General features: G+C 72.5%; 49 protein-coding genes and 4 pseudogenes (1 of these 53 only partly in view). 26 read left to right on the forward strand and 27 right to left on the reverse strand.

The window, feature by feature from the left end; all coding sequences use genetic code 11:
• The coding region (locus ACFYPJ_RS36125; protein ID WP_389025955.1) for a glycoside hydrolase family 19 protein at positions 1–150 on the forward strand (150 nt) is incomplete at its 5' end.
• Between the two features lie 100 nt (positions 151–250).
• On the forward strand, positions 251–1000 hold the full coding sequence (locus ACFYPJ_RS36130; RefSeq protein WP_389025957.1) for an NPP1 family protein: 750 nt from the start codon (positions 251–253) through the stop codon (positions 998–1000).
• 91 nt (positions 1001–1091) lie between these two features.
• Here ACFYPJ_RS36130 and ACFYPJ_RS36135 read toward each other — a convergent pair whose 3' ends face one another.
• From ACFYPJ_RS36135 to ACFYPJ_RS36150, 4 genes are all read right to left on the reverse strand, one after another.
• A complete protein-coding gene (locus ACFYPJ_RS36135; RefSeq protein WP_389025857.1) occupies positions 1092–1595 on the reverse strand; it encodes a hypothetical protein in 504 nt (167 codons plus the stop codon).
• 175 nt (positions 1596–1770) lie between these two features.
• The gene (locus tag ACFYPJ_RS36140) at positions 1771–2238 is read right to left on the reverse strand and encodes an SRPBCC family protein (protein WP_389025859.1); all 468 of its coding nucleotides are present in this window, start codon (positions 2236–2238) and stop codon (positions 1771–1773) included.
• 62 nt (positions 2239–2300) lie between these two features.
• Positions 2301–2942: a class F sortase gene (locus ACFYPJ_RS36145; RefSeq protein ID WP_389025861.1), complete on the reverse strand. Its 642-nt coding sequence runs from the start codon at positions 2940–2942 to the stop codon at positions 2301–2303.
• A gap of 108 nt (positions 2943–3050) precedes the next feature.
• On the reverse strand, positions 3051–3770 hold the full coding sequence (locus ACFYPJ_RS36150; protein ID WP_389025863.1) for a hypothetical protein: 720 nt from the start codon (positions 3768–3770) through the stop codon (positions 3051–3053).
• Between the two features lie 175 nt (positions 3771–3945).
• Here ACFYPJ_RS36150 and ACFYPJ_RS36155 point away from each other — a divergent pair, with 175 nt between their 5' ends.
• The gene (locus tag ACFYPJ_RS36155; protein WP_389025865.1) at positions 3946–4383 is read left to right on the forward strand and encodes a VOC family protein; all 438 of its coding nucleotides are present in this window, start codon (positions 3946–3948) and stop codon (positions 4381–4383) included.
• A gap of 126 nt (positions 4384–4509) precedes the next feature.
• Here the strand turns inward: ACFYPJ_RS36155 and ACFYPJ_RS36160 are convergent, their stop codons facing one another.
• Positions 4510–4962 carry a flavodoxin family protein gene (locus tag ACFYPJ_RS36160; protein ID WP_389025867.1) on the reverse strand — a complete coding sequence of 151 codons (453 nt, stop codon included), beginning with the start codon at positions 4960–4962 and terminating at the stop codon, positions 4510–4512.
• A gap of 256 nt (positions 4963–5218) precedes the next feature.
• Here ACFYPJ_RS36160 and ACFYPJ_RS36165 point away from each other — a divergent pair, with 256 nt between their 5' ends.
• Positions 5219–6583 (forward strand): FAD-dependent oxidoreductase, encoded by a 1365-nt coding sequence (locus ACFYPJ_RS36165; RefSeq protein ID WP_389025869.1) that lies wholly within the window; start codon positions 5219–5221, stop codon positions 6581–6583.
• 56 nt (positions 6584–6639) lie between these two features.
• Here the strand turns inward: ACFYPJ_RS36165 and ACFYPJ_RS36170 are convergent.
• Positions 6640–7835 (reverse strand): annotated as a pseudogene (locus tag ACFYPJ_RS36170) (GDSL-type esterase/lipase family protein).
• Positions 7836–7925: 90 nt separating this feature from the next.
• On the reverse strand, positions 7926–8495 hold the full coding sequence (locus ACFYPJ_RS36175; RefSeq protein ID WP_389025959.1) for a TetR/AcrR family transcriptional regulator: 570 nt from the start codon (positions 8493–8495) through the stop codon (positions 7926–7928).
• A gap of 71 nt (positions 8496–8566) precedes the next feature.
• Between ACFYPJ_RS36175 and ACFYPJ_RS36180 the strand changes: the two genes are divergently transcribed.
• The 3 genes from ACFYPJ_RS36180 (at position 8567) to ACFYPJ_RS36190 (ending at position 11042) form a co-directional block, all read left to right on the forward strand.
• Complete coding sequence (locus ACFYPJ_RS36180; protein WP_389025871.1) at positions 8567–9058, forward strand: FBP domain-containing protein; 492 nt, start codon at positions 8567–8569, stop codon at positions 9056–9058.
• 385 nt (positions 9059–9443) lie between these two features.
• Complete coding sequence (locus ACFYPJ_RS36185; protein ID WP_389025873.1) at positions 9444–10631, forward strand: hypothetical protein; 1188 nt, start codon at positions 9444–9446, stop codon at positions 10629–10631.
• Positions 10632–10754: 123 nt separating this feature from the next.
• Positions 10755–11042 carry a DUF1232 domain-containing protein gene (locus tag ACFYPJ_RS36190; RefSeq protein WP_389025875.1) on the forward strand — a complete coding sequence of 96 codons (288 nt, stop codon included), beginning with the start codon at positions 10755–10757 and terminating at the stop codon, positions 11040–11042.
• A 34-nt stretch (positions 11043–11076) separates the two neighbouring features.
• Here ACFYPJ_RS36190 and ACFYPJ_RS36195 read toward each other — a convergent pair whose 3' ends face one another.
• Positions 11077–12081: an AraC family transcriptional regulator gene (locus ACFYPJ_RS36195; RefSeq protein WP_389025877.1), complete on the reverse strand. Its 1005-nt coding sequence runs from the start codon at positions 12079–12081 to the stop codon at positions 11077–11079.
• A gap of 424 nt (positions 12082–12505) precedes the next feature.
• Here ACFYPJ_RS36195 and ACFYPJ_RS36200 point away from each other — a divergent pair, with 424 nt between their 5' ends.
• On the forward strand, positions 12506–15250 hold the full coding sequence (locus ACFYPJ_RS36200; RefSeq protein WP_389025879.1) for a SpoIIE family protein phosphatase: 2745 nt from the start codon (positions 12506–12508) through the stop codon (positions 15248–15250).
• Positions 15251–15280: 30 nt separating this feature from the next.
• On the opposite strand, the gene ACFYPJ_RS36205 is transcribed toward ACFYPJ_RS36200, so the two are convergent.
• Complete coding sequence (locus tag ACFYPJ_RS36205) at positions 15281–17125, reverse strand: glycoside hydrolase family 15 protein (RefSeq protein WP_389025881.1); 1845 nt, start codon at positions 17123–17125, stop codon at positions 15281–15283.
• A 197-nt stretch (positions 17126–17322) separates the two neighbouring features.
• Between ACFYPJ_RS36205 and ACFYPJ_RS36210 the strand changes: the two genes are divergently transcribed.
• The 4 genes from ACFYPJ_RS36210 (at position 17323) to ACFYPJ_RS36225 (ending at position 21830) form a co-directional block, all read left to right on the forward strand.
• Complete coding sequence (locus ACFYPJ_RS36210) at positions 17323–17529, forward strand: hypothetical protein (RefSeq protein ID WP_389025883.1); 207 nt, start codon at positions 17323–17325, stop codon at positions 17527–17529.
• Between the two features lie 159 nt (positions 17530–17688).
• Entirely contained in the window at positions 17689–19092 is a 1404-nt protein-coding gene (gene sthA, locus ACFYPJ_RS36215; RefSeq protein ID WP_389025885.1) for a Si-specific NAD(P)(+) transhydrogenase, read from the forward strand.
• Positions 19093–19388: 296 nt separating this feature from the next.
• On the forward strand, positions 19389–20861 hold the full coding sequence (locus ACFYPJ_RS36220) for an APC family permease (protein WP_389025887.1): 1473 nt from the start codon (positions 19389–19391) through the stop codon (positions 20859–20861).
• A gap of 12 nt (positions 20862–20873) precedes the next feature.
• Positions 20874–21830, forward strand: coding sequence for a hypothetical protein (locus tag ACFYPJ_RS36225; RefSeq protein WP_389025889.1), 957 nt, complete (start codon positions 20874–20876; stop codon positions 21828–21830).
• 93 nt (positions 21831–21923) lie between these two features.
• Here the strand turns inward: ACFYPJ_RS36225 and ACFYPJ_RS36230 are convergent, their stop codons facing one another.
• The 3 genes from ACFYPJ_RS36230 to efeU all read right to left on the reverse strand — a co-directional run bounded on the left by ACFYPJ_RS36230 (position 21924) and on the right by efeU (position 26810).
• On the reverse strand, positions 21924–23084 hold the full coding sequence (locus ACFYPJ_RS36230) for a HoxN/HupN/NixA family nickel/cobalt transporter (RefSeq protein WP_389025891.1): 1161 nt from the start codon (positions 23082–23084) through the stop codon (positions 21924–21926).
• 127 nt (positions 23085–23211) lie between these two features.
• The gene (gene efeB / locus ACFYPJ_RS36235) at positions 23212–24495 is read right to left on the reverse strand and encodes an iron uptake transporter deferrochelatase/peroxidase subunit (protein ID WP_389025893.1); all 1284 of its coding nucleotides are present in this window, start codon (positions 24493–24495) and stop codon (positions 23212–23214) included.
• 224 nt (positions 24496–24719) lie between these two features.
• Positions 24720–26810: an iron uptake transporter permease EfeU gene (gene efeU, locus ACFYPJ_RS36240; RefSeq protein WP_389025895.1), complete on the reverse strand. Its 2091-nt coding sequence runs from the start codon at positions 26808–26810 to the stop codon at positions 24720–24722.
• 189 nt (positions 26811–26999) lie between these two features.
• Between efeU and ACFYPJ_RS36245 the strand changes: the two genes are divergently transcribed.
• The gene (locus tag ACFYPJ_RS36245; protein ID WP_389025897.1) at positions 27000–27659 is read left to right on the forward strand and encodes a DedA family protein; all 660 of its coding nucleotides are present in this window, start codon (positions 27000–27002) and stop codon (positions 27657–27659) included.
• Positions 27660–27664: 5 nt separating this feature from the next.
• On the opposite strand, the gene ACFYPJ_RS36250 is transcribed toward ACFYPJ_RS36245, so the two are convergent.
• Entirely contained in the window at positions 27665–28864 is a 1200-nt protein-coding gene (locus ACFYPJ_RS36250) for an IS110 family transposase (protein ID WP_389025899.1), read from the reverse strand.
• 211 nt (positions 28865–29075) lie between these two features.
• On the opposite strand from ACFYPJ_RS36250, the gene ACFYPJ_RS36255 reads away from it, so the two are divergent.
• The 4 genes and pseudogenes from ACFYPJ_RS36255 to ACFYPJ_RS36270 all read left to right on the forward strand — a co-directional run bounded on the left by ACFYPJ_RS36255 (position 29076) and on the right by ACFYPJ_RS36270 (position 32530).
• Positions 29076–29678: a phosphatase PAP2 family protein gene (locus tag ACFYPJ_RS36255; protein WP_389025900.1), complete on the forward strand. Its 603-nt coding sequence runs from the start codon at positions 29076–29078 to the stop codon at positions 29676–29678.
• Positions 29675–30322, forward strand: a pseudogene (locus ACFYPJ_RS36260) (phosphatase PAP2 family protein); the annotation flags it as partial. The gene ACFYPJ_RS36255 and the pseudogene ACFYPJ_RS36260, both read left to right, overlap by 4 nt.
• Positions 30323–30497: 175 nt before the next feature.
• On the forward strand, positions 30498–31175 hold the full coding sequence (locus ACFYPJ_RS36265) for a response regulator transcription factor (RefSeq protein WP_389025902.1): 678 nt from the start codon (positions 30498–30500) through the stop codon (positions 31173–31175).
• On the forward strand, positions 31172–32530 hold the full coding sequence (locus ACFYPJ_RS36270) for a sensor histidine kinase (RefSeq protein WP_389025904.1): 1359 nt from the start codon (positions 31172–31174) through the stop codon (positions 32528–32530). The genes ACFYPJ_RS36265 and ACFYPJ_RS36270 overlap by 4 nt, the downstream gene beginning before the upstream one ends.
• Before the next feature lie 6 nt (positions 32531–32536).
• On the opposite strand, the gene ACFYPJ_RS36275 is transcribed toward ACFYPJ_RS36270, so the two are convergent.
• Entirely contained in the window at positions 32537–33361 is an 825-nt protein-coding gene (locus tag ACFYPJ_RS36275) for a hypothetical protein (protein WP_389025906.1), read from the reverse strand.
• A 124-nt stretch (positions 33362–33485) separates the two neighbouring features.
• On the opposite strand from ACFYPJ_RS36275, the gene ACFYPJ_RS36280 reads away from it, so the two are divergent.
• Positions 33486–34262 (forward strand): response regulator transcription factor, encoded by a 777-nt coding sequence (locus tag ACFYPJ_RS36280; RefSeq protein WP_389025908.1) that lies wholly within the window; start codon positions 33486–33488, stop codon positions 34260–34262.
• Between the two features lie 174 nt (positions 34263–34436).
• On the opposite strand, the gene prcB is transcribed toward ACFYPJ_RS36280, so the two are convergent.
• The 3 genes from prcB to ACFYPJ_RS36295 all read right to left on the reverse strand — a co-directional run bounded on the left by prcB (position 34437) and on the right by ACFYPJ_RS36295 (position 37789).
• A complete protein-coding gene (gene prcB, locus ACFYPJ_RS36285; protein WP_389025910.1) occupies positions 34437–35291 on the reverse strand; it encodes a proteasome subunit beta in 855 nt (284 codons plus the stop codon).
• 69 nt (positions 35292–35360) lie between these two features.
• Positions 35361–36308, reverse strand: coding sequence for a YbhN family protein (locus tag ACFYPJ_RS36290; protein ID WP_389025912.1), 948 nt, complete (start codon positions 36306–36308; stop codon positions 35361–35363).
• Positions 36305–37789, reverse strand: coding sequence for a hypothetical protein (locus tag ACFYPJ_RS36295; RefSeq protein ID WP_389025960.1), 1485 nt, complete (start codon positions 37787–37789; stop codon positions 36305–36307). Before ACFYPJ_RS36295 ends, ACFYPJ_RS36290 begins: the two co-directional genes overlap by 4 nt.
• Positions 37790–37958: 169 nt before the next feature.
• Here ACFYPJ_RS36295 and ACFYPJ_RS36300 point away from each other — a divergent pair, with 169 nt between their 5' ends.
• Together ACFYPJ_RS36300 and ACFYPJ_RS36305 are read left to right on the forward strand one after the other, a co-directional pair.
• Positions 37959–38342 carry a BlaI/MecI/CopY family transcriptional regulator gene (locus ACFYPJ_RS36300; RefSeq protein ID WP_389025914.1) on the forward strand — a complete coding sequence of 128 codons (384 nt, stop codon included), beginning with the start codon at positions 37959–37961 and terminating at the stop codon, positions 38340–38342.
• On the forward strand, positions 38339–39232 hold the full coding sequence (locus ACFYPJ_RS36305) for a M48 family metalloprotease (RefSeq protein WP_389025916.1): 894 nt from the start codon (positions 38339–38341) through the stop codon (positions 39230–39232). Before ACFYPJ_RS36300 ends, ACFYPJ_RS36305 begins: the two co-directional genes overlap by 4 nt.
• A gap of 81 nt (positions 39233–39313) precedes the next feature.
• Here ACFYPJ_RS36305 and ACFYPJ_RS36310 read toward each other — a convergent pair.
• The 3 genes and pseudogenes from ACFYPJ_RS36310 to ACFYPJ_RS36320 form a co-directional block, all read right to left on the reverse strand.
• Positions 39314–41136 (reverse strand): annotated as a pseudogene (locus tag ACFYPJ_RS36310) (glycoside hydrolase family 65 protein).
• A complete protein-coding gene (locus ACFYPJ_RS36315) occupies positions 41133–41873 on the reverse strand; it encodes a beta-phosphoglucomutase family hydrolase (RefSeq protein ID WP_389025917.1) in 741 nt (246 codons plus the stop codon). The pseudogene ACFYPJ_RS36310 and the gene ACFYPJ_RS36315 overlap by 4 nt, the downstream one beginning before the upstream one ends.
• A 50-nt stretch (positions 41874–41923) precedes the next feature.
• Positions 41924–43553: pseudogene (locus ACFYPJ_RS36320) on the reverse strand (hypothetical protein); the annotation flags it as partial.
• 522 nt (positions 43554–44075) lie between these two features.
• On the opposite strand from ACFYPJ_RS36320, the gene ACFYPJ_RS36325 reads away from it, so the two are divergent.
• The 5 genes from ACFYPJ_RS36325 to ACFYPJ_RS36345 all read left to right on the forward strand — a co-directional run bounded on the left by ACFYPJ_RS36325 (position 44076) and on the right by ACFYPJ_RS36345 (position 48126).
• Complete coding sequence (locus tag ACFYPJ_RS36325; protein ID WP_389025962.1) at positions 44076–44999, forward strand: MurR/RpiR family transcriptional regulator; 924 nt, start codon at positions 44076–44078, stop codon at positions 44997–44999.
• Positions 45000–45426: 427 nt separating this feature from the next.
• On the forward strand, positions 45427–45801 hold the full coding sequence (locus tag ACFYPJ_RS36330) for a hypothetical protein (protein ID WP_389025919.1): 375 nt from the start codon (positions 45427–45429) through the stop codon (positions 45799–45801).
• Positions 45802–45900: 99 nt separating this feature from the next.
• Positions 45901–46647 (forward strand): TetR family transcriptional regulator, encoded by a 747-nt coding sequence (locus ACFYPJ_RS36335; RefSeq protein ID WP_389025921.1) that lies wholly within the window; start codon positions 45901–45903, stop codon positions 46645–46647.
• A 163-nt stretch (positions 46648–46810) separates the two neighbouring features.
• Positions 46811–47230 carry a Zn-ribbon domain-containing OB-fold protein gene (locus tag ACFYPJ_RS36340; protein ID WP_389025923.1) on the forward strand — a complete coding sequence of 140 codons (420 nt, stop codon included), beginning with the start codon at positions 46811–46813 and terminating at the stop codon, positions 47228–47230.
• 209 nt (positions 47231–47439) lie between these two features.
• Positions 47440–48126 (forward strand): class I SAM-dependent DNA methyltransferase, encoded by a 687-nt coding sequence (locus ACFYPJ_RS36345; RefSeq protein ID WP_389025925.1) that lies wholly within the window; start codon positions 47440–47442, stop codon positions 48124–48126.
• Between the two features lie 76 nt (positions 48127–48202).
• Here the strand turns inward: ACFYPJ_RS36345 and ACFYPJ_RS36350 are convergent, their stop codons facing one another.
• Positions 48203–48388: a hypothetical protein gene (locus ACFYPJ_RS36350; protein WP_389025927.1), complete on the reverse strand. Its 186-nt coding sequence runs from the start codon at positions 48386–48388 to the stop codon at positions 48203–48205.
• A gap of 168 nt (positions 48389–48556) precedes the next feature.
• Positions 48557–49723, reverse strand: a complete 1167-nt coding sequence (locus tag ACFYPJ_RS36355) for an ROK family protein (RefSeq protein ID WP_389025929.1) — start codon at positions 49721–49723, stop codon at positions 48557–48559.
• Positions 49724–49912: 189 nt separating this feature from the next.
• Between ACFYPJ_RS36355 and ACFYPJ_RS36360 the strand changes: the two genes are divergently transcribed.
• Positions 49913–51115: a Gfo/Idh/MocA family protein gene (locus ACFYPJ_RS36360; protein WP_389025931.1), complete on the forward strand. Its 1203-nt coding sequence runs from the start codon at positions 49913–49915 to the stop codon at positions 51113–51115.
• A 29-nt stretch (positions 51116–51144) separates the two neighbouring features.
• Here the strand turns inward: ACFYPJ_RS36360 and ACFYPJ_RS36365 are convergent, their stop codons facing one another.
• The 5 genes from ACFYPJ_RS36365 to ACFYPJ_RS36385 form a co-directional block, all read right to left on the reverse strand.
• Positions 51145–51840: a L,D-transpeptidase family protein gene (locus tag ACFYPJ_RS36365; RefSeq protein WP_389025933.1), complete on the reverse strand. Its 696-nt coding sequence runs from the start codon at positions 51838–51840 to the stop codon at positions 51145–51147.
• A 137-nt stretch (positions 51841–51977) separates the two neighbouring features.
• Positions 51978–52772, reverse strand: a complete 795-nt coding sequence (locus ACFYPJ_RS36370) for an SDR family NAD(P)-dependent oxidoreductase (RefSeq protein ID WP_389025935.1) — start codon at positions 52770–52772, stop codon at positions 51978–51980.
• A gap of 396 nt (positions 52773–53168) precedes the next feature.
• The gene (locus ACFYPJ_RS36375; RefSeq protein ID WP_389025937.1) at positions 53169–54083 is read right to left on the reverse strand and encodes an SDR family oxidoreductase; all 915 of its coding nucleotides are present in this window, start codon (positions 54081–54083) and stop codon (positions 53169–53171) included.
• Between the two features lie 117 nt (positions 54084–54200).
• Entirely contained in the window at positions 54201–54569 is a 369-nt protein-coding gene (locus ACFYPJ_RS36380) for a DUF4180 domain-containing protein (RefSeq protein WP_389025939.1), read from the reverse strand.
• Positions 54570–54620: 51 nt separating this feature from the next.
• Positions 54621–55140, reverse strand: the 3' portion of a protein-coding gene (locus ACFYPJ_RS36385) for an MBL fold metallo-hydrolase (RefSeq protein WP_389025941.1). Its footprint extends 110 nt past the window's final position; the window shows 520 of its 630 coding nt (coding positions 111–630); its start codon lies off the right edge, out of view; it ends in the stop codon at positions 54621–54623.

The following is a 55140-nucleotide window of genomic DNA, read 5'->3' on the forward strand; positions in this document are numbered from 1 at the left end:
AGCGCCGGCTTCGGCCAGACCATCCGCTCCATCAACGGCTCCCTCGAATGCGACGGCAAGAACCCGGCCCAGGTCCAAAGCCGCATCGACGCCTATCAGCGCTTCGCCCAGATCCTCGGCGTCAGCCCCGGCGGCAACCTCTCCTGCTGACCGGCGCCGCGCCCCACGAGTGAGGAATCCCGTGCGCAATCTTTCGTCCCCCACCAGGAAGGGACCGCAGTCGCCACCCCGCCCCGGGCGGGTCCGGCGGCTGTGGTCCGCACTCGCGGCCACGACCGGCGCGCTCGCGCTGGTCGTGGCGCTCCCGGGCAACGCCGGCGCGGACGTGCTGCAACTGCTCCCGCAGAACGCCGACGGTCTGGAGCAGACCTTCTCCCCGGCCTACGACTACGACGGTGACGGCTGCTACGCCACCGCGGCCATCGGCGCCGACGGCACCATCAACCCCGGTCTGAAGCTGGGCGGCGACGTCAACGGGCACTGCCACGACTACGCGCAACTGGCCAACGCCAACACCTACTCACGCGAGAAGTGCAACAACGGCTGGTGCGCCGTCATGTACGCCAGCTACTTCGAGAAGGACCAGGCGACGCTGGGCCCCGCGGCCATCGGGCACACCCACGACTGGGAGCACGTCGTGGTGTGGATCAGCGACAACGAGATCCAGTACGTGTCGGTGTCGCAGCACAGCGGCTACCAGGTGGCGGACCGCTCGGCGGTGCGTTTCGACGGCACCCATCCGAAGATCGTGTACCACAAGGACGGCGCGTCGACCCACTGCTTCCGGTTCGCGGGCGCCAATGACGATCCGCCGGAGAACGCGACCGGTGGCTGGTTCTTCCCGCGCCTCGTCGGCTGGAACGGTTATCCGGCCGGCTTCCGCGACAAGCTCATGAGCGCGGACTTCGGCGACGCGACGATCAAGATCAAGGACGGTGACTTCGCCTACGCCCTGGCGCACTCGATGCCCGCCGGCCTCCCCTTCGATCCCAACGCCTGACGGGCGAGGCCGAAGGCCCGCTGCGCCCGGCGAGTCACGCCTTGGCGGCCCGCCGCACCGCGCGGCGGGCCTTCGGCGCTCACGGACAGGATCAGCCGGCCGGCCGCAGATCGGTGATCTTGAGGGTCCTGAGGTCGGACCGTACGTCGATCTTCGTGACCTGGGCGCCGGGGCCGTCGCTCCAGGTCAGGGTCACCCGGTTCGTCGCATGACCGGCGCCCGAGCCGGTGTACGCGACCTTCCACTTCACCGGCACGTTCTGGGCGAACAGGATGCCGTCCGCGTGCTCCTTCGCCTCGTACGCCTCGACCTTCCTGCGGGCGTCCGCGCTCAGATAGAAGGCGCGCAGCGCCTTGGCGTCGGCGCCCGCCGCGGAGTCCTCGCCGTCCCAGACGGAGTCGATGTACGCACCGTAGAAATCGGCCACCCGCTGGGTGGCGCTGCGCGGGTCGCCCTGGGCGGCCGGCACGGACGCGGCCCGGCTGCCGGAGTGGGCGGTGCCGGCGCCGGCCAGGGCCGGAGCGACGGCGGTGAGGGTGAGCGCCGCGGTGACCGTGGCGGCGGTGAGCAGGGCCCTGCGGATTCGGACGGACATGTCGTCGTTCCCCCGATTCGGTTGCGGCCGGTGCGGTCCCGGCCGTCGACGGATCGTAAGACCCCGTTCCACCCATGAAGGTTCCGATACGTCACGGAAAACTCCATGTGATCCGAAATGGGTAAAGAGTTGCGCCGAACTCCGGTCTCCAGTTGTCCGTTCCGATCGGATCAGGTCACTGGTGGGCTCCGCCCTCGACCAGCCGGGTGAGGTTCGCCAGCGACATCCGGGTGCCCAGCTCGTTGTCCTCGCGGGGAATGACGTCGGGCAGGCCCTCGTGCGCCATCACCACGTCCGTGGCGCCGTCCGCCTCGGTGAGCACGGTCGTCATCGTCATCGTGCCGCACATGGCTTCGTCGTCCGTCTCGAACTCGATCTCTTCGACGACCAGTTCGTCCGGCACGAGACGGAGGAAACGGCCGTGATAGGTGTCCGTGTGCTCGCCGGACTTCCCCGGCCTGCGCGGATCGGCGTAGGTGAGCGACACCCGAAACTGGCCGCCCTCCCGGGCGTCGAACGTGTGCACGACGGCGGTCATGCCGTCCGGCGCGCGCCAGACGGCGACCGCGGCCGGGTCGAGAAGCGCGCGGTAGACGGCGGCACGGGGCGCCCGGACGCGGCCGGAGACTCGGGTGGCATACATGCCGTCAAGCTACCGCTCCGCACTGACAGCCCGGGCCGGACCGCGGTGCCGGGGCCCGGTTGTCAGACGAGGTGGGCGAAGACCACCAGGTTCTCCGTGTAGTCCGCGGCCCCGCGGTCGTAGTCCCCGGCGCAGGTGATCAGGCGTGCCTCCGCACGGGGTACGTCCGCGTACACGCGGCGGTCGGGGAAGTCGTTCTTCTCGAACGTCTCGGAGCTGTCGACCACGAAGTCGGCATCCTTCCCGTCCGCCCGCCGCACGGTGAACCGGTCCCCCTGGCTCAGCTCGTCCAGGCCGGCGAAGACGGCGGCGGAGGTCTTGGTGTCCACGTGCCCGGCGATGATCGCGGTACCGGTCTCGCCGGGGGTGACGCCCTTGCCGTACCAGCCGACGAGGTTCACGTCGTCGGCGGGCGGCGGCTGCAGTTGCCCCGCTGCGCTCAGCGACAGTTCGGTGAACGGGGCGTCGACGCCGATCTTCGGGATGAGCAGTCGCGTCGGCCGGGACCGGGGAAGCTGCTTTCCGGCCGGACGGGTGAGGGACGCGGCGCCTCCGGCCTGTGCCGGGCCGGCGGCGGTGTCGTGGGTCTTCCCGCCGATCAGGCCGACGACGACGAGGACGACCGCGACACCCCACATCATCATGCGTTCGCCGGAGGGCGGTCCCTGCTGGGCGGGGGTCGGGGACGACTCAGGAGCTGCCATCGGACACCACCTCACTCGGGCACGGCAGCGCAGTGGTCACGGCGCGCGGGCGGCCGGCCGCCCGCGCGGAGCGCCCGGCGGCCGCGGCCCGTGGATCGCCGTCGCGGGTCAGGACGCCGACCCGCCAGCGTGCTTGCGGCGCAGCGCGTAGACACCGGTGCCGAGAAAAGCCACCACGGCCAGACCGCCGGCGGTCACGCCCGGGTCGGCGAGCCCGCCGCCACCGGTGTGCATGCCGCCGCTGGGCCGGCCCTCCTCGTTGTTCCAGGAGTCCTTGTTGCGTTCGGTGTCGGAGCCCTTCTCCTTGTTCGAGCTCTTGTCGGAGTTGTTGTTCCGGTAGGTCTCGGGGTCGAACCTGCTGGTGTCGCTGCTGTCCGAGGTCCAGTCGCTGCTCGTGATCGCTGTCAGCGCACCGCCACCGGTGTGCACCCCACCGTGGGGCCGTTCCCTCCCGCCTTCGTCACCGTGCCCCTTCGCCTGCGCGAGCGCACCACCACCGGTGTGCATCCCGCCCCGCGGCCGGTCGCTCCCGCTGTCGTCACCGTGGCCCTTCGCCAGCGCGAGCGCACCACCACCCGTGTGCATCCCGCCCCGCGGCCGGTCGCTCCCGCTGTCGTCACCACGCCCGTTCAGCCCGGTGAGCGCACCGCCACCCGTGTGCACTCCGCCCCGCGGCTCGTTGTGCCTGCTGTCGTCACCTTGTCCCTTGTTGTACGAAGAATCGTCACGGTTTCCTTGGTCGCTTCCCGAGGCATGGGCGCCAGGGGCGGCGAACGCGAGGGCGGCCGAGGCGGCCGCCGTGGCCAGGATCATGCGGGCAGAACGCATCTGGGAGTCCTTCCGCCGTGGCGCGGGCAGCCGACACGCATCAGCTGAGATCACCCGGCTCCGACATGAACCACCGTCAGCCACACCCTCTGCCCGCACCATCCGGGCCGCCCAGCCGGGTTACCATCGCACCCCACCCGGACCACTGTGTCCCGTTCCGGGGCACAGTGCGGATATGACCTCACACGGCAGCGACACGCTGGCCCACGGCCGCGTGGCGACCAGACTCCCCGCGCAGGATCTGGAGCGCGCACGGCGCTTCTACTCCGAGAAGCTCGGTCTGGAGCCCGTCGACGAACGGCCCGGCGGGCTGCTGTACCGGTGCGCGTCCGGGGAATTCCAGCTGTTCCGGTCCGCCGGGGCCGCGCCGGGAACGTTCACCCAGATGTCGTGGCAGGTCGACGACATCGAGACGGTCGTATCGGAACTGCGGCGGCGCGGTGTGGTGTTCGAGGAGTTCGAGCTGGCCGCGGTGTACGGAGGCGGCCGGACCGAGGACGGGATCGCCGAGGTCGAGGGGCACTTCCGGAGCACCGGCGCCCGCGGCGACCGCGGCGCCTGGTTCCGCGACAGCGAGGGGAACATGCTGGGCATCGGCCAACCGGCCTACTGACCCCGGCCCGGATCCCTGCCGCCGCCCGGATCGGTGTCGTCGGCTCACCCGACCGGGTTCCGTATCGGCTCACCCGGCCGAGTCCCGTCCGCTTGCCCTGGCTCCCGCGCCGGCGGCCGGTTCCGCTCAGTCCGCCAGGCCTGCCGCGACGGTCGCGCCCAGTTCCCAGCACGCCTCGATGTCGGCCTTGGCCGGCTCACCCGTCACGGTCACGGCCTCGGCCGCACGGCGCCAGCCGAGACCGGTGGTGATCGACTCCATCCCGCGCACCGCACCGGTGACGTCGTTCCCGCCGTGCACGTAGTAGCCGAAGGGCCGGCCGCGGGTCTCGTCCAGGCAGGGGTAGTAGATCTGGTCGAAGAAGTGCTTGAGGGCGCCGGACAGGTAACCGAGGTTCGCCGGGGTGCCGAGCAGATAGCCGTCCGCGGCCAGCACATCGCTGACGGTCGCCGACAGCGCGGCCCGCCGTACCACCGCCACCCCCTCGATCTCCGGTGTCGTGGCACCTGCCACGACGGCCTCGAACATCGCCTGGCAGTTGGGTGACGGGGTGTGATGCACGATCAGCAAGGTAGCCACACCCCGCACCCTGCCGTGGCGGGACTCTCCCGCGCAAACGGCGCCGCACCGGCCCTCGGCACGACGGCCTCGTCGCCCGGCCCGCGCCGAGGACGGCCGCCGTCCGCGCCGGTCGGACCGCGGTCGGCAGGCCCATCGGCAAGACATAAGATCAGGTTATGGCGTCATAGATCGGACCCGCGTACTAACTTAGGTCTGCCTTAGCTTAGGCTTCCCGTTCGAGTCGCCTGTCATCACTCGAAGGGAATACCTGATCATGCCGCGCCCCCTGCGGGTAGCCATAGTCGGAGCCGGCCCGGCCGGGATCTACGCCGCCGACGCCCTGCTCAAATCCGAGGCGGCGGCCGAACCCGGCGTCTCCGTCGACCTCTACGAGCGGATGCCCGCCCCCTTCGGTCTGATCCGCTACGGCGTCGCCCCCGACCACCCGCGCATCAAAGGCATCGTCACGGCACTGCACCAGGTGCTCGACAAGCCGCAGGTCCGGCTGTTCGGCAACGTCGACTACCCGAGGGACATCGGCCTCGACGACCTGCGCGCCTTCTACGACGCCGTGATCTTCTCCACCGGCGCGATGGCCGACCGCGACCTGCGGATCCCGGGCATCGACCTGGACGGCTCGTACGGTGCCGCCGACTTCGTCTCCTGGTACGACGGCCACCCGGACGTCCCGCGCACCTGGCCGCTGGAGGCCGAGAAGGTGGCCGTGCTCGGTGTCGGCAACGTCGCACTCGACGTGGCCCGCATCCTGGCGAAGACGGCGGACGAGCTGCTGCCGACCGAGATCCCGCCGAACGTGTACGCCGGCCTGAAGGCCAACAAGGCCCTGGAGATCCACGTCTTCGGCCGGCGCGGACCGGCCCAGGCCAAGTTCAGCCCGATGGAGCTGCGCGAGCTGGACCACTCCCCCAACGTCGAGGTCGTCGTCGATCCCGAGGACATCGACTACGACGCGGGGTCGATCGAGACCCGGCGCGGCAACAAGCAGGCGGACATGGTCGCCAAGACGCTGGAGAACTGGGCCATCCGCGATGCCGGCGACCGGCCGCACAAGCTGTTCCTGCACCTCTTCGAGGCACCGGTCGAGATCCTCGGCGCGGACGGCAAGGTCACCGGCCTGCGCACCGAGCGCACCGCCCTGGACGGCACCGGCAACGTCAAGGGCACCGGGACCTTCAAGGACTGGGACGTCACCGCGGTCTACCGGGCCGTCGGCTACCTGTCCGAGAAGCTGCCCAAGCTGCCGTGGGACATCGGGTCCGGCACGGTTCCGGACGCGGGCGGCCGGGTCATCGAGGAGAGCGGCGCGCACCTGCAGTCGACGTACGTCACCGGCTGGATCCGGCGCGGCCCGGTCGGTCTGATCGGCCACACCAAGGGCGACGCGAACGAGACGGTGTCCAACCTCCTGGACGACCACGCGAACGGCCGCCTGCACACGCCGGACGCGCCGGCGCCGGAGGCCGTCGATGCCTTCCTCACCGAGCGGAACGTCCGCTTCACCACCTGGGACGGCTGGTACCGCCTCGACGCCGCGGAGAAGGCGCTGGGCGAGCCCCAGGGCCGGGAACGCGTGAAGATCGTCGAGCGCGAGGACATGCTCCGGGAGAGCGGGGCGTAGCACCCGGCACCGGACGGAAGGGGCCATCGCCGTGGGCCCCTTCCGTCCGGCGGCCGTCAGCCGCCCAGGCCGGCCCGGGCCGCGAAGGGCCCGTCGGCGGCGAAGACCCGTGCCGCGAAGCGTTCGGCCATCCGGCGGTGGGTGGCGGCGTCCGGGTGCAGTCCGTCGGGGAGCGGCAGTTCGCCGCTGTCGGACTCGCCGTAGAGGTCGAGGCCGTCGAGGTAGTACAGGTTCGGGTCGCCGGCCGCCCGCTGGGCCACGATCCGGGCCAGTTCGTCGCGGATGGCCGTCAGGGTCAGTTTGCCCGCGGCGCGCTCCGCCGGATCGCCCGCGGCCCGGAAGCTCAGCCGGCCCTCGCTGAGGGCGCCGTGGTCCGGGAGGCTGGGGCCGGGTGTGTCCTCGTGCATGGGACAGAGGATGGGCGAGACGACCAGCAGCGGTGTGGTGGGGTGGCCCTCCCGGACGGTGTCGAGGAAGCCGTGCACGGCCGGGCCGAAGGCCCGCAGCCGCATCAGGTCGGTGTTGACGAGGTTGATGCCCAGCTTGAGGCTGATCAGGTCGGCCGGGGTGTCCCGCAGGGCGCGGGCGTGAAGGGGTCGAGCAGCGCGCTGCCGCCCAGGCCCAGGTTGATCAGCTCCACACCGCCGTGCGCGGCGGCCAGCGCGGGCCAGGTGGTGGTGGGGCTCGCGGCGTCGGAGCCGTGACTGATCGAACTGCCGTGGTGCAGCCAGATCCGGCGGCCGTGGTCCGCTGCGGGCTCGACGGGGGCGTCGGTGCGCAGGGCGACGAGTTCGGTGGTCTCGTTGTGCGGCAGCCAGATCTCTATGTCCTTGGCGCCCTCGGGCAGCCCGGTGAACACGGCGGTACCGACCGGGCCGGCGCGGAATTCCGTGCTGCCGGTGGTCAGGTCGACGGTCAGGGTGTCGCCGCCGGACACGGTGGTCTGCCCTGCCGGGCTGCCGTCGACGAGCAGGTCGTAGAGCCCGTCGGGCCGGGGCGGGGCACCGGTGAAGACGCGTTTGGTGGGCACCGTGTCCAGGGCGATCGCGGTGGCCCGGGTGCGGAACACCACCCGTACGCCGGAGGGCTGGGACTCCGCCATGGCGAGCTGGGGGTCGGCGCACTGGGCGCGGGCCCGGGCGGGCAGCCGGTGGGGCAGCAGCCCGCGTTCCGTGCGCTCCAGGTCGAGGGCGCCGCGCAGCAGCTGAGCGGTCAGGGGGGTGGTGATCCAGTCGTTGTCGGGGGTGCGCATGTTCCAGCCTGTTGATCGGAGTCGTCGGGTACGTGGCGGGGGTGCCCCGGTGCGGAGCCGGAGCCGCCGCCGGGTCCGCACCCGGAGGGGTCAAGGGGCGGGCCAGTTCCGCAGCAGCGCGTCGAGGGCGTCCAGGACGCGCCTCCAGGTCTCCTCGGTGTCGGGGGCGCTGTGGCTGAATCCGCCGCCGAGCTCCAGGCTCACGTAGCCGTGGAAGACGCTGCCCAGCAGCCGGACGGCATGGGTCTGGTCCGGTTCGGTCAGGTCGTAGCCGCGCAGCAGGGCGCGGGTCATCTGGGCGTGCCGGACGCCCGCGCTGGCGGCGGCTGTCTCCGAGTCGAGCCGGAGTTGGGCCGCGGCGTAGCGGCCGGGGTGTGCCCGGGCGTAGTCGCGGTAGACGTCGGCGAGGGCGGTCAGGGCGTCCTTGCCCGCCCGGCCGGCCAGGGCCTCGGCGGCCCGGTCGGCGAGTTCCTCCAGGGCGAGCAGGGCAATACGGGTCTTGAGGTCCTGGGAACTCTTCACATGCGAGTACAGGCTCGCGGCCTTGACGTCGAAGCGCCGGGCGAGCGCCGAGACGGTCACCTGGTCGAAGCCGACCTCGTCGGCCAGTTCCGCTCCCGCCCGGGTCAGTCGTTCCGGGGTCAGTCCCGCACGTGCCATAACCATCCTCCCATTCTCCGAGACAGATTATGCATTTGCCTAAACCATTTAGGCAAATTAGCGTGACCTCTATGAAGCCGTTGACCGAGCAAGAGATCCGTTCCGCGTTCGTGAACTGCACCAAGGGCGAGGCGAAGCGCCTGTCCGTCCCGCGTGATCTGGCCGACCGGCCCTGGGACGACCTGGACTTCCTCGGCTGGCGTGACCCGCAGGCACCCGACCGCGCCTACCTCGTCACCAGCTCGGACGGCAGCCCCAGGGCCCTCGCGCTGCGCACCGCGAACGCCGCGTCCCGGCAGCCGCGGCGGAGCATGTGCTCGATGTGCCTGACGACCCACACCGGCGGCGTGTCCCTGATGGTGGCGGCACGGGCGGGGCGGCGCGGACAGCAGGGCGACTCGGTGGGCGCCTACATCTGCAGCGATCTCGCCTGCTCGCTGTACGTACGCGGCAAGAAGGACGCGAGCACCGGCGGGCGGCTTGAGGAATCGCTCACCCTGGAGGAGAAGATCCGGCGGACGGTGACGAACCTGGACGCGTTCCTCGCCAAGGTGACGGCGTGAACGGAGCCCGCCCCGAAGCGGATGGCGGGCGGGCCCCGTTCGACACCGTTCCCGTGCGCCGGACGGTTCACCGGGACGGGTGAACCGGGCCCGGGTGCGGTGCATCGCGCACACCCCGGGTGCGGCGGACACCGCCCACGCACGGGACGACAGTCGCCCCTCCCGCGCAGCGGCCCGTGCACCAGTCTCGTTCCTCCTGCCCAGGGCCCCGCGACCGACCGCGGCCCGGCGGAGACACGATGCTCGGGAGAGCCGTCGCCCGCCCGTGGCCCGGGCCGCCGCGAAGGGCCGTCGCCCGCTTCCGGCTGCGCCGACCCGGCGGCCGGGCGGCGAACCGAAACGGTGATACTGGATGGCGCACGCCGACTCCACCGTAGATGGGCCCATGTCGAACTCCGCCAGCGACCGCTCCACGATCCCCAGCACGGTGTGGCAGGCCCGCGGCCGCCACGTCGACACCTCCCCGCAGGACGCCGTCAGGCGCACCCTGCGCCGGCACCGGGACGGTGAAGTCCTCGACGACTTCGCCGAACCCCCTCTCCCCGAGGGCGCGATCGGGCAGGTGTTCGAGGCGCGTTGGCGGGTCGACGGCGACGTACCGGTGCGGGCCCGTCTGACACTCGTCCCCCCGGACGCGCGGACGGACGGGCGTACGGACGGACGGGAGTGGCGGATCACGGCGGAGGCGGAACGGCCGTGGGAGGACCACTGGCCGTCCCCGGCCACGATGTTCTGGCCCGACACGGACGACGCCGCCTGGGACCACCACCACGCCGTCGCCGGGCTGCGGCTGCGCACCGTCAACCCCGTCCCCGCGGACGACAAGGCCATGCGCCGCGTCCTGCGGGACGCCGTACGCGGTTCCTGGTCCGTCCAACTGGTGGTGCACGAGGCCATGACACCGGACGAGCAGGGCAGACGGCCGCTGGCCCGGCTGCTGCCCCTGGGGCTGCGCCACCGCGTGCTGGAGCACCGTGCCGCGCCGCACCAACTGCGCGCCGTCAACTGGGCGTTGCGCGACCTCGGCGTGGAACTGCCGCGCGGCGGAGCGGTGATCCTGCCCCCGCACCCTGCCCCGGACGGTTACGACGGAGGCGGGTACGCGGCGCGCAGCGTCTTCCTCGACGGCACGGAACCCGCCGAACTCGTCGACGCGCTGCGGCGCTTCACCGCTCTGCCGAAACCGTCGCCGGAGGGCGCCGCGGAAGCGCTGGCCGACCTCCGCGAGAACTGGACCCTGGTCACTCTGGAGGAGGAACTGGCCCGGGAACGCGAGCTGGTGGCGATGTACGCGGAGGCGCTGGAGGCGATGACCAGGTCCCGCGACCTGTACCGGGAGGCCGCCGAGAAGGCCCACGAGGCGCTGGCCGCCTACCGCGCCGCGCCCGCGTTGCCGGCCGAGCGGCGCGAGCCGGCCCCGCCCGCTGCTCAGTCCCCGCTGCATCAGTTCACGCGGACGTTCGCGCGGCTGAAGGCCGGGTCCAGGGGACTCCGCGCCCCTGGCGGGGCGGGCGCCGGACGGGACGGAGACGGACCCGGGGAGAGACCCGGGGAAGGGAACCCGCCGTCCTGACCAGCCGACCGGGCGCCATGTCCGCCGCCCGACCGGGAAGAGAACAAAGTACGGCAGGCCGGGAAAAGCCGCGGCAGGCTGCAGCGGGGCCAGGACAGGGACGGCAGACCGACGGGAGTTTTCATGGACACGACCACGACAGTGATCCTGATCGCCGCCGTGCTCGCGGCCGCCGTGCTCGCCCTGGCCCTGGTGCTGCTGATCCGGCTGGTCCGCGCCCGGCAGACGCTCCGGCGAGCCGGGCTGCCCACCGGACCGCGGTGGATCTTCTGGGGTGCCGTCCTCTACCTGGTCCTGCCGACCGACCTGCTGCCCGACCCGGTGTACCTGGACGACATCGGCGTGCTGCTGCTCGCCCTGCGCAGTCTGCGCGCCGGGGCGACGCTGCCGACGGACCGCACACGGTCCTGAATCCTGCCGGCCCGCACACCCCCGCCGGCCCCGGTCAGCCGGACCGCAACGTCTGCGAGGGCAGCTCACCGAAGCGGGCCCGGTACTTCTGCGCGAACCGGCCCAGATGCCCGAAGCCCCACCGGTAGGCCACCTCGCTCACGGTCGTCGCGTCCGGATCGGCGGCACGCAGTTCGGCGCGGGCCTTCTCCATGCGGACGTCCCGCAGGTAGGCCATGGGCGAGCTGCCGACCTGCCGGCGGAACACCTCCTGGAGCCAGCGCACGCTCACACCGGCGAGGTCGGCGAGTTCCGTGGTCGTGTACGGGTGTTCCGGGCGGGCCTGAACAGCGTCCACGACCCGTTTGACCGGGCGCGCGTAGCCCTGCGGGGCGGGCCGGTCGAGAACGTCCCGGTAAGGGTGGTCGGCGGCCAGCAGCAGGCCCGTCAGCAGGGCATCCCGTATCCGGGCCGCCAGCAGCGGGCGGCGCAGCATCCCGTGCTCGTCGCCCATCTCCGCGACGGTCAGCGCGACGAGCCGGCTCCATGCGCGGCCGGGTCCGGCGGTCAGGTCCATGGTGGGCGCGAGCCGCAGCGTGGGCCGGACGGCGTCCCGGGTGAGGCTCTCCAGATGCCGGACGAGGGCGGCGGGCTCGACCTTCACCGCGTACAGCCGGCACTCGCGGCTCCAGCGTTCCAGGGTGGTCCTGCCGTCGGGCTGGAACACCCCCGCCCGCTCGGAGGTAGCCAGCGACAGGTCGTGGGCGCCCTGCCGCCACAGCAGGTGACCGGCGAGGGGCAGATCCACGTGGTAGGCGCCCAGTTCCTCGAAACGCATGCGGACGTCGGCGCCGCAGCGCAGTTCACCCACGGTGAGCGGGCCCAGGCGGGCCATGTCGAAGTCCGCGTCCAGGGACTGCCTCGGGTCCAGGAGGTCGATGAAGGTCGAGTAGAACATGCGACCGATCGCGGTGCGCGCCTCGTCGAGGTCCGCCGTCCGCACGGCGAGATGCACGCCTGCCGGATCCGTGGGTTCCGGGAACTCAGCGATCTCCGCCACGGGACGGCCCCTCCTCTGCTCGGTCCGGACCTGCCGGGCTGCCAAGGGTAGGCGTCCCCCTGCCCCGCCTACCGGGGTACTCCTGGCCAAAACCGGCCGCCGCACACCACCTGACCAGCGCTCCACGACGCGTTGCCAGCGCCGGACGTCCACCGGGCCGCCCGGGTGGCGGACCGGTACGCGGACCGGCACGCGGGCGTGGCAGGGCTGTTCCCCGGACGGCCTAGCAACCTGCCGGACCTTCCGCGCCGGGCGCCGAGGGGCGCACGCCCCTGCGGGCCCCGTCCGCCCGCGACACGCGCCCGCTGCCGCGGGCCGACGCGGCGGCGTCCGTGCGCAGGCATCCGCCCGAGGACGGATCAACGGTCGTCACCTCGGGTGACGCGTCTCGCCTCCTACGGCCGGGCAGTGTAGACATGGGCACATGGTCCGCCTGCACGGCCGGCCCCCTCCACGGCCGCTCCATCCTCCCGGCAACCCGCACGCACCACTGGTGCCGCGGGAGCAGGGCGCGAACGGACCGCGCCACGCCGGCAGCCGGCTGCGGTCGGCGCTGGGCGGGAGCAGCTTCGCCGCGCAGGTGTTCGTCTGCCAGGTGGTGATCGTGCTGCTCCTGGTCCTGTCGGCAGTGGCGGCGCAACTGCTCCAGGTGCGGCACGACAGCACCATGGAGGCCCGCAACCGCTCCCTGGCCGTCGCCCAGACGTTCGCCAACGCGCCGGGCATCGTGGAAGGGCTGCGCAGCCCGGATCCGACCGCCGTCCTGCAACCGAGGGCGGATGCCGCCCGCAAGGCGGCCGGCGTCGATTTCATCGTCGTGATGAACCGCGACGGGACCCGCTACACGCATCCCCAGTCGGGCCTCATCGGCGAGAAGTTCGTCGGGAACTTCGGCCCCGCGTTGTCCGGGCACGTCGTCACCGAGGAGATCAACGGCACCACCGGCCCGGTGGTGCAGGCCGTGGTGCCCGTGGAGGCGGCCGACGGGTCCGTGGTGGGCGCGGTGTCGTCCGGCATCACGACCGCGCACATCGTGGGGCTGGCCGACCAGCAGATGCCGCTCCTGCTGTCCTCCGCCGCCGCCGCGCTCGCCGTGTCCACGGCGGGTACGGCGCTGGTGAGCCGGCGGCTGCGGCGGCAGACCCGGGGCTTCGGCCCGAACGAGATGACGCGGATGTACGAGCACCACGACGCGGTGCTGCACGCGGTCCGTGAGGGTGTGCTCATCGTGGGCGGCGACGGCCGGCTGCTGCTCGCCAACGACGAGGCGAGACGGCTCCTGGACCTGCCCGTGGACGCGGAGTGCCGACCTGTGCTGGAACTGGGCCTGGACGCGGACACCGCCGCCCTGATCGCCTCGGGGCGGCACGCCACCGACGAGGTGCACCTCGTCAAGGACCGGCTGCTCGCGATCAACCAGCGGCCCACGAACCTGCACGGCGGTCCGATGGGCAGCGTCACCACACTGCGCGACTCCACGGAGCTGCGCGCCCTGTCCGGCCGGGCGGAGACGGCCCGCGAACGCCTCGACATGCTGTACGACGCCGGGGTCGGCATCGGCACCAGCCTGGACGTGACCCGCACGGCCGAGGAGCTGGCGGAGCTGGCCGTCCCCCGGTTCGCCGACTTCGTCACCGTGGACCTGTACGAATCCGTCCTCAGCGGTGAGGAGCCGCAGCCCACTGTCGCGCTGTGCCGGGTGGCCGGCAACGGCGTCCGGCGCGGTGCTCCGCTCTACCCGGTGGGCGAGCGCATCCGCTTCGTACCCAGCTCGCCCCAGGGCCGCAGCCTCGCCACCGGCCAGTCCGTGGTCGAACCGCTGCTCAGCGAGGCGACGGGCTGGCACACCCAGGACGTCAAGCGGACCGCCCAGGTGATGGAGTACGGCATCCACTCGCTGGTCACGGTGCCGCTGCGGGCGGGCAGCCTGGTCCTGGGCCTGGCCAACTTCTGGCGCTCGCGCAAGCCCGAGCCGTTCGACGAGGAGGACCTGGCCCTCGCCGAGGAACTGGTCGCGCGCGCCGCGGTGTCCATCGACAACGCCCGCCGCTACACCCGCGAGCACAGCATGGCGGTCACGCTCCAGCGCAGCCTGCTGCCGCGCACGCTGCCCGAGCAGGGCGCGCTGGAGGTCGCCTACCGTTATCTGCCGGCCCAGTCCGGGGTGGGCGGCGACTGGTTCGACGTCCTGCCGCTGTCCGGCGCCCGGGTGGCGCTGGTGGTCGGGGACGTGGTCGGGCACGGGCTGCACGCCGCGGCCACGATGGGCAGGCTGCGCACGGCGGTGCACAACTTCGCCGCCCTGGACCTGCCGCCGGACGAACTCCTCGTTCTGCTGGACGAGTTGGTGAGCCGCATCGACCAGGACGAGACACCTGCCGACCGCGGCACGGTGATCACCGGCGCGACCTGTCTGTACGCGATCTACGATCCGGTCTCCCGCCGCTGCGCCCTCGCCCGGGCGGGACATCCGCCGGCCGCCCTGATCCGGCCGGACGGGACCGTCGAGTTCCCGGACGTCCCGGCCGGGCCCCCGCTCGGCCTCGGCGGTCTGCCGTTCGAGACGGCCGATCTGGAGCTGCCGGAGGGCAGCCGTCTGGTGCTGTACACCGACGGGCTGGTCGAGGACCGGGACCGGGACATCGACGTCGGCCTCGACCTGCTGCGGACCGCACTGGAGGAGGCCGGCGACTCACCCGAGGAGACCTGCCGGGCGGTCCTCGACCGGTTGCCGGCCCGGCCCAGCGACGACGTCGCCCTGATCGTCGCACGCACCCGCGCGCTCGGCCCGGACCAGGTCGCCGACTGGCGGGTGCCGTCCGACCCGGCGGCCGTCTCGGAGGTCCGGGCCGCGGTGATCAGGCAGTTGTCGCAGTGGGGGCTGGGGGAGCTGACCTTCGCCACGGAGCTGATCCTGAGTGAGCTGGTCACCAACGCGATCCGCTACGGCCGTGCCCCGGTGAGTGTGCGGCTGCTCCGCGACAACAGCCTGATCTGCGAGGTCTTCGACAGCAGCACGACCTCGCCGCACCTCAGGTACGCCGCGAGCACGGACGAGGGCGGCCGGGGCCTGTTCCTCGTCGCCCAGCTCGCCGTCCGCTGGGGCACCCGGTACACCCCCTCCGGGAAGGTCATCTGGGCGGAGCAGTCGCTGTCGGCCCCGCTGTGACATCTCCGCGGCGGCCGGTCGGCGGGCCGGTCAGCCGAGGGCGCGGTCCAGGTTGAAGGCGGCACTGATCAGCGAGAAGTGGGTGAACGCCTGCGGGAAGTTGCCCTGCTGCTCCCCGGTGCGGCCGATTTCCTCCGCGTACAGGCCCAGGTGGTTCGCGTAGGTCAGCATCTTCTCGAACGCCAGCCGGGCCTCCTCCAGCCGTCCGGCGCGCACCAGCGCCTCGACGTACCAGAAGGAGCAGATCGAGAACGTGCCCTCGTCGCCGCGCAGTCCGTCCGGGCTGGCCTGCGGGTCGTAGCGGTAGACCAGGGAGTCGGAGACCAGGTCCTCCCCCAGGGCGTCGAGGGTGGACAGCCACTTAGGGTCGGTGGGCGCGATGAACTTGGCCAGCGGCATCATCAGCAGGGAGGCGTCGAGGACGTCGCCGTCCTCGTACTGGACGAAGGCGCCGCGCGCCGACGACCAGCCGCGGTCCATGATCCGCCGGTAGATCGTGTCGCGGCTCTGCCGCCACTGGGGCAGGTTGGCGGGGAGTCCGCGCCGGTTGGCGAGCCGGATGGCGCGCTCGATGGCCACCCAGCACATCAGCCGCGAGTACAGGAAGTTCTTGCGGCCGCCGCGGGTCTCCCACACTCCCTCGTCCGGCTGGTCCCAGTTCTCGCAGACCCAGTCCACCAGATGGCACACGTCGTCCCACTGGGCACTGGAGATGGGCTGGGCCCACTTGTCGTAGAGGTAGACCGAGTCGATCAGGGCACCGTAGATGTCGAGCTGGAGCTGGTCGGCGGCGGCGTTGCCGACCCGGACCGGGGCGGAGCCGAGGTGTCCCTCCAGGTGGGGCAGTTCGCGTTCGGGCAGCTCGGTGCGCCCGTCGATGCCGTACATGATCTGCAGCGGTCCGGAGCCGCCGCCGTCACCGACGCTGATGTGGGTGGTCAGGAACCGCATGAACGCCTCGGCCTCGCCGGCGAAGCCCAGTCGCAGCAGCGCGTAGACGCAGAAGGCGGCGTCGCGGACCCAGACGTAGCGGTAGTCCCAGTTGCGTTCGCCGCCGATCTGCTCAGGCAGGCTGGTGGTCGCGGCCGCGACGATGGCCCCGGTCGGTGCGTAGGTGAGCAGCTTGAGGGTGAGCGCCGAGCGGTGCACCTGCTCCCGCCACCGCCCGCGGTACTGGGACTGGTGCAGCCAGCGGCGCCAGTACGCGACGGTGGCGGCGAACTCGTGCTCGGCCTCGGCGCGGGCGCAGCCGCGCGGCAGCACGGCGTCCCCGACCCGGTCGAGGGCGAACACCGCGGCCTCGCCCTCGACGAGCTTGAAGTCGGCGCGGACGTCCACGCCGTCGCTCTCCAGCGTCACGGTGGAGGTGAGGCTCAGGGAGAGATCGGGCGAGGCGAACAGGGCCGTGTCGCCCTGTACGCGCAGGGTGTGCGGGGTCGCGCCGTAGTCGAAGCGCGGAGCCACCCGGACCCGGAACGGAATCGTGCCGCGGACGCACAGGACGCGCCGGATCAGGCGGTGCCGGTCGCCCTCGGCAGTGGCGGTGGGGTCCCCGGCGACCGGCATGAAGTCCTGGACCTCGCCCACCCCGTCCTCGGTGAAGAAGCGGGTGATCAGCACGTTGGTGTCGGGGAAGTAGAACTGCTTGGTCCGGGCCGGTACGGCGGCGGCCAGCTCGAAGGCTCCGCCGCGCTCGGCGTCCAGGATCGCCGCGAAGACGCTGGGCGCGTCGAAGGAGGGGCAGCAGTACCAGTCGATCGTGCCGTTCGTGCCCACCAGGGCCACGGTCTGCAGGTCGCCGATCAGTCCGTGCTCGGCGATCGGCAGATACCTGGCGTCGCCGGGCAGGTCCCGGTGGTATGGCATCGCGGACATATCGGCAGCCTCCCGGGGACAGGCGTGCGGGCTGCTACCAGCTTAGGAGCGAAAGTTCCGGTCCGGCACGGCCGCGAGGCCGGCCCGGGCGCGTCCCCCTTCCGGATGCACTCGGCGCCCCGGCGGTGAATCGTGAGAGTGTGCCGCGGCCTCGCGGCACGGGTACCGATGCGGCCACACGGACCGGAGGAGACACCATGTCGACGTCAGAACCCGAGTCATCCCGGTCGCCCGACGATCGCTGCACCCCGGACGCCCTGCTGCACTCGGCCCCCAGCGCCGGTGTCGGGCCGGAGGACCTGGTCCTCGCGGCGGGCAGGGACATCACCCCGGCCAATCTCGAATGGGCACGCCGGAAGCTGGACTCGGAGGGCCCGGCCGCCGTGGAGAAGCTGCTCCCCTGAGTGCCCGGCCCGCGAGGCCGTGCCGGGGCGTGGCGCGCGGCACCCGGGCGGGGCGGACCGCTCGCCGCTCGCCATGACCGCCGCGGAAGCCGACGCGGGCGGTGATCGTTTCGGGTGCGCCCTTCCGGAGGGTGCTCCCGGGCTGCCACACTCCGGTGGGTGCCCGACTTCGACATGCTCGTCATCGGATCCGGACCCGGCGGTCAGAAGGCCGCCATCGCCGCGGCCAAGCTCGGCCGCCGGGTCGCCGTCGTAGACCGCCCCGACATGGTCGGCGGGGTCTCCATCCACACCGGCACCATCCCCTCCAAGACGCTGCGCGAGGCGGTGCTGTACCTGACCGGCCTCACCCAGCGGGACCTGTACGGACAGAGCTACCGGCTGAAAGAGGACATCACGGTCGCGGATCTGACCGCGCGTACCGAGCACGTGGTCGGCCGGGAGGTCGACGTCATCCGCAGCCAGCTGTCCCGCAACCACGTCTCCCTGTTCGCCGGGACCGGACGGTTCGTCGACCCGCACACCGTGTCGCTGCGCGAAGCGACCGGACACGAACGGCTGTTGAGCGCCGAGCACATCGTGATCTCCACCGGCACCCGCCCGGCGCGGCCGGACAGCGTCGAGTTCGACGGACGCACGATCATGGACTCGGACAACGTGCTGTCGCTGGAACGGGTCCCGCGGTCCATGGTGATCGTCGGCGCCGGCGTCATCGGCATGGAGTACGCCAGCATGTTCGCGGCGCTGGGCAGCAAGGTGACGGTCGTCGAACGGCGGCCGGGCATGCTCGACATGTGCGACGTCGAGGTCGTCGAGTCGCTCAAGTACCACCTGCGGGACCTGGCCGTCACGTTCCGGTTCGGGGAGACCGTCGCCGCCGTCGAACGGCATCCCCGTGGCACGCTGACCGTCCTGGAGAGCGGCAAGAAGATCCCCGCCGACACGGTGATGTACTCCGCGGGCCGGCAGGGCCTCACCGACGAACTCGACCTGGACAAGGCGGGCCTGAGCACCGACCGGCGCGGCCGGATCACGGTGGACGAGCACTACCGCACCGCGGTGGAGCACATATACGCCGTCGGTGACGTCATCGGTTTCCCCGCGCTGGCCGCGACCTCGATGGAACAGGGCCGGACGGCGGCCTACCACGCCTTCGCGGAGCCCGTGGGGCGCATGCACAGCCTGCAGCCGATCGGGATCTACACCATTCCGGAGATCAGCTTCGTCGGCCGCAGCGAGGACCAGCTCACCGAGGAACGGGTGCCGTTCGAGGTCGGTGTGGCCCGCTACCGGGAACTGGCCCGGGGGCAGATCATCGGCGACTCGCACGGCATGCTGAAGCTGCTGGTCTCCCCCGAGGACCGCACGCTGCTCGGTGTGCACTGCTTCGGCACGGGCGCCACCGAGCTGATCCACATCGGCCAGTCCGTGATGGGCTGCGGCGGGACGGTCGACTATCTCGTCGACGCCGTCTTCAACTACCCGACGCTCGCCGAGTCGTACAAGGTCGCCGCCCTCGACGCCACCAACAAGCTGCGGCAGGTGGACCGGCTGGCGGACTGAGTGCCCGCCAACGGCGTTCGCCCCGGCGGAAGTCGGGCCGTCGGGGGAAGCGTGAGATTTCCCGCTGATCAATCTTGAAAGGGTGAAGGGCACCGCTATCATCACACCCACACTCGGTGTAACCGTACGCCGACGCAGTGCTTATCGGTGCCCACCACCCCCTTTCCTCCTTCGGCCTGCCTCCGACCCCGAGGCCACCCCTCTCCGGGTCGCGGGCGGGTCCCCCACCCCCCACACCGCACAGTGCTCCGGCCGGGCAGCCCGGGCGCCGTGCACAACCGGAAAGCAGCGCAACCATGAGCAACAACAGGGGCAGAGGACTGCAGGCCAATGCCCTCGGTACGTTCGACACCGTGGTCATGGCCGTCGCCGGCAGCGCACCGGCGTACTCGCTGGCCGCGACCACCGCCGTGCTGGTCGGTGCGGTGGGCCTGGCGAGCCCGGCGGCACTGCTGTACTGCGCGATCCCGATGCTGGGCATCGCCGTGGCCTTCGCCCGGCTGAACCGGATCGACGTGAACGCGGGCGCGAGCTATTCGTGGGTGGGCCGCACGCTGCACCCGGCCCTGGGCTTCGTCAGCGGCTGGGCGCTGGTGGTCTCGGCGACCATCTTCATGGTGGCCGGTTCACTGCCCGCAGGCGCGATGACGCTCGCCCTGTTCGACGAACGGCTCGCCGGCGACACCGCGCTGGCCACGGTGGTCGGTGCCGGGTGGTTCCTGGTCATGCTGGGTGTCGTGCTGGGCGGCGCCCGGATCACCGTACGGGCCCAGTTGCTGATGTCCGGCGTGGAACTCGCCCTGCTGACGCCGTTCGCCGTGCTGGCCGTCCTCCACACCGGCAACGCCCGCCCGTTCGACTGGTCCTGGCTGGGCTCCGGCCGGTTCGACGGGTTGTCCGGCTTCGCGGCGGGCGCGCTGATCGCCGCCTTCTACTACTGGGGCTGGGACGTCACCAGCAACCTGAGCGAGGAGACCCGCAACAGCCGGCGGACGACCGGACTCGCCGGCCTGATCGGTCTGGGTGTGGTGTTCCTGCTGTTCGAGGTGTTCACCATCGCCGCGAACGTCGTCCTGTCCGCGCAGCAGATCACCCGGAACGCGGCGAACGTCCTGGCCGTGCTCGGCGAGGAGATCTGGCCCGGCTGGGGCGGCAGGCTGCTGGTCGTCGCGGTGCTGCTGTCCACCGTCGCCACGCTGGAGACGACGCTCATCCAGGTCACCCGGTCGCTGTTCGCGATGGGCCGCGACCGGACCATGCCGTCCGCGCTGGGCCGGGTGCACCGCACCTGGAACACCCCGTGGGTGGCGATCACCGCCGTCGGTGCGGTGGCCCTCGCGATGCTCGTCGCCGCCAACGCCCTCGGCACGGTCGGTGAGATCCTCTCCGACGCGATCTCCGCGATCGGTCTGCAGATCGCCGTGTACTACGGTCTCGCGGGACTCGCCGCGGTCGTCGCCTACCGCAAGCTCCTGTTCACCTCGGTGCGCCATCTGGTGCTGGGCGGGCTGTGGCCCCTGTTCGGTGCCCTGTTCATGTTCTGGATCTTCGTCGAGTCGCTGGACGAGCTGAGCGGTGCGGCCGTCGCCATCGGCATCGGCGGCCTGGCCGTCGGGCTGCTGCCGATGCTCTGGTACTGGCGCAAGGGCAGTGACTACTACCGGCCGGCCAGGCTGGACGCCACACGCACGGTCGAGGCGGGGTACGTCCTGGACGACCGCACGGTCGCGCGGTCCCACGTCCACGAGGGCCTCCCCACCGACTTCTGAGGGAAGAGCCCGATGGCGCGAGACCGGTTCACACCCGAATTCGATCCCGACTGCGGGGACGCGCTCCTCACCTCCGCCCGCCAGGACATCGTGATCGGCCGCTGGCAGGGGCTCCGCGACCTGCTGCGGGCCACCGGTGGCGACTGGCCGTCGCGGGGGCACCGGATGCGGCTGCTGGCGGAGTCCTGTGCGGGCAGTACGACGGTGGAGTCCTGGCTGGCCGCCGAGCCGCACAGCGCCGACGCGCTGGTGCTGCGGGCGGCGACGGAGACGGCCCGGGCCTTCATCCTGGCCGTCGCGGCGGGCCGGGGGGTGCCGATCGACCGGGCGCGGATCGACGCCGCCGTACTGGCCTGCCTGCGGGCCACCGAGGCGTGGCCCGCGGACCCGACGCCCTGGGTCTCGCTGATCTCGGTGGCCCGGCTGTATCCGACCGGGGTGCGGCGGCGGGAACTGGCGCGCTGGTGGGACGAGTTGCACCGGCGCGACCCGTACAGCGTGGAGGGCCACCTCCAGGTGCTGCACTACTACTCGGCGCGCTGGCACGGCACCCACGGCCTCATGTACGACTTCGCCCGGGACGCGGCCGGGGTCGCCCCGCCCGGCTGCGCGCTGCCGGTGCTGGTGCAGTACGCCCGGGTCGAGGAGTTCCGCTACGCCCAGGACGCCGCCCAGGACCGGCGGTCCGCGGTCGGCCTGGGCCAGCACTGGAACCACGACGGCGCCGTCGGCGATGTGCGCCGCACCTGGCAGCGGTGGCTCGTGGGCCGCGGCGGCGGCATGGTTCCGGCCGAGCTGCGCGACCTGAACCACCTCGCCCATGCGGCGTGCCACGCGGGCAGCACGGACATCGCCGCCGCGCTCCTGCGCATGCTGGGCCGCCGCGCCACCCGCACCCCGTGGTCGTACACCGGCGACCCGGCGAAGCAACTGCTGCGGTGGCGCCGGGAACTGGGCCTGCGGGGATGACGGCGGACGGCCCTCAGCAGAGTTGCCCACGCCCGGAAGAGGCATGGGGCCCGACCGGACGGCCCTGACCGCGGCCGCGGCCTGCACCGTGCGTCACGGACCCTCGGGCGGAGCGCCCTGCGTGAGGTGGGCCGACCACTTCTCCTCGATGCGGCCGAGCCGCCAGACCAGCAGGGCGAGCACCCAGGGGACGACGAACAGGACCGCGATGAGGATGCCGAGCATGTTGAGGTCGAGGCCGCCGACCCAGTCCCAGAACGGGCCGTGCAGGTGGAGCCGGTCGGCGAGGAGCCCGAGGAGTTCGGCCGTGCCGATGAGCAGCGCGACGGCGACGGACAGACCGGTGACCGTGAGGTTGTAGTAGACCTTGCGGACCGGCTGCGAGAACGCCCATCCGTAGGCGAAGTTCATGAACGAGCCGTCGATCGTGTCGAACAGCGACATGCCCGCCGCGAACAGCACGGGCAGGCAGAGGATGGCGTACCAGGGCAGACCGGAGGCGGCGCCGGATCCGGCGAGCACCAGCAGCGCCACCTCCGTCGCCGTGTCGAAGCCGAGGCCGAACAGCAGGCCCAGCGGGTACATCTGCCAGGGCTTGGTGATCGACCCGGTGACACGGCCGAGGAAGCGGTTCATGAAGCCCCGGGCGGCCAGTTGCTCCTCCAGGGCGGCTTCGTCGAAGCGGCCGGAACGCATCCCTCGGAAGACCTTCCCGATGCCGACCAGCACGACCAGGTTGATCGCGGCGATGACGTACAGGAACGTGCCGGAGACCGTCGTGCCGATCAGTCCCGTCATCTCGTGAAGCCGGGAGTCGTCGTCGCGGACCGGACCGGCCAGTGTCCGCACGCCGAGGGAGAGCAGCAGGGCCAGCCCCAAGACGACGCTGGAGTGCCCGAGGGAGAACCAGAAGCCGACCGACAGCGGGCGCCGGCCCTCGCCCATCAGCTTGCGGGTGGTGTTGTCGATGGCCGCGATGTGGTCGGCGTCGAAGGCGTGCCGCATGCCGAGCGTGTACGCGGTCACGCCGATGCCGATGCCGAAGGTCTTGGTGCCGAGGCTGTAGTGATGGGGCGCGACGAGGGCCACCAGCGTGAACCAGCCGACCGCGTGCAGCCCGATGACGGCGGCGGCCATCGCGCCGGCCCCGGCCCACTCCTGCCGCGTCAGGGAACCCCGGACGCGCTGCCGGACCGAGGGCTTCGCCCCGGACCGGGCGGAGAGGCGGGGAGTGGTGCCGGGGGCGGCCGTCATCGGGAGGTTTCTTGCATCGGGTCGTGCGTGCGTACGCGACTGCCGTCGGCAGCCATTCACCAACCTTACGTACTTGCAAAATTGTGCAGTAAAGGGCGCGGCAGGCATTGGCCACGGGAGGGGAAAGTCAGGCCGCCAGCAGCCCCCGGCCCAGCCAGTCCCGGGAGTCCTTGACGCCGGGCAGCGCGAAGAAGTAGCCACCACCGGTCGGCGAGATGTAGTCGACCAGGGGTTCGTCGATCAGCCGGGTCTGGGTGGCCTCGAACTGCCGCCTGACGTCCTGCTGGTAGCTGCAGAAGACCAGGCCCATGTCGAGGTTGCCGACGCCGTCGACGCCCCGGTCGTAGTTGTAGCTGCGGCGCAGGATGCGGGTGTCGTCGCTGTCCGGGGTGCGCGGGTTGGCCAGCCGGATGTGCGCGTCGAGCGGAATCGCCGTGCCGTGCGGGTCCTTGGCGTACTGCGGTGTGTCGCTCTCCATGGCACCGTCCAGCGGGGCGCCGGTGTCCTTGCGGCGGCCGATCATCTTCTCCTGCTCGGTGAGCGAGACCCGGTCCCAGAACTCCACCAGCATCCGGATGATCCGGACCACCTGGTAGCTGCCGCCGGCCGCCCACTCCGGTTCGCCCTGTCCCGCGCCGACCCAGACGAGGCGGTCGGTCTCGCGGGCCGAGGTGACGTCCGGGTTGGCTATGCCGTCCTTGAAGCCGAGCAGGTTGCGCTGGGCGCCGGTGGGGCGTGGCACGTTCTGGAAGCCGTCGACGCGCCACTTGACCTGCATGGCCCCGCGGGTGTGCCGGGCGATGTCGCGCAGCGCGTGCAGCACCGTGTCCTGGCGGTCGGCGCACAGTTGCAGCGACAGGTCGCCGTGGCACTCGGCGGCGTTCAGGTGGTCGTTCGGGAACGTCTTCATCGGCGTGAGCCGGCCCGGCCTGGCCTTCGCCAGTCCGTAGCGGTCGTCGAAGAGGGAGGAGCCCACGCCCACGGTGACGGTGAGTGCGTCGGTGGGGACCTCGGGTCCCAGGATTCCGTTGTCCGAGGGCGGAGCGCCGACGCCGAGGTCGTCGGGGGCACCGCCGGCGGTCAGGAACCGGGCCCGCTCGGTGAGGGTGCGCAGCAGATCGGTGAGGCCCTTGCGGTCGTCGGCGATCACGTCGAAGGAGACGAAGGCCGCAGCGGCGGGCGCGGGGGTGACAATGCCCGCCTGGTGGGCGCCGTGGAAGGGCACCTTGGTGGCGCCTGCGGCGCCGTCCGCGGCCTGCGCCTGTCCGGCCCCGCTCTGGCTCAGCGCGAAACCGCCGCCGGCCAGGGCCGCGCCCGCTGCCCCGGCACCGAGGGCGGTGCGCACGAAGGTGCGGCGACCGTGGCCGGCGGGGCAGCCGCTCTGCGGGGCGGGCGTATCGGCGGACGGCATGGGGGTGTTCCCTTCGGAGCGGGGGGTGTGATCGAGGGCAAGAGGGCGGTCCGGGGCTGCGGTCCGGTCCGCAGCCGGGGAGCGGTCCGGGGTGGCGGTCCGGTCCGCAGCCGGGGAGCGGTCCGGGGTGGCGGTCCGGTCCGCAGCCGCGGGATGGTGCGGGGTGGCCGGCCGGTGCGGGGGGCGTGCGTCGGGCGGGTGCCCGTGCGGCTGCTCGGTGGTCATCAGGCGGCCTTCCGGATCTCCAGCAGGTCCGGGATCGGCGCCAGGTCCTCCAGGAGCTGGCCGGTGGCGCCGTCGAGACGGGCCCGGGCCGTCGCGTCGAGCTGTGCGACGGGCGTCCACCGCGCGTCCTGGTGGGCCGCGTCCAGGAGCTGCTGGACGCGGGCGATGTCCGCGTCGACCGTGGGCGGCAGCTTCGGTGACCGGCTGGTCAGCAGCGGCCGGAGCAGGGTGAGCAGTTCCCGGGTGCCGTCGAGATCGGCGTCCGCGGTGGCGAGGTTGGTGCCGCTGCCCTCGTCGGTGTCACCGGTCAGTTCGAACTGAAGGGTGTTCTCCAGGATCTCGTGGGCGCGCAGCGGCAGGTCGCCGGGGTCGAAGTCCTGGGCGGGGAACGCCGTGCGGAGGCCCGCGACGGCGTCGGCGAGCCGCCGGGCGGGCCCTGTGAGCTGGTCGGCGGACTCCCCGTGCCACAGCCCGTACTCGATCCGGTGGAAGCCGGTGAAGTCCTTGTCCTGCACGCCGCCCGCCAGACCGTCGGCCCGGCCGTCGATCCGCTGGGCGTACTCGGCGAAGGTGCCGTAGGCGGCGCCGAGGGAGGAGTAGGTGAGGTGTGCGGTCAGCCAGTCGGCACGGGCCCGGTCGAGGTCGCCGCGCGCGATGTCGTCGTTGAGGGTGCCGGTCTGCGTGCCCAGCGTGGCCAGGCCCTGGTTGACGTACTGCCGGTATGCCTTCAGGGGCGCGGCGAGGTCGCTCTCCGCGACCGGTACGACCGCCTTGGCCGCTCCGCCGCCGCCGACACGGACCGGTCGGGAGGTGACCGCCCGGCCGGCGCTCGGCACGCAGCGCCAGGCGTACGTGCCGCCCGCGACCGTGGCGACCAGGGCGCGGGTGGTGCCGGGGGCCAGGCCCTCGATCTCGCCGTAGACCGCATGGGAGGCCGGGTCGATGAGGTACACCTCGGAGGTCTTGCTGCCGGTGTTGTGCATCTGGAAGGTCTGCCGGCCGGGTTTCGGCGCGACGAAGCCCTTGCCGCACTCGGTCTCGGAGACGGCGACGGTCTGGGCGCCGGCCGGCTTGGGACGGGCGAGGGCGACGACCAGGCCCGCGACGACCACGGGTACGGCGACGACGGCGACCGGGATCACCCAGGCCGGCCTGCGACGGGCGGCCACCGGCTGCCGCGTGGGCTCCTGGTCGGGACCGGCGGGTACGGTGCGCTCGGGTGCGGCCGGCTCGGGTGTGACCCGCTCCGGAGTGGCCGGCTTGGGTGCGTTGGCGCGTACGCCGCGTACGCCGCGTACGAACAGGGTCATCACGACGGCGAGGTAGACCACGTAGGCGGCCGTCTGGAGCCAGGTCATGGTGGGCGTCAGGTTGAACACGCCCTGCACCAGGGTGCTGTACCAGGCGCCGGCGTCGATGCTGCCGCCGAGGTCCACGGCGTATGCCGTGCTCCCGGGCAGGACGCCGCCCTCCTGGAGGTCGCGCAGACCGTAGCCGAGGACACCGGCCGCGATGACGATGAGGACGACGCCGGTGGCGGTGAAGAACCTCGTCAGGTTGATCTTCAGAACCCGTCGGTACAGACCCCAGCACAGGCCCGACGCCAGGACCAGGCCGATGCCTGCACCGGTCAGCGGCCCGGCCGACTCACCGGCGGCCTGGGCGGTGGTCCACAGGAACAGGGCCGTCTCCAGCCCCTCGCGGCCCACCGCGAGGAAGGAGGTGACGACCAGCATGCCCGCGCCCATGGCGAGCGCACCGGTGACCTTCTCCTTGATCTCGCCCGAGAGGCTGCGGGCGGAGCGGCGCATCCAGAACACCATGGCGGTGACGAACGCGACGGCGATCACGCTGAGGGTGCCGCCGAACGCCTCCTGGGCGGTCGCGGAGAGCGACGCGGCGGTGAACGTGAGGACGGCGCCGAAGCTCATCGCCAGCGCGACGGCCGCGAGGACGCCGGTCCACACCTGGGGCAATCGCGACCTGGCGTCCGCCCGAACCAGGGTGGCGACCAAAATGGAGACGATGAGTCCGGCTTCGAGCCCTTCCCTCAGTCCGATCAGGAAACTGGGAAACGCGTCGTCCCACATGCCCTGCAACCCCTTCCCTGGTTAGCGAAGGCATGCCTTACCTTCGCCGACCATGATGACTACACACATGTAGTCATCAGGTCACGAACCGGCAATGGAGCGGCAAAAGCCCGGAACGCGGAACGCGCGCCGATCGTCTACAGTGCAGTAGACCGTCTACAGATATGTAGTCATCGAAAGGGTGCGCCGATGATCCCTCCCCCACACCTGTCGTCGCAGCTCGCCGTCAACGTGCTGGATGCCCACTCGCTGCTGGCCGCCTTCGGCGTGCTGGGCGTCGGTGTGGTCCTCTTCGCCGAGACGGGGCTGCTGATCGGCTTCTTCCTGCCCGGCGATTCACTGCTGTTCACGGCGGGCCTGCTGTGCACCGGCACGGCCGACCGGGGTCTGCGGCTGTCCCTGGTGCCGCTGCTCGCCGCCGCCGTGGTGGGGGCGCTGGCCGGCTCGCAGTGCGGCTATCTGCTGGGCCGCAAGGCAGGCCGCACCCTGCTCGCGCGCAGCCGCTCGGCGCGATTGCAGGAGGGCGCACAGCGCGCCGAGGAACTGCTCGACCGCTACGGCCACGCGAAGGCGATCGTGCTCGCCCGGTTCGTACCCGTCGTGCGTACGGTGCTCAATCCGATGGCCGGGGCACTCGGCGTGCCCGCCCGGACGTTCACGGTGTGGCAGGTGATCGGCGGCCTGGTGTGGAGCGTCGGGCTGACGCTCGCGGGGTATGCGCTGGGCTCCTCCGTCCCGAACGTCGACAAGTACCTGCTGCCGGTGATCGCGGTGATCGTGGTCCTGTCACTGATCCCGCTCGTCGCCGAGGTGCTGCGCTCGCGCAGGGCCGCGAAGGAGTCTCAATGACCGAGTCAAGCCGCTTGCGCGACCGGATCGGAGGTGAAGATCCGGTTGTCGCGCAGGAGGGCCCACAGGACGCTGACCCGGCGGCGGGCCAGCGCGATGACCGCCTGGACGTGTTTGCAGCCCTCAGCGCGCTTTGTGAGGTAGAAGTCCCGGTTGGGGCCGTCCTTGATGATGCTGGTCTGGGCGGACAGGTAGAACACCCGGCGCAGGCGGCGACTGTACCGTTTGGGCCGGTGCAGGTTGCCGGTGCGGCGACCGGAGTCGCGGGGGACGGGCACGAGCCCGGCTGCCGAGGCGAGGTGGCCGGCGTCGGCGTAGGCCGTCAGATCGCCTGCGGCCACGATGAGCTCGGCGCCGAGTATCGGGCCGATACCGGGCAGAGACTCGATGATCTCGGCCTGCGCGTGGGCGTGGAAGGTGGCGCGGATCTGCGTGTCGATGCGCTTGAGCCGGTCGTCCAGGGCCAGGATCTGTGCGGCCAGGTCGGCGACGATCGCGGCGGCGACGTCCTCGCCGGGCAGGACAGTGTGCTGGGCCTCGGCCGCCTCCAGCGCGGTGGCGGCCACCGCGTCGGCGCCTCGGACGCTGCGGTTGGCCAGCCAGGCGGTCAGGCGGGCCCGGCCGCGGCGGCGGATGGCGGCCGGGGTCTGGTAGTCGGTCAGCCGGACCAGGGCGCCCTTGTGGGCGGAGTCGTCGAAGGCCCGCTCCAGGGCGGGGAAGATGCCGGTCAGTACATCGCGGAGGCGGTTGATCATCCGGACCCGATCGGCGACCAGGTCGGAGCGGTGGGCGGTCAGCAGTGCGAGGTCGGCGGCGAGCTGGGCGGGCACGGCGATCGTGGTGAAGTCCCGGCGGTGGCGGGCGGTTTCGGCGATGACATAGGCGTCGCGGGCGTCCGTCTTGGCCTCGCCCCGGTAGGCGCCGGACATGCGGTTGACGGTCCGTCCGGGCACGTAGACAGCCTGCTGGCCGTGGGCCGCGAGCAGGGCCAGCAGCAGCGCGGAGGACGTTCCGGAGATGTCCACCGCCCAGTGGACTTCGTCGGCGAGGTCGAGGATCGCGCCGAGGGCGGTCAGAATCGCCGTCTCGTCGTTGTCGATCTTCTTCGACCACAGCGTGGCGCCGGTCTCGTCGACCACGGCCGCCCAGTGATGCCCCTTCCCGGCGTCAACACCTGCCCAGACACGGGCACTTGGCTCGCACACTCGCGCCTCCTCGAACCAGCCGTCATCCCGTTGGCCCGAGGAACACCCCGCCGTCGTCTCCGTAAACAGCGACCGCACATGGCGCGCACATCTCAATCAGCAGCCAGGGCGCCCCGGAGAGCCGGACGGCCACTCCTTGGGAGCCACTGAAGGCAAGACCCGATAAGCCACATCCGGCCCTCCTGGGCCGTCTAACACCTTACGGAGACCGATGATCCTCGCACTCACAGGTCCGGCGGTGGACGGTGCGGCGTACACGGACGTGGTGGGCTGGACGCACCACACACCCGGCTGGTTCAACAGCGCGGTGACGGTGTGGTCGGACTACGGCCTGGCCGCCTTCGCGGTGCTGATGGCGGTCGGCTGGTGGCGCGCGCGTCGTGAGGGAGCGACGGCGGCCATGACGGCGCTGGCCGTTCCGGTGACCGTGCTGGTGGCGTTCGCCGTGGACACCGGGCTCAAGTCACTGGTGGCGGAGAACCGGCCGTGTCAGAGCCTGCGGGTCAGCACGCTCGAAGCGTGTCCGGCGCCGGGCGACTGGTCGTTCCCGAGCAATCACGCGGCGATAGCGGCCGCCGCGGCGGTGGCCCTCTGCTTCGTCTCCGGACGGCTGGGCGCCATCGCCGCAGTGGCGGCGGTCGCCATGGGTGTCTCCCGCGTGTGGATAGGGGTGCACTATCCGCATGACGTCCTCGCGGGGATGGTGGCCGGCGCACTCGTCGCGCTCGTGTCGATGACGGTGCTGCGGCGATGGCCGAGAGGACTCGCCGGGCGGCTGTCGACGACCTGGCTGCGCCCGCTCCTGGTCTCATGAACCGCAAGGGCATCACGGAACTCGCCGGCAGTGCCTGCCTCGGCGCCTGGGCCGCATTCGGTGTGCTGACGCTGATCGTGGTCGGCGGCCACGGCGCTCCGCGGTTCCTGGACGACGGCCTGCTGCACTGGTCCCTCGGTCACCGTCCGGCCGTGGCGGTCGCCGTGGCCCGCGGACTGACCGCCACCGGCACGGGCGTGGTGCCGTATGCGCTGGTCCTGGCGGCCGCACTCATCGCGGGGCGCACCGCGCGGCAGCGGCTGGCGGCCGCACTGCTCGGCGCGGCCTGCCTCGGCGCGGGGCAGGCCGCGCGCTACGGCGTCATGGAACTGGTCGCGCGGGCCCGCCCGCCGCGGTCCGACTGGCTGACCCACGCCTCGGGCTGGTCCTATCCCTCGGGCCACAGCACCACGGCGGCCCTCACCGCCGGACTGCTGATCCTCGCGATCTGCCTGCGCGCGCCACGCGGCAGAACTCCGCTGTGCCTCGCCGCCGGCTGCTGGGGCGTGGCGGTCGGGCTGACCCGGGTCCATCTGGGCGTGCACTGGTTCACCGATGTGCTCGGCGGCTGGCTGTTCACCGTCGGCTGGCTCGGCGCCTGTCTGTGCGCGACGGCCTGGTGGCTCCCTGCTCGGCTCATCACGATCACCCCGAGCGGCGCGGCAGACACGGTCGGCACGACCGGAACGAGCGCCACGAACGACACGACCAGCACGGACGACACGACCGGGACGACCGGAACGACCGAGGCGGCCGGAGCGCCGGGCACAGCCGGCTCAGTGAACACGACGGATGCGGCGCAAGCGCCGGCGGAGGAACATGCGGCCCAAGATCCTGGTCGTCGAGGACGATCACGCCCTGCGTGACGTCCTGCGGCGCGGCCTGCACGACGAAGACTTCGACACGGTGACCGCCGGGGACGGCGCCATGGCATTGCGGCTGGCGACGCCCGAGGTGGCCGCGGCGGTGCTGGACGTCGGGCTGCCCGACGCGGACGGCCGGGACGTGTGCCAGGCGATGCGCGCGGGCGGATTCCTCGCTCCTGTCATCTTCCTGACGGCGCGGCACGGTCTGACGGACCGGTTGTCGGGGTTCTCCGCGGGCGGCGACGACTACCTGGCCAAACCTTTCCACCTCAGCGAACTCGCGGCCCGGCTGCGGGCCGTGCTCAAGCGCTGCGCTCCTCAGGCCGCGGTCCCGCAGGGCTCCGCCGCGCCGGGCGGTCTGGTCCTGGACCCCCTGCGGTACGGCGCAACCGTGGACGGCACCCGGGTCGCGCTCACCCCGACGGAGTTCCGGCTGCTCGCGGCGCTCGTCGCCGCGAGCGGCGAGATCGTGCGCCGCCGCGAACTGGTCAGGGCGGGCTGGCCGGAAGGGGCGCGGGTCAGTGACAACACCCTCGACCAGTACCTGACCCGGCTGCGACGCAAGCTGCGGGCGGCGGGCAGTGGGCTGACGGTCGGCACCGCGCGCGGGATCGGCCACCGGCTCGTATGAGGATCCCGTTCCGGTGGGCGCCGCGCACCCTGCGTGGCCGGCTGTCGCTGATCGCGCTGACGACGGCCGCGCTGCTGATGGTGATCCTCACCGTGGCCTTCAACACCGTGGCCAGGCACCGTCTCCAGCACGAGGCGGACGACGAGCTGCGCACCCGGGCGGCGGCCGTCGCCGGCACCGTCGAGGTCCGCGGCGGCACGGTACGGGTCCTGGAGACCGCCAACGACGCGCCGCTGGACACCAATGTGTGGATCTACGCGGGCCCTCGGCTGCTCGAACGCCCGCCGTCCGCGGCCCGCTACGGTGCCCTCACCCGGGCGGCCGGGGCGCTGGCCCGCGACGGCCGGAGCTGTGCGACCGTGGACGGGCCCGATCCGGTCCGGCTCTGCGCCCAACCGGTCCCCGGCGCCGGCGCGGACACCGCCACGGTCGTCACGGCGCTGGACCTGTCCCCGTACCGCAGTTCCGCCGAGACACTGCTGCTGGGCTCCTTCGCCCTGGACGGCCTCATGCTCGCCTGCACCTACGGTCTGACCCGGCTGGCGGTCGGCCGGGCGCTGCGGCCGGTGCGCACGATGACGGACCAGGCGGCGCAGTGGAGCGCCACGGCCTCCGACGAGCGGTTCGGCGGTGTCGGACGTCCGGCCGAACTCGCCGGGCTCGGCGCCTCGTTGGATGCCCTGCTCGACCGCATACGGGCGGTGTTGCGGCACGAGCGGCAGCTCACCGGGGAGTTGTCGCACGAGTTGCGGACGCCGCTGAGCCGGATCGTCGCCGAGCTGGACTGGTGGCGTGCCCGGCCGCGGTCGCAGGCCGAGACCCGGGCCGCCCACGACGTGATCGCCGAGGCGGCCCAGTCGATGCGCACCATCTGCGACACCCTGCTCGACGAGGCCCGCGACGGCCTCGGCCCGGCCCCCGGCACGGCCGATGTGCTGCCCGCGCTGCACCGGCTGACCGCGGCCCTGGACCCACCCGGCGGGATTCGGGTCACGGTCACCGGTCCTGACCTGCAGATGCCGGCCGGGGTGCAGTCCGCGCTGCTGGAGCGGATCGTCAGCCCGCTCGTCGCCAACGCGCTGCGCTATGCCCGCTGCGACGTCACGGTCACCGCCCGTCCGGCGGCGGGCGCGGTGTGCGTCGAGGTCACGGACGACGGTCCGGGCGTTCCGGAGTCGTTCACGGACCGTCTCTTCCAGCCGGGCCGGCGCGCGGATCCCTCGGACGGGCACGGCGGAGCGGGCCTCGGGCTGCCGCTCGCCCGGCGCCTGGCCCGCTCCGCCGGCGGTGAGGTGTCCTTCGACCCGGGGCACGCCCCGGGGGCGCGTTTCGTGGTGACGCTGCCCGCCGGATAGGGACGGCTACGCGGACGGACGCACGGCCCGCTCCTCGGCGACGTCCTTGCGGGTCACCGTGAGGTACCCGACCAGGCCCAGGATGACCGCGAGGAACAGCACACTGGTCACCACGGTGCCCAGGCCCAGACCGCCGTCGCCGGTCGGCTGCGAGAGGTAGTCGCCGACGGAGGCCCCGAGCGGGCGGGTGAGGATGTAGGCGATCCAGAAGCTCAGTACGACGTCGAGGCCGAGCGCGAAGTGGGCGACACCGACCGCCGCGATGGCGAGGGCGAACAGCACGGCGGACAGCCAGTAGCCGAGGTTCATGCGCTCGGCCACCAGGTCGCCGGCCGCGGTGCCGAGGGCGAAGGTGAACAGCACGGCGAGCCAGTAGAAGGCCTCGCGGGCACCGGTGTCGATGCTGTGGATCGACAGGGTCCGCTCGCGGCGGTACCAGACGGTGAAGGAGACCGCGAGGAGGACCGCGAACACCGTGGTGCTCGTCGTCAGCGGCACGCCGATGTTGTCGGTGAGGTTGTCACTGATCAGTGTGCCGACGACGCTGATCAGGGCGACGGCCGTCCAGTACACGCCGGCCCGGTAGGCCCGGGTGCGGAACTGCACGACCAGGACGACCGCGAGCAGCGCGCTCATCAGCGCCGACACGCCGGTCAGGCCGAGGCCCGCCTTCTCGTTGAGCAGGTCGGCCGCGGTCTCGCCGACGGTGGTGCACAGCACCTTGATCACCCAGAAGTAGACGGTGACTTCGGGCACCTTGTTCCAGCGTCGGCGGCCGGGTGCCGCATCCGCGGTGTGGGTCGCCGGGATCGGGGAGGTCTCTGATGTCATGGGGCCCGACGGTGGCACCGGGCGCCTGAACGCATCCTGACCGCGGACCGCACGGCGCCGGTCGCCGTCCGGTGTGCTGCCGCCGGTCAGCCGGCCGGTCCGCCGTGGAGGAACTCCGCGGGCCATGACAGCAGGGACCGCCGCCTCTACGCTGGCCGGTGTGCGCATACCCGCGGTATCACCCGAGCCCCGCCGTTTCCGCGTCCTCGTCGTCGAGGACGACGACACGATCGGCCGGCATCTGGAGACCGGGCTGCGTGCCAACGACTACGCGCCGACCTGGAGCCGAACCGGCTCGGGCGCGCTGGCCGAGGCCGAACGGGCGCCGTACGACGCGCTGCTGCTGGACCTGGAACTGCCGGACCTGGACGGCCTCGACGTTGCCCGGAGGATGCGGGACCGGTTCCCCCATCTGCTGATCGTCGTACTCACGGCCCGCACCGACGACATCGGCGTGATCACCGGGCTGGAGGCGGGGGCGGACGACCATCTGGCCAAGCCGTTCACGCTCAGCGTGCTGCTGGACCGGCTGCGGGCGCACCTGCGGCCCCGGTACGTCGCGGCCCCGCTGGACGAGCCGGTGCGACTGGGCGACCTGGTCCTCGACGTGCCGGCCCGGAACTGCACCCTGGACGACGCCGAAGTCCCGCTGCGGCCGGAGGAGTTCGACCTGCTGGCGCTGCTCGCCCGGTACTCGGACACGGCCGTGTCCCGAAAGACGCTGATGGCGCGGGTGTGGGACGAGAACCGGTCCGGCTCGACGAAGACCCTCGACGCCACCGTGGCGAGTCTGCGCCGCCGGCTGACCGACGCGGCCGAGTCCGTGCCGCGTACGGTGCGGCTGCCCCGGATCACCGCCCTGCGGGGGCACGGCTACCGGCTCGAAACCGATCCGGCGTAGGCGCCTCGCCCGAGCCGGCGCGCGGGCCGAAGCCCGAAGGCGTCAGCCTGAAGCTCAAGGACCGAAGCCCTACGTCGGAGGACCCGAAGGCGCAGCGGCTCAAAGACCCGGCGGCGCCCCAGGCCCAGGCGGCCGTTCCCGGCCGCCCACGCCCACACGGCGCTTCCCGGCATCTCAGGGCGCGACGCCGGGCCCGTCCGGACGGCTGCGGCGCTGCTCCACCACGTTGCGGCTGAGCCCTTCCGTCTCGGCCTCGGGCAGTCGCTCGAAACCGTCCGCGGTGATGACCGAGACCACGGGAAAGATCCGTCGGTTGATGTCGGGGCCGCCGGTGGCGGAGTCGTCGTCGGCAGCGTCGTACAGCGCCTGGAGGGCCGCGAGGGCCGCTTCCCGGCGGGGCATGCCCGGGCGGAAGAGTTTCTTCAGCGCGCCACGGGCGTACGGGGAGCCGGAGCCCTCGGCGTGGAAGCCGGACTTCTCGTAGCGGCCGCCGGCCACGTCGAAGCTGAAGATGCGGCCCCGTCCGCCGCCGGGCGCGGACCGGTCGTAGCCGGCGAGCAGGGGGACGACCGCGAGGCCCTGCATGGCCTGGCCGAGGTTCTGCCGGATCAGGCCGGCCAGCCGGGTCGCCTTGGCGCCCACGGTCATGGGGATGCCCTCCACCTTTTCGAAGTGGGCCAGCTCGACCTGGTAGAGCTTGACCATGTCCAGCGCAAGACCGACGGTGCCCGCGAAGGCCACCGCCGTGTGGTCGTCCGCGGGATGGACCTTCTCCAGGTCGCGCTGGGCGATGAGGTTGCCCATGGTGGCCCGGCGGTCGCCGGCGATCAGGACGCCGTCGCGGTAGACGAGGGCGAGGATCGTGGTGCCGTGCGGGAACCGGTCGGACCCGGCCCGTACCCCGTCCGGGAAGGGGCGGCGCGTCGGCAGCAGGTCAGGCCGGTGTGCGGCGAGGAACTCGGTGAAGGACGCGGTGCCGGGGGTGAAGAATTCCGCCCCCAGTCGCCCGCCGGTGTCCTCTCCTGTCATGGCATTCCCCCTTCGTCGTCGGCAACGGGGTTCCTACCTGATGCGGACGCGCGGGAAACTCCGGTCCGCTCACAGGGCCTTGCGCCGCATCAGCACGCCGAGCACCAGCAGCCCCGGAACCAGCGGCAGCCACACGGTCAGCAGGCGGTAGCCGAGGACGGCGGAGGCCGCCGTGGCGCCCGGGGCTCCGTCGGCGGTGAGGGCGAAGGCGAGCGCGGCGTCCAGGGAGCCGATGCCTCCCGGTGTGGGCAGCAGGGCGGCGGCGCTGCTCGCGGCGAGGTACAGCAGCGCCACCCGCAACGGGGGCAGCGGCAGTCCGACCGCCTGGCAGACGGCGATCAGCACCAGGGCGTGCGCCGTGGCGAAGGCCAGGGAGCCGCCCCACAGGGCGGCCGCGCGGGGCGGGTTGGTGTGCACGGCGCGGATGTCGGCGAGCACCGTCCGCAGGGCCCCTCGGCACCGGGGCCACAGCCGGGAGCGCAGCAGCACGGCCAGCAGGACCAGGGCGGCCGGCGCGACGGCGAGCACGACCGGGGAGATCCGCGGCAGGCGCAGCAGCCCCGGACAGGCGAGGGTGAGTGCCGCGATGAGCGCGCCGCGGGCCGCGCCGCCCGCGGTGGCCTTGACCGCGATGGCGCTGGCGGCGCGTCCGGCCGGGAGCCCGCAGCGCATCAGGAAGCGGAGGTTGACGGCGCCCGCGCCCAGCCCTGCGGGCAGTACGTGGTTGGCGGCGGAAGCGGCGAACTGCGTGGCGACCAGTCGGCCGCCGGGCAGCCTGCGCGGGACCGCGCCCTGCTGGGCGAGCGCCGAGCACGCCCAGGTGGCGATCGCCGCCGTGGCTCCCACCAGCAGCCAGCCGTGGTCGGCGACGGCCAGCCGCACGGCGCCGGTCCGGACCGTCGGCCAGTGCCGCCGCGCCAGGTAGGAGGCGACCGTCAGGACGGCGAGGGAGCCGGCGGTGTGCCAGTAGGCACGCCGTCGGCCGACGGCGGGGGCGAGGTCCGCCGGGGCCGTCATGAGCCGGCCGCCGGAACGACGTAGTACAGGCGCAGCCCGCCGGCGGACGTGGACGGCCAGGAGCGGGCGTACGCGGGTGGCAGGCCGCCGGCCGTGACGAGTGCGGCCACCGGGGTGCTGCGCGCGGTCCGTTCGATGTCGGCCTGCGTCGAGTTGGCGTTGTGGCCCGAGGTCGCGGCGGAGGAGCAGCCGGCGTAGAAGGCGATCGGGATGGCGTCGTGCCCGGTGAGCAGACAGGGCCGGCGGACGCCCAGGCGGTGCAGTTCGGCCGCGGTGCGGGACCAGTCGCGGTGGGCGGCCGTGGTACGGCCGACCGTGTTCTCCAGGACGGCGAGTTGCACCGCGAGGTGGGCGGCCACTCCGATCGCGACCAGGGTCGCGACGAGCGACCGCCGGGCCGGCGCGGTCGCGGTCACCAGGTGGACGAGGGCTACGGCCACCGGAAGGGCGAGCAGGGCGTAGGCGGGCAGCAGGAAGCGGGGCGCCGCGTATCCGATCATGAACAGATAGGGGAAGGCGGCGGTCGCCGCGCAGGCCAATGGCAGCGCGGTGGGGGCGCCGCGCCGGGCCCGGACGGCGAGGGCCAGGCCGTACAGGGCGAGCACGGGGAGCACGAACCACCACACCGTGACCACCGGGTGGGGCATCGCTCCGGTGCACGGCCGGCACAGGGCCCGTCCGCCCAGGCTGCGCAGTTGGTCGGTGACGGCGAAGTGCCAGCCGAGGCCGCCCTGGATCGCCGAGCCGTCGGACAGCCGGCGCGCCAGGCCGCCGTAGCTCACGTACGCCTCGGCCACCCACTCGGCGGCGCCCGCGGCGAGGCCCGCCATAAGTGCGACGAGCGGGCGCCAGTGGCGGCGACCGAGTGCCAGGGCGAGCAGCGGCAGGCTCGTCCAGACCGCGTCGGTGGGCCGCATCCAGGCCATCAGCGCGGCGCCCGCGGCCAGTCCCCACAGTGCGGCCCGGTCGGCCCGGCCGGCGCGGGCGCGCAGGAAGCAGGCGACAGCGGCGAGCGCGCCGACGGCGACCCAGTAGTTGGGCATGGCCTGCGGGCCGTAGAAGAGTGTCACCCAGAGCGAGGCGAACAGGGCGCCCGCCAGGGCCAGGACGCGCACCGGGAAGAGTCCTCGCCAGGCGCGCAGCGCCAGGAACAGGGCGAGTCCGGAGAGTACGGCGAGGTAGCAGCGCAGCAGGGGCGTGGAGGAGGACCAGGAGGTCACGGGTGCGACGAGCAGCGAGATGCCGCGGGCGCGGGGAGCGCTGAAAAAGGCGGCGGGGGCGTGGCCGCTGACCTGGCTCACGTACACGGTCTCGTCCCAGCCGAGGCCCATTCCGGGGCGTACGAGGACGAGTTGGGCGAGGGTGAAGGCGGCCGCCACGAGGGCGAGGGGGCCTTGGGCGCGGGCGGCGCCGGCGGCGGATCCGGGCCGGCGGCGGTCGCGGCCCGTCCCGGCGAGTGTGACGTTCGCGCTGCCGGCCATCATCCACCCCTCCACCCCTACATCGTGTAGGGTTTCCGACACCCTACAGGCTGTAGTACCGAGGGTGGGAGCCGAAGACAAACACGATCAAACTAACCCGCATCAGGCAGCCGTCCGCGGCGGACACGGCGGACCTGCCGGTGGCACTACGCGCTGTAAGGTTGGGGGCATGGCTGGCACGGGTTCCCGCGACAGGACGGAACGGCGCAGCGCCGGGGAGTTGGAGAGCGAGGTGCTGGCCGCACTCTGGGCCACCGAACGGCCGCTGACGCCCGCCGAGATCCAGGCGGAGCTGGACGGCGGGCTCGCCTACAACACGGTCCACACCATCCTCAAACGACTGTACGACAAAGGGCTCGTGCTCCGGGACGCCGACGGGCGGCGCGGCGCGTACCGGCCGGTGAAGAACGCCGCCGAGCTGACCGCCGAGGCGATGCACGAAGCCCTGGACCGCGGCCCGGACCCCATTGCCGCCCTCCAGCAGTTCGTGTCCGGACTGAGCGCCGAGGAGGAACGGGCACTGCGCCACCTGCTGGGCGGGGGCACCGCATGAGGGTCGACGTGTACACGCCGCTGCTGCTGTCGCTGCTGCTGCCCGTCATCAGTCCGGTGATCGGGCGCCGGGTGGCCCCGGCGCTGGCCGCACGCGTGCTGGTCGCCGCGGCCGTGCTCACCGCCGCGGCCACCACCTGGTCCCTGGCCCTGCTGGCCGCCACGCTGGTCGGCAGCGCGCCCTCGGTGATCGCGGAGGCCAGAGAGGACGGGCACCGGCTGGCCGACCCGGTGCCGGAGACCGTCGGGATCGCGGCGTGTGCGGCGCTGGCCGTCGTCGCCTGGCGGGTGCACCGCGCCGTACGGGCCGAGCGCGCCACCCGGCGGGCCCTGCGGCAGCTGTGCCGGGGGCATCCGGCGGACACCGAACTGATCGTCGCCGCCTCCCCGGCGCCGCGGGCGTTCGCCATCCCCGGGCGACCGGGACGGATCCTGGTCACCTCGGCGATGCTGGGCGCCCTCGAACCGGCCGAGCGCCGGGTGCTGCTCGCCCACGAACGCGCCCATCTCGCCCACCGCCACGGCGCGTTGGTGACGGCGGTCACGCTCGCCGCCGCGGCCGATCCGCTGCTCGTCCCGACCCTGCGGGCCGTCGTCTTCCTGGTGGAGCGCTGGGCCGACGAACAGGCCGCGACCGCGGTCGGGGACCGGACGGCCACCGCCCGCGCGCTGGCGCGGGCGGCGCTCACCGCCTGCCGCAGCCGGCCGCGGCACGCCCTCGGCTTCACGGACCGGTCCGTCACCCGCCGCGTCGCCGCCCTGCAGACGACCCCGCCCCCGCGTCTGTGGTCCCTCGCGCTCGCCGTCCTCGCCCTCGGCGCCCTGTCGGCGGCCTGCGCCGCCGACGCCACGGACGACCTCTACGCACTGCTGGCGAGCGTGCTGTTCTGAGGAAGCCCCGGCAGGCGACCGGCTCTCCCCCGCTGGGACCGGGCGCCGCCGGGTGACGCACGTCCGCGGACGTCCTCGCCGTCAGGCCCGGTCCGGGCGGCGGTGCCGCGGCTGGGTGGAGGCCGGACGCGGTCCGAGCGGCGGGACCGCACGGATCACGGGTTCGTCGGCGCTCACGGAAAGCGGCTCCCCGTGGTGGTGGAGCGCGAGCGACGGGCCGTCCAGCAGCGTGTAGCTCACCTTGTCCGCGCGGATCTCCACCCGCAGCGTGCTGCCGCGATACGCCAGGTTGAAGGCGAGCCGGCTGATCCGCTCCGGCAGCCGCGGGGTGAACCGCAGCGTGGCCTCGCGCCGGCGCAGGCCGCCGAAGCCCGCCACGAGCGCCATCCAGGTACCGGCCAGCGACGCGATGTGCAGTCCGTCCCGGGTGTTGTGCTCCAGGTCCGCCAGGTCCATCAGGGCGGCCTCGGCGGCGTAGTCGTGGGCCAGCTCCAGATGGCCCGCCTGGGCGGCGATGACGGCCTGGCAGCACGCCGACAGCGAGGAGTCCCGCACGGTGAGCGCCTCGTAGTAGGCGAAGTTGCGTGCGACGTGCTCCTCGTCGAAGAACTCGCCGCAGGTGTACATGGCCAGCACCAGGTCGGCCTGTTTGACCACCTGCTTGCGGTAGAGGTCGAAGTACGGGAAGTGCAGGAGCAGCGGGTACTGGTCGGGCCGGGTGCGCTCGAAGTCCCAGCGCCGGTGCCGGGTGAAGCCCGCGTGCTGTTCGTGCACGCCGAGTTCGCGGTTGTAGGGAACGTGCATGGCCTCCGCCGCGTCCCGCCAGGCCGCGCTCTCCTGCGCGCCGACGCCGAGCCAGTCCGCCTCCCGCGGGTGGCGTGCGACGGCGGCGGCGGCCAGCAGGTTCTCCCGGGCCATCAGGTTGGTGTACGTGTTGTCGTCGACGATCGCGCTGTACTCCGTCCGGGCCGGTCACGCCGTCGAGGTGGAAGGCGCCGTGCGGGTCATGGTGACCCAGGGAGCGCCACAGCCGGGCAGTCTCGACCAGCAGTTCGACCCCGACCTCGCGCTCGAACCGCTCGTCCCCCGTGGCCGCCGTGTAGCGCAGCGCGGCGACCGCGATCCCGGCGTTCACATGGAAGGCCGCGGTGCCGGCCGGCCAGTATGCCGAGCCTTCCGAGCCGGCGATGGTGCGCCAGGGGAACGCGGCTCCGTCCAGGCCCAGTTGGGCCGCCCGCTCGCGGGCGGCGGGCAGGGTGTCGTGCCGCCAGCGCAGCGCCTGGGCGACCGCCTCGGGCGCGGTGCAGATGAGTACGGGCAGCACGAACATCTCCGTGTCCCAGAACGCGTGCCCGTCGTAGCCGGACCCGGTGAGCCCCTTGGCCGGTATGGCCCGCCGCTCGGCACGGGCCCCGACCTGGAGCACGTGGAACAGAGCGAAGCGGACGGCCTGCTGGATCTCCTCGTCGCCGTCCACCTCGACGTCCGCGCGCGCCCAGAACTCGTCCAGACAGGCACGCTGTCCGGCCAGCAGGCCGGACCAGCCGTCGTGTGCGGCGGAGGCGAGGGCTGCGTCCACCTGGTCGCTCACCGCGGGCCGGGAGCGGGTCCCGGACCAGCCGTGGGCGACCAGCTTCTCCACCCGCAGCCGCCGGCCCGGCTCCAGTACGGAGGTGATCGTCAGCCGGGCCATGTCGGCGCCGCTCTCGCTGCTGGAATTCGTGCACGCCGTTGAGATAGCTGCCGAGCAGCCCGTGCGGTTCGCCCTCGTCGAGGTTGCCGCGCCAGCCGACGTGCCCGTTGGACAGGGCGAACACCGACTCGCTCTGCGCCAGGACGTCGAGGCCGAGGTCCGTCTCGCGTACGGTCCACGGCTCGACGGCGTACGAACGGTGAGTGATCATTCCGCGCCCCCCAGCTCCGCCAGATCCGCGACGACCACGTCGGCGCCGTGCGCGTACAGCGCGTCGGCGTGTCCGACCCGGTCGACACCCACGACATACCCGAAATGGCCGCTGCGTCCCGCGTCCATGCCGGCCAGGGCGTCCTCGAAGACGGCGGCCTGGCCGGGCCGTACGCCGAGATCGGCGGCGGCGGCCAGGAAGGTGTCGGGGTGCGGCTTGCCCGGCAGCCGGCGCTCCGCGGCGACCACCCCGTCGATCCGGACGTCGAACAGGTGCTCGGCGCGGATGGAGCGCAGCACGTCGCGTGTGTTGGCGCTGGAGGAGACGATCGCGGTGCGCAGCCCACGCGCCCGAGCGGCCTCGACATAGCGCAGGGTGCCCGGGTACGGCTCGACGCCCTCGGTGCGGATCTTCGCCACGAGCAGGAGGTTCTTGCGGTTGCCGAGGCCGTGCACGGTGGCGGCGTCGGGTGGATCGTCGGGCCGGCCCTCCGGCAGGCCGATGCCGCGTGCGGCGAGGAAGGTCCGCACGCCGTCGGCCCTGGGGCGGCCGTCGACGTACTCGGCGTAGTCGGCCGCGGCGTCGAACGGACGGAAGTTCTCGCCGTCCCGGTCCCGCAGGAAGGCGTCGAACGTCTCCTTCCACGCGGCGGCGTGGACGACGGCGGTCTTGGTGACGACGCCGTCCAGGTCGAAGAGGCAGGCGACGATGGGGGCGGGCAGACCGAGCTGTGTCATGGCAGCACTCTTCCCCACGCAGTGCACCCCAGAGGTGCCGTACGCCACACCGGCGCTCCGGGCGCCGGGCCCGCCTCGAACGCCGACGAGGTGGCGCCAGCCCTCGTCGGGGTTGCCGTAGCCCCGCGGGTCGGCCGCGAGGGCGAACGCCGCCTGCTCCTGGGTGAGTTCGCTGCGCGCATCGAAGCCGTCGACGCCCATCGTCAGCGCGGGATGACTCAGCCGCAGCGCGCCCGCGGACGTCACCTCGCCTTGCGCCACGCGCCGCACCCGGTCGCCGTCGTCCGCCGCGTACGGCAGCCCGGCCAGCAGACGGGGGTCACCGGCCAGCCGTTCCACGGCGACCACCGTCCACAGGCTCGTACCGTCCGTGGCGTACAGGGACCGCACGTGGCGGAGAACCTGGTCGGGGCCGACCACCGGCTTGCTGACCAGCTTGGCCGTCAGCGGGGCGGCGTGCGCGTCCCGCACCCGGACCTCCCCCATGGGCCGGCACAGCAGGAAGCCGTCGACCACCGGGCCGAAGCCGTGCCGGCGGTCGACCGCGGCGGGCAGGTATTAGGTCCCCGCGGCCTCGATCAGCGACGGGGTCATCCGGTCGTCGAAGGCCACCGAGACCGTGCCCGCGCGCAGTTGGTGCCGCACCGGCCCGGCCGACGGGGTGCGGTGCCAGCGTGAGGTGTCCTGGATCTGCCACACCAGCATCCACGCGAAGTGCCCGTCGAGCCCGCCGTCGGGTCGCACCGCATACCGGCCCCAGCGGGTGTCACCCCGGTAACGACCCAGGTCGGAACCGATACGGCCGCTGAAGTAACGCAGGCCGAGCACCGATTCGAATCCGGAGTGCTGTTCGCTGTAACGCGGGCCGCCGGTGTCGTAGCCGCCGCCCGGCAGGCGCGCGTCGATGTAGCGGGCCAGCGTGTCGCCGTCCTCGGCGAAGACCGCCTCACCGCTGACCCGGTGCGCCTGGGCGAGGAAGGAGAGGGAGATCGGGCCGTAGTTGTTGTCGTAGGCGCCGCCGTGTTCCGGGGGCAGGAGCGCGCCACGGTCCCTGATCCGGTGGGCCCGGATCCGCTCGGTGTACAGGGCGAGGGCGCGGGAGCGCACTGCTTCGGCCCGAGCGGGCGGCAGGTGACGGGCGAGCGTCAGCCCGCCGACGACGCAGCCGATGGCCTGGTTGCCGGCCTCCTGCGGGTTGAAGAAGGTCGCCTCCGTCAACCACCGCCAGTAGCCGTGCGCCACCTCGGTGAGCGCGGCGCGACGGGCGTCGTCCAGGAGCCCGTCGGCGAGGTCCAGGACGTCGACCGCCTGGAGCAGCGCCCACACGGTGCTCGGCCAGTCGCCGATGGGGTGCCCGCCCGGCTCCAGGACATAACGGGCGTACGGCAGACCGGAGCCCCTGACCCGCAGATTGGGGTATCCGGGGTTGTCCTCGGTGTACACCCGCTCGCGCAGATGGAAGGCGAGGCTGCGGCGCACGGCCTCCGGCAGCCGCGGATCCCGGCCGCGCTGCCAGGCCAGGGCCAGCAGGGAGGTCACACCGAGGCAGGTGTCGCCGATGTCCAGGTGCGCCCCTGGGTGCTCCAGGCCGCCCTCATGGGTGAGCCGGGCCAGGGCCTGTTCGGCGACGTCGGCGAGGACGGCGTCGTACGCCTGCGGGGTGTCCGGCAGATCGTGCAACGGGCGGCGCTGGTACGGGAGAAGCCCGGGTTCCGACCCTCCGTCCGGGTGACGGCCGGGCCTGCCGTCGGCTCTTTCCCCGCCTGAGCGAACACGCGAACACGCGAACACGCAAACACGCGGACGCGGCGGCGGTCGGACCGTGCCGGTCCTCGCCCCGCACCCGGGATGCCCCACCCGTTCCACCACGAGGTGAACTGCGACCGACCGCGGGCCGTACCCGTGCATACCGGAGAGGGCCTGCCCGTGCGATGTACGGCGCGGTGCCGTCCGCCGGCGGAAGGGCGCGGTGGGAAGTACCGAAAGACCCGGCCCTCGCCGCGCCCGGCGGTCCCGGCTCCACGGCACCCGTGGCCATCGGGCCCCGACCAGCGAGGGGCCGGTGGCCGGACCGATCGACGGCAGCCGCCCGGCCGACGCGGACGATTCTTCGCCGACGGTCCTCCGCAGCCTGCACAACCCCAGGTCACCGCGGCCGGTGAGCTATGTTGAGTCTTCGTGGGAGACAGAGAAGGCACCTCGGTGCCATCGGTGCAGCAGGCACGCGCGCAGGCGTCCGCGATCACCGCGGGCAGGACCGTGCCGGACGCGGAAGCCGCACCGGCCTCCCGGCTCAGGGAGCTGTTCGACGGACGCGGGCTGTCCCCCGGGCAGCGGCGCATCGCCCAGTACCTCATCGAGCACAACGCCGAGGCCGCCGTCCTGTCGATCACCGAGCTCGCCGAGCGGGTGGGGGTGAGCCAGCCCTCGGTGACCCGCTTCGCCACCGCCGTGGGCTTCAGCGGCTACCCCGCGCTGCGGGAGCGGCTGCGGTCGATCGCGCTGGGCGCCATCCCCGGCGGTGCGGGCGCGGCCGAGGAGAACCGCGGCAACGAACTCCAGGCGGCCGTCGACGCCGAGATCGCGAACCTGGAGAACCTGCGGCGGGACTTCGCCGACCCCGACCGGGTGATCCGGCTGGGCCGCGAACTGTCCCGCTCGTCCCCGCTGACCGTCCTGGGCCTGCGTATCTCCGTGTCGCTCGCCGAGTACTTCGCCTACGCCGCCCGGCGCATCCACCCCGACGTACGGCTGGTGACCCGAGGCGGGAGCGTGGCCTACGACGCGCTGCTGCAGTCGCACGAGGCGGGCGGCACCTGGATCCTGGCGTTCGCCATGCCGCGGCACGCGCAGGAGACCCTCACCGCGATCCGGGTGGCGCGGGGCGCCGGGCTGCGGGTCGCCCTGGTCACGGATCTGGCGCTCGGGCCGCTGGCCGACGAGGCCGACGTCACCTTCGCCACCGGCACCGGCTCCCGGCTGGTCTTCGACTCCTACGCAGCACCCGGCCTGCTGTCCGCCGCGCTGCTGCAGGCCATGACCGACGCCGATCCCGAACGCACCCAGGCCCGCCTGGAGGAGTACGAACAGGTCGCCGAGCAGCACCAGTTCTTCCTGAAGGGCTGACCCCCGGCACGGTCCGGTACGGGCCGCCACGGCGTGCGTGTCCGGTACCGGGACCATTCACCACAGAAGCCGCATGAATGTTTTCATGCGGCTTGCCAAGACGACGGCATATATAAATACTGCTCACGGAACGCATCCGGTTCACTCCAGATGGGTTCCACACCCCAGGACGCATCTCTCGCACCGCCCCCGAGAAAGCCGGACCGCCATGCGCACGCCGCCGCCCGCTCGCCGCGCCGGCGTCCGGCGTCCGGGGCTCCTCGACGAGCGTCCCGAGCCGCCGCCTCCTACCCGTGTCGGCACCCGGGGTGCTCGGCAGGGCCCCGCCCGCGCGGCGGCCCGCGGCGGCCCCGGTCATCCCCTAGGCCGGGGCCGCCCGAACCCGTCGGCCCACCCCCGCACGACACCGCACCCGGAAGCGACGACCATGCCCCTGACCACCACGCGCAACAGTCCGGACTGGCCCTGCCAGGTCAAGCTGCCGGGCAGCTACGACTGGGAACGCTCCGCGGCCAGGTGGCTGCGCGAACTGGTACCGGCCCGCTACGCCGGCTACCCGGCGCTGATCCGGCACCCGGTGCTGCTGGCCCGGCACGCGCAGATCCAGGTCCACCACGAGATCCGGGTGGCCCGCACGGCACTGCAGACCGCCCGGACGGAACTGCCGTTGCTGGGCCTGCCCGAATCGGTCATCGAGCACTCCATCAAGCTGTACGCGGCCGAGATCCGTCAGCTCCAGCACATCGCCCGCAGCGTCCGCGCGGTCACCGAGGCCCTGGTGGGGCACGGCACCGCACGCTGACCCCCGCCGACCCCCTACGGCAAGCACCGGAGAGCACTCGGTTCCCGCCAAGATTGCACTGAGTGCCAGGACGGTCGGTGCGATGCTACGTTCGCGTCCATGAGCACCAGCAGCACGGCGTCCGCCGCGAAGCCGCCGATGCGGGACGCCCTGGTCGCGGCGGCCTTCCAGCTGTTCCTGGAGCGCGGCTACGAACGGACCACCGTCGACGACATCGTGACGCTCGCGGGGGTCGGACGGCGTTCGTTCTTCCGCTACTTCCCCTCCAAGGAGGACGTGGTCTTCCCCGACCACGAGCGCTGTCTGGCCGAGATGACCGCCTTCCTCGCCGAGCGCGGCACGGAGCACGAGCCGGTGCGCCGGGTGTGCGACGCGGCCCGGCTGGTGGTGCGCATGTACGCCGAGAACCCGCCCTTCTCCGTGCAGCGTTACCGGCTCACCAAGCAGGTGCCGGGACTGCGCGCGTACGAACTGTCCGTGGTGTGGCGCTACGAGCGTGCGCTGGCCGAGTATCTGCGCGGACGCTTCGCCGGGCAGTCCGACGGGACGCTGCGGGCCGACGTCATCGCGGCCGCGGTGGTCGCGGCGCACAACAACGCCCTGCGCTCCTGGCTGCGTTCGGGCGGCCGGACCGACGCCGACGCGGCCGTCGACCATGCGCTGGGCCACGTGCAGTCCGCCTTCGCCTGCCCGGCCGCGCCCGGCGCCGGGCAGGAACTCCCGGGTGCGCAGGGGGGGTTCCCGCGGGCCGGGCACCCGGAGGACGTGATCGTCCTGGTGTCCCGGCGCGACGCGCCGCTGTGGCGGGTGGTGCAGCAACTGGAATCGGCACGCGGGCGGGACTGACGGCTCCCGCTTCCCGGAGATTCGGGGTACCGAGTACCTATACGATTGACACTGAGTGCCATATCCTGCTCGGCGTGCACGGTGGCACGGCGCACCGCGCACAGGCGCGCCCGGCCACTGCTGGGTACGCGGGTTTCCGGCCGAGCGCAGGGAGTTGACCAGCGTGAACCACTTCTCAGGACCTGCCGCCCAGGCGGGGGCCGGCAGTGCGACGGGCGTCCTCGACTCCATGGCCGCGGGCTTCAGCGACGCGCTCCTGTTCCAGCGCTGCACCTGGTGCGGCACCGCCATGTACCACCGGCTGCTGTGCCCGGTGTGCCAGGGCGGCGAACTCGTCACGGAGCGCAGCGCGGGGATCGGCACGGTCCGCCACGCCTCGGTGCTGCACCGCAACACTCCCGTCGCGCGCAATGTGTCCCTGATCGAGATGGCCGAGGGCTTCGTCCTGCGGGGCCGGGTCATGGGTCCGCCCGTGGCCGTGCACACCGGGGACCGCGTCCGGCTGTCGACGGCCAAGGATCCGGTGCGCGGCGAGCCGGTGTTCCAACTGCTCGACGAACCGCCGTACCGGACCTGGCACTGACGCCTGCCGGCCACCCGCCGCATCCCGGCGGAGCGGGACCGCACCGCACGGCGGATCGGCGGCACCACTCGGCCACTTGGGGTTGATCCCTCCCCGAGGGCGGTTACGCTTGGTGACGCACCCGGCACCGGTGACCCGGGGTGTCCGACGCATTGTGCACGGACGATCCGCGCGAATCACCTCAGTTCGCCTCCAAAGGGAGATCATTCGTGACCAGCCCCAGCAGTTCGCCCGGCTACGGGAACATACGACCCGACCGCAGCGGCCAGGCCGAGGCGTTCGATGCCATCGGCGGGCGGTACGACAAGGTCTTCCCGCACAAGGAGGGACAGGTCGCCGCCACCGAGTGGCTGGTCGACTCGCTGCGGCCCGACGCCCGGGTGCTGGACCTGGGATGCGGTACCGGAGTGCCCACCGCGCGTCGGCTGGCGGACGCGGGATTCGAGGTGGTGGGCGTGGATCTGTCGAGCACGATGGTCGGCCTGGCCCGGGCGAACGTGCCCGCCGCCCGGTTCCATCAACTGGACATGGCGGACCTCTACCCGGGCGGATCCCACGACCTGGGCCGGTTCGACGCGGTCACGGCGTTCTTCACGCTGATCATGCTGCCGCGCGCGGAGATCCCGTTCGCGCTGCGGGCCGTCAGCCGGCTGCTGGTCCCGGGGGGTCTGTTCGCCCTGTCGATGGTCGAGGCCGACGTCGACGATTTCGCGATCCCGTTCATCGGCACCACGGTCCGGGTCTCCGGCTATCTGCGGGACGAACTGTGCGAGGTGGTCGAGGAGGCGGGCTTCGAGATCGTCGGCGAGTCCTTCGCCGCGTACGCGCCGGCTTCCGCGGACACCAAACCGGAGGAACAGATCTTCCTGCGCTGCAGACGGAAGCAGGAGCACTGACGCGATCGGCCGCGCTCAGCCGGGGTCCGGCTGGAGGAGCCGACGCCGCACCGGGGAAGCCCCCCGGCCGCGGCGCTCAGGCCGCCTGCGACGGCTGCGGGGCTGCGGCGGCCCACTCCAGGACGAGCCGCTGGTACTCCGCGCGCTGCTCGACGCTCAGTGTCCCGCCCGACCGCAGCCACAGGGCCCGGATCTCCTCGTTGACCTCCGCGGCCGATCGCTCGGAGGCGGCTTCAACTGTGGTGGACATGATGTGAAGCATATGCCAGCCGAGGTGAAGACCAGGTGAGTAAGCACGACCGATAATGGATATATCGGACCGTGTTACTCATCACGTCAGGCTGCGACCGGTCACGGGAAGTCACTCCCCTTTCGGCCACCGGTCGGTGAGCCTTCCTCAGGAACCGCATCAGGGCACCGCCCGGCCGGGTCAGTCCTCGGCGGCGCCCAGCACCAGGACCTGGATCGCCAGCACGGCCGCCCCACGCGCCCAGTCGTGGAAGTCGGACACCTTGGTCTCCAGGGCGACGGGCGCGGCCAGCGGATGGCGGTGCGCCCGGAGGGTCTCCCACACCCTCGCTCCGGCCACGTCCATCAGCCCGACACCCTCCCCGGCGAGCACGATCTTCTGCGGCATCACGAGGTTGGCGATCTGCCCGACCAGCGTGCCCAGCGCCCGTGCCGCCTCGTCGAGCACCCGGACGGACATCGGCTCACCCTCCGCGGCGCGCGCGAGGATCTCCTCGTACGTGGCGTCCTGGCCGGTGGCGGCCCGGATCTGGTACCGGATGCTGGGGATGGTGAGCAACGACACGGCACTGCCACGCTCGCCGCCCGGGGTCAGCGGCCCGTTGGGGTCGATGATCCAGTGGTGCCCGAAGCCCCGGTTCTCCTCCGCGTACCGCACGCGCCTGCCGCCGAGGACCAGGCCGTAGCCGAAACCGGCCCCGATGGTCAGGACGACGAAGCGGTCCAGGCCGCGGCCGGCGCCGAACCAGGTCTCCGCCTCGACCAGGGCCGCGAAGTCGTTCTCCACGACCACCGGCAACCCGGTGCGCGCGCCGACCAGTTCGGCCAGCGGCACGTCCCGCCACTTCAGGAAGGGCGACTCACCGACCACGGCACGGTCCTGCACGAGTCCGCCCACCCCGATGCCGATGCCCGCGAGCGTGGGGAAACGGGCGGCCAGTTCGGCGGTCATGCGAGCGAGCAGATCGACGGCCTCACCGGGGTCGTGCGTGGTGAGCGGGCGGTCGAGGCGGGCGACGATGTCGCTCCTGAGGCTGATGACGACGCCGTACACCATGTCTTCGGTGATCTTGAAGCCGAGGAAGGACCGGGATTCGGCGACGACGTCCAGCGGCTGTGAGGGGCGCCCCTGCCGCGCCTCGCCGGGGGTGCCGGCCTCCGGGACCTCGACGAGCAGCCCGGACTCGATCAGCGGCTTGGTCAGCCGGGTGAGGCTGCCCGCGGAGAGGTCCAGTCGCCGGGCCAGGTCGGCGCGCGACAGCGGACCCTGGACCAGCACCTCGATGGCCACGGAGCGCTCCCCGGGGCTGAGCGGCAGCCAGCTGGCGGCGGCAGCTGCGGCAGTCATGGAGATCCAACTCCCCGATGTATCTTTCGGAACAGAAGTAAGACACCCACTCTAGAGCGCGCCAGGCCCGGGAGCACGGCTTGTCCAGGGGGTCTTGACGAATTGATTATTTCGAGTCGAAAGTAAGTACCCGAGGAAGACCACCACCCGGATGACATGCGTCCGCGGCCACTGAAGGGCACCCATTTCATGACGTTCTCCCTCGGCATCGTCGGCGCCGGACAGTTCTCCGGCCAGTTCGCCACCCTGTTCCAGGCCCACCCCGGTGTCGGCGACGTGTACGTCACCGATCTGCTGCCCGAGCGGGCCGAACAGCTGGCGGCGGCCCAGTCCCTCGCGGGTACCTTCCCGTCGTACGAGGCCATGCTGGAGTCGGAGGCCGTCGACGCGGTCGCCGTCTTCACCCAGCGCTGGACCCACGGCCCGCTGGTCCTCCAGGGCCTGGCCGCCGGCAAGCACGTGTACTCGGCGGTTCCCATGGCGATCACCACCGAGGAGATCGCCGCGATCATCGAGGCGGTCAGAACGACCGGGCTCACCTACATGATGGGCGAGACGAGCCAGTACAACCCGGCGACCGTGCACGCCCGCAACCAGATCGCCGGAGGCGCCTTCGGGCGGATCTTCTATGCCGAGGGCGACTACGTCCACGACATGGACCTCGGCTTCTACGACGCCTACCGCTACAGCGGCGGCGAGGACTGGAAGGCGACCGCCAGCTATCCCCCGCTGCTGTACCCGACGCACTCGGTGGGCGGTGTGCTCGGCGCCTGGCAGACGCACGCGGTGAGCGTGTCGGCCCTCGGGGTCGTCGACGGGCGCGGGGACGGCGTCTTCGACCGTTCGGTCAGCCAGTTCGACAACGACGTCTCCAACGCGACGGCGTTGTTCGAGGTGGCGGGCGGCGGCTCGTTCCGCACGAACGAGTTCCGGCGGGTCGGCTACCCGTCACACATCCGCGAGTCCCGGTTCCGGTTCTTCGGCACGGAGGCGAGCATGGAGCAGCTCGCCACGGTGGCCTTCTGGCAGGACAAGGGCGGGGTGACCGACATCAGCGAACTGCTGGAGCCCAAGCCCACCCTGTCCCCCGACGACCCGTCGCTCCAGCACATCGCGCCCGAGCTGCGGGCCGCGTTCACCTCCGGCTCGGCGCCGGTGCACGACCGGGCCCGGCTGCCGCGGGAGTTCGACCACCTGCACAACGGGCACGAGGGCAGCCACCACTTCCTGGTCGACGACTTCGTGACCGCGGTGAACACCCGCACCCTGCCGTCCGTGAACGCCTGGGTGGCGGCCCGCTACACCCTGCCGGGGATCATCGCGCACGAGTCCGCGCGGCAGGGCGGGGTCCGGCTGCAGATCCCCGACTTCGGGGACGCGCCGGAGAGCTGAGCACCCGGCCGGGTGCCTGGGCGGCGCGCTCAGGTGCCCGGCTTGCGGCCGTACACGAAGACGTCGTCGCCCTTCTTCAGCAGCGACCAGTACTTCTTGGCGTTCGTCGCGGTCATGTTGACGCAGCCGTGCGAGCCCGGCGGGTTCCACATGCTGAGGCCGACCGAGTGGAACGCCTGGCCGCCGTCGAAGAACTGGCTGTAGGGCATCGGCACGTCGTAGATCGACGAGACGTGGTCGATGTCCCGCCAGTAGATCTTCTTCAGGCCGGTGCGGGTCTCGTACCCGTTGCGTCCGGTGCGCACCGGGACCGGCCCGTACACCAGCTTCTTGCCGTCCTGGATCCAGCTCAGCTGAAGCGTGAGGTTCACACAGGCGATGCGGCCCTTGTTCACCGGGCACTTGCCGGCCTTGTTCGGGTTCTTCCCGACAGCCTTCTGCTTGTTCATGAGGTCCATCACGCCCCAGGTCACGGGACCGGCGTAGCCGATGTTGGGCGTGATGCCGTGCTTGTTCTGGAAGGCCCGGACGGCCCTGCAGTCGGCGGCGGACTGCTTCCCGTCGACCGGACGGCCGAGGAACTTCTCCACCTGCTTCTGGTAGGGCCCGGCCGTCGTGGTGCAACTCGCCGCCTGGGCCGGTGCGGCACCGAGCGCGAGCGTGAGCGGCGCCACAAGCCCCGTGATACCCAGCGCGATGGCGCTTCGCCTGCCTATGTCCCCCATGTAGGGCCCCTTCTCACTCGGGCGTCCGCGACGGTCACGGCCCCGGAAACCTAGACGGGCGAGCCGTCGCTTCGGTTGCGACAGTGCTCAATTCGTGACCAAAGGGTGAAGATCCGCTCCGCGGGCGTTCCTTCCGCTCAGCCGTCGGCGCCGCGCAGGGCCGTGTGGAAGCCGGTGTTGACCGCGGTGAGTCCGCCGTCCACACGGAGCGCGGTGCCGGTGATCCAGGCGGCGTCGCGGGAGGCGAGGAAGGCGACGGCGGCGGCGATGTCCTCGGGTTCGCCGACCCGGCCGAGGGGGTAGAGCCCGCGGACCGCGTCGAGTTCGGCCTCCCGCCCCGCCCAGGCCGAGGTGCGCACCGTCCCGGGCGCCACCAGGTTGACCCGGACCCCGCGCGGCGCCGCATGTCCGGCGAGGGTGCGGGTCAGGGAGTCGAGTCCGGCCTTGGCCGCGCTGTAGGCGTGGTTGCCGAAGTCCTGGACGCCGTTGACGGAGCCGATGAGGACGATCGCGCCCCGGCCGGAGGCGGCGAGATGCGGGAGCGCGGCCCGGCAGCAGCGGTAGCCGCCGGTGAGGGTGACGTCGAGGTCGCGGGCCCAGGCCTCGTCCGGGTCGTCCTCGAAACGGGGGACATCGGGGGTGCAGTGCGCGGCACAGCTCACGAGGACGTCGAGCGAGCCGAGGACGGCGACGGTACGGGCGACGGCGGCCTCGACGGAGGCCCGGTCGGACACGTCGCAGGCGAACGCCTCGGCCGCCAGTCCCTGTCGGCGCAGCCCGCCCGCGGCCCGCTCCGCCGCGGGCAGGTCATGGTCGGTCACCAGGACCCGCGCGCCCTCGTCGGCGAGCCGGCGGGCGACGGCCGCGCCGATGCCGCGGGCCGCGCCGGTGATGAGAACTCCGTGTCCTGCGAAGCGCTTGGGTTCGGTCATGGCAAGGACCGTACGGGCGCCGCGAGCGGCGCAACAGGCCACGGCGCGGCTCGCCGTGCCGGATGGCGGGCGGGCATGTCCGCCCTCCGGCAGCAGTTCCCCGCCCTTCTCGGAGTCGTGATCGGCGCCCTCGGTGCGTACCTCGCGGTCGTCCGCGGCGACCGGGCGCGGGCGGGGGACGCGCTGGGCGGACCGGCGCGTTCCCGAGACCTGGCAGACCGGGCCGGCCCGGCGGCCCGGGCCGGCCCGGCGGCCCGGGCCGGCCCGGCGGCAGGCCGCCGTGCGGGTTGCCGGCCCGGCAGCGGGCCGCCCGTGCGGGTTGCTACCCGGCCGTACGGCTGGATCTGCAACCGCCTCCCGCCCGCCCGGCGGGCCGGCCGCTGCCGCGCTCGTAGGTCACCGGTAGCCGGTCACGTCCGCCGGCCGGCCGGCGTCCTGCACCTCGACGAGATACCGCCAGGCGTCGGGGCGGCTGCCGTCCAGGTCCGTGAAGCCGTACACCTGGGCGAGGCCGCCGCTGGACAGGGACTGCCCGTTCCAGCGGGCCACGTCGGGATCGGCGGCCAGCGCGGCCACGGCCCGGCCGACGTAGCGCGGGCTCTCCGAGATGGCGAAGTGGGGCACCTGGTCCAGCGCGGCCCGCCAGTCCTCCTCGCGGACGCCGAAGTGGTCGAGCATGATCTCCGAGCGCATCCAGCCGGGGGTCAGCGCGACCGCGGTGGCGCCGCGCGGGCCCAGCTCGTGGCCGAGCGCGAAGCCCATGCGCAGGACGGACGCCTTCGCGAGGTCGTAGAAGAAGGAGACCCGGTAGGTGTCGCGGTTGTAGTCGGCCGTGCCGTCGGTGATCTCCACGGCGAGACCGCCGGGGTGGCGCAGCAGCAGCGGCAGGGCGAAATGGCTGGTGATGGCGTGGGTCTCCACGGCGAGCCGGAGCAGGCGCAGCCCTTTGTCGAGGTCGTGTTCCCAGACCGGGCTCTCCCAGTCGAACAGGTGCTCGCCGCCCCAGATGTCGTTCACCAGGACGTCGAGCCGGCCCTGCTCGTCGGCGATGCGGTCCACGAGGGCGCGGACGGCGGGCGCGTCGAGATGGTCGACGGCGACGGCGATGCCCCGGCCGCCGGCCGCGGTGACCAGGTCGGCGGTGTCCTCGACGGTCTCGGGGCGGTCGTACTCCGAGCGGCGGGTGCGCGTGCTGCGGCCGGTGGCGTAGACGGTGGCGCCGGCCGCGCCGAGTTCCACCGCGATTCCGCGGCCCGCGCCCCTGGTCGCGCCCGCGACCAGCGCAACCTTGCCCGTCAGCGGTCCTGACATGTCCGGCCTCCCGTGTCCGTACGATGGTGTCGCCGGTCAGACTGTCGGGAAAGCCAGACACCTCCTGTCACCTTTCCTGGCGCGGTCCGTGATCTTCTTCCCCGCAGCCCGCCGTCCTCACCTGCGCAGTCTGTCGTCGAGTTCCCGGGAGTCGGCCAGGAACCACAGCTGGCTGCCCTGGTTCGACTCGTACACGAAGTCCCGCAGGGCGGTGCTCTCGGCGAGGTGCCGGGAGATGTCGCCGATGACGGCCAGCCGCAGCCGGTAGGTGGCGAACTTCTGCACGACCGCGCCCGCGACGCCGGACCACAGCCGGAAGAACTCGTCCGGGATCCGCTCCACGGGGACCGTGACCCACTGTGCCTCCCGGCCGAGCGCGTCTCCGACGAGATCAAGCGCCGCGCTCTCACCGTCGAGGAGCGGACCGTCGGGGGCACAGTTGAGGACGCGTACGTCGTGCAGGTTCACCAGCGTGTTCGAGGACATGGCAGGTGATCGTACGGGCGGCGCCGCCCGTACTCCCGCGGATTTACCGGCTCAGTGGCCGCGGGCGATCCATTCCTCCAGGTGCGGGGCCTCGGCGCCGATGGTGGTGCTGTCGCCGTGGCCGGTGAGGACCTTGGTCCCGGGCGGGAGGGTGAGGAGGCGCTCACGGATCGAGGCGATGATCGTCGGGAAGTGGGAGTAGGAGCGCCCGGTGGCACCGGGGCCGCCCTGGAAAAGGGTGTCGCCGGTGAAGACCACGGCCGGTCCGGGGTCGTGCAGGCAGACCGCGCCGGGCGAGTGGCCGGGGGTGTGCAGGACGGTCAGATCGGCGCCGGCGGACTCCAGTACCTGGCCGTCGGCGAGGTACTCGTCGGGATCCCGGTCGGGGTGGGTCTGCTTCCACAGCGGCAGGTCGTCGGGGTGCAGCCAGATCGTGGCGCCGGTGAGGTCGGCGAGGGCGGGGGCGGCGTCGATGTGGTCGTTGTGGGCGTGGGTGCACACGATGGCGGTCAGCCGCCGGTCGCCCACCGCCTCGGCGATGGCGCGGGCGTCGTGGGCGGCGTCGATGACG

Source organism: Streptomyces sp. NPDC006012, assembly GCF_042871185.1.
Lineage (GTDB): Bacteria > Actinomycetota > Actinomycetes > Streptomycetales > Streptomycetaceae > Streptomyces.

Excerpts from the sequence above, each read along its gene's own strand:
- ACFYPJ_RS36255 (WP_389025900.1), top strand. The coding sequence starts at position 29,076 with ATGATCCTCGCACTCACAGGTCCGGCGGTGGACGGTGCGGCGTACACG.
- prcB (WP_389025910.1), bottom strand. The coding sequence starts at position 35,291 with ATGACAGGAGAGGACACCGGCGGGCGACTGGGGGCGGAATTCTTCACC.
- ACFYPJ_RS36210 (WP_389025883.1), top strand. The coding sequence starts at position 17,323 with ATGTCGACGTCAGAACCCGAGTCATCCCGGTCGCCCGACGATCGCTGC.
- ACFYPJ_RS36245 (WP_389025897.1), top strand. The coding sequence starts at position 27,000 with ATGATCCCTCCCCCACACCTGTCGTCGCAGCTCGCCGTCAACGTGCTG.
- ACFYPJ_RS36295 (WP_389025960.1), bottom strand. The coding sequence starts at position 37,789 with ATGGCCGGCAGCGCGAACGTCACACTCGCCGGGACGGGCCGCGACCGC.
- ACFYPJ_RS36205 (WP_389025881.1), bottom strand. The coding sequence starts at position 17,125 with ATGTCCGCGATGCCATACCACCGGGACCTGCCCGGCGACGCCAGGTAT.
- ACFYPJ_RS36370 (WP_389025935.1), bottom strand. The coding sequence starts at position 52,772 with ATGACCGAACCCAAGCGCTTCGCAGGACACGGAGTTCTCATCACCGGC.
- ACFYPJ_RS36365 (WP_389025933.1), bottom strand. The coding sequence starts at position 51,840 with ATGGGGGACATAGGCAGGCGAAGCGCCATCGCGCTGGGTATCACGGGG.
- ACFYPJ_RS36190 (WP_389025875.1), top strand. The coding sequence starts at position 10,755 with ATGGACACGACCACGACAGTGATCCTGATCGCCGCCGTGCTCGCGGCC.
- ACFYPJ_RS36180 (WP_389025871.1), top strand. The coding sequence starts at position 8,567 with ATGAAGCCGTTGACCGAGCAAGAGATCCGTTCCGCGTTCGTGAACTGC.
- ACFYPJ_RS36230 (WP_389025891.1), bottom strand. The coding sequence starts at position 23,084 with ATGACGGCCGCCCCCGGCACCACTCCCCGCCTCTCCGCCCGGTCCGGG.
- ACFYPJ_RS36140 (WP_389025859.1), bottom strand. The coding sequence starts at position 2,238 with ATGTATGCCACCCGAGTCTCCGGCCGCGTCCGGGCGCCCCGTGCCGCC.
- ACFYPJ_RS36280 (WP_389025908.1), top strand. The coding sequence starts at position 33,486 with ATGACAGCAGGGACCGCCGCCTCTACGCTGGCCGGTGTGCGCATACCC.
- ACFYPJ_RS36220 (WP_389025887.1), top strand. The coding sequence starts at position 19,389 with ATGAGCAACAACAGGGGCAGAGGACTGCAGGCCAATGCCCTCGGTACG.
- ACFYPJ_RS36145 (WP_389025861.1), bottom strand. The coding sequence starts at position 2,942 with ATGGCAGCTCCTGAGTCGTCCCCGACCCCCGCCCAGCAGGGACCGCCC.
- ACFYPJ_RS36155 (WP_389025865.1), top strand. The coding sequence starts at position 3,946 with ATGACCTCACACGGCAGCGACACGCTGGCCCACGGCCGCGTGGCGACC.
- ACFYPJ_RS36380 (WP_389025939.1), bottom strand. The coding sequence starts at position 54,569 with ATGTCCTCGAACACGCTGGTGAACCTGCACGACGTACGCGTCCTCAAC.
- ACFYPJ_RS36175 (WP_389025959.1), bottom strand. The coding sequence starts at position 8,495 with ATGGCACGTGCGGGACTGACCCCGGAACGACTGACCCGGGCGGGAGCG.
- ACFYPJ_RS36270 (WP_389025904.1), top strand. The coding sequence starts at position 31,172 with ATGAGGATCCCGTTCCGGTGGGCGCCGCGCACCCTGCGTGGCCGGCTG.
- ACFYPJ_RS36360 (WP_389025931.1), top strand. The coding sequence starts at position 49,913 with ATGACGTTCTCCCTCGGCATCGTCGGCGCCGGACAGTTCTCCGGCCAG.
- ACFYPJ_RS36305 (WP_389025916.1), top strand. The coding sequence starts at position 38,339 with ATGAGGGTCGACGTGTACACGCCGCTGCTGCTGTCGCTGCTGCTGCCC.
- ACFYPJ_RS36275 (WP_389025906.1), bottom strand. The coding sequence starts at position 33,361 with ATGACATCAGAGACCTCCCCGATCCCGGCGACCCACACCGCGGATGCG.
- ACFYPJ_RS36375 (WP_389025937.1), bottom strand. The coding sequence starts at position 54,083 with ATGTCAGGACCGCTGACGGGCAAGGTTGCGCTGGTCGCGGGCGCGACC.
- efeU (WP_389025895.1), bottom strand. The coding sequence starts at position 26,810 with ATGTGGGACGACGCGTTTCCCAGTTTCCTGATCGGACTGAGGGAAGGG.
- ACFYPJ_RS36265 (WP_389025902.1), top strand. The coding sequence starts at position 30,498 with ATGCGGCCCAAGATCCTGGTCGTCGAGGACGATCACGCCCTGCGTGAC.
- ACFYPJ_RS36355 (WP_389025929.1), bottom strand. The coding sequence starts at position 49,723 with ATGACTGCCGCAGCTGCCGCCGCCAGCTGGCTGCCGCTCAGCCCCGGG.
- efeB (WP_389025893.1), bottom strand. The coding sequence starts at position 24,495 with ATGCCGTCCGCCGATACGCCCGCCCCGCAGAGCGGCTGCCCCGCCGGC.
- ACFYPJ_RS36335 (WP_389025921.1), top strand. The coding sequence starts at position 45,901 with ATGAGCACCAGCAGCACGGCGTCCGCCGCGAAGCCGCCGATGCGGGAC.
- ACFYPJ_RS36185 (WP_389025873.1), top strand. The coding sequence starts at position 9,444 with ATGTCGAACTCCGCCAGCGACCGCTCCACGATCCCCAGCACGGTGTGG.
- ACFYPJ_RS36135 (WP_389025857.1), bottom strand. The coding sequence starts at position 1,595 with ATGTCCGTCCGAATCCGCAGGGCCCTGCTCACCGCCGCCACGGTCACC.
- ACFYPJ_RS36225 (WP_389025889.1), top strand. The coding sequence starts at position 20,874 with ATGGCGCGAGACCGGTTCACACCCGAATTCGATCCCGACTGCGGGGAC.
- ACFYPJ_RS36150 (WP_389025863.1), bottom strand. The coding sequence starts at position 3,770 with ATGCGTTCTGCCCGCATGATCCTGGCCACGGCGGCCGCCTCGGCCGCC.
- ACFYPJ_RS36290 (WP_389025912.1), bottom strand. The coding sequence starts at position 36,308 with ATGACGGCCCCGGCGGACCTCGCCCCCGCCGTCGGCCGACGGCGTGCC.
- ACFYPJ_RS36300 (WP_389025914.1), top strand. The coding sequence starts at position 37,959 with ATGGCTGGCACGGGTTCCCGCGACAGGACGGAACGGCGCAGCGCCGGG.
- ACFYPJ_RS36200 (WP_389025879.1), top strand. The coding sequence starts at position 12,506 with ATGGTCCGCCTGCACGGCCGGCCCCCTCCACGGCCGCTCCATCCTCCC.
- ACFYPJ_RS36165 (WP_389025869.1), top strand. The coding sequence starts at position 5,219 with ATGCCGCGCCCCCTGCGGGTAGCCATAGTCGGAGCCGGCCCGGCCGGG.
- ACFYPJ_RS36330 (WP_389025919.1), top strand. The coding sequence starts at position 45,427 with ATGCCCCTGACCACCACGCGCAACAGTCCGGACTGGCCCTGCCAGGTC.
- ACFYPJ_RS36315 (WP_389025917.1), bottom strand. The coding sequence starts at position 41,873 with ATGACACAGCTCGGTCTGCCCGCCCCCATCGTCGCCTGCCTCTTCGAC.
- ACFYPJ_RS36350 (WP_389025927.1), bottom strand. The coding sequence starts at position 48,388 with ATGCTTCACATCATGTCCACCACAGTTGAAGCCGCCTCCGAGCGATCG.